Source organism: Natrinema sp. CRL1 (assembly GCF_059162405.1).
The window spans coordinates 276,497-331,140 of the sequence record NZ_JBLVOY010000002.1 but is presented as its reverse complement, the minus strand read 5'-3'; the positions used below and the strand labels follow the sequence as shown (position 1 = coordinate 331,140).

Below are 54,644 nucleotides of genomic sequence, written 5' to 3'. Positions count from 1 at the left end.
GAAAAACGGGGCGTCTCGAACCGATATCCGCTCCGAAGTGACGTCAGTGATCGTGGTCGTGATCGTGCGAATGGTCGCTCGGCTCGCCGCCGTCGCTGGCCGCGTCGCCGAGGTCGCCGCCCGCGACGAGCGCGTCGTGGTCGCCGCCCATCATGTCCATGTTCTTCAGCGTGTCCCGCTCCTCGAACTCCTCGACGGCGTTCATGAGGTCTTCTTGTGTCAGCGTCGTCCGGTCCTCGGTCAGCGCCTCGAGGACCGCCTCTCGGAGCACCATCCGGAGGTCGCTGCCGGTCAGGCCTTCGGTGACCTCGGCGATGAGTTGCGGATCGAACTCGTCGATGTCCATGGTGCGGGTGATGAGACCGAGGATGTCCGCCCGCATGCCGCGGTCGGGTTTGGGGAAGTTGATGATCTCGTCGAAGCGCCGCCACGCGGCGTCGTCCAGTTGATCGGGGTGGTTGGTCGCGCCGATGAGCAAGACGTCGTCCTCGATGAGCGAGATGTTGTCGATGCTCTTGAGGAGGGTGTTGACGGCGCGTTTCAGGGCGGCGTGTTCGTCGCTGCGCCGCGTCTTCGCGACGAAGTCGAACTCGTCGATAAAGAGGATACACGGCGAGAGCCGCTTGGCGACCTCGAAGGTCTTGTCGACGTTTTTGGCCGTCTCGCCGAGGTACTGGCTCGTGATCATCGAGAGTTTGACCTCGACGAAGGGCAGGTCCATGTCCTGGGCCAGCGCCTGTGCCGTGGAGGTCTTCCCGGTGCCCGGCGGCCCGACGAACAGCAGTTTCCCGATCTCGCGCAGGCCGATGTTGGCGAGGTAATCCCGGTGTTCGATCGCCTTCGAGATCTTATTGAGTTCGTTCTGCTGGTCCTCGGTGAGCACGAGGTCGTCTAACGACATGTCGACTTCCTCTGGCGCGCGGACCTCGACGAGGTCGAGCATCTCCTCGTCTTCCTCCTCGTCGAAGTACTCGTTGAGGAGGCCGTCGATCCAGACGCGGTCGGCCTGAATCGGTCGGTTTCGCTCGCGGGCTTCTTCGTGGGTGACCGCGAAATCGTAGTCGTCGTGATTCGCGAAGTGTTTCGCGAGCGTCGGGTTCTCGAGCAGGTGATCGTCATCGACGCGCTCGGCGAACCACTCCTCGGCCATCCCCTGTTGGGCGAGGGTGATCGTGCCCGAGAACTCGTCGCGTTCGGTGAACATGAGTTCGGAGACGGCCTCCCACGGGCGGTCGACGCCGGTCGCCTCGCGGGCGGTCGTCGTCGTCACCGACAGCGGGCGACTGATACCGGCGGGTTTGCGCCCGCTCCCGCCACCGTCCCCGTCGCCGCTCCCGTCCTCGTCGTCGACGCCGCCGGTCCAGTAGACCCGGCGGAACGACGGCGGGAGATCGTTCTCGTCTAACGTCCGGTCGTCCGAATACACGCTCGTCGTGAGCAGAAATTCCACGACATCGAGCGCCGCGTCACTCATTCCGTGAGCGTACTCGCTACACGTTCTTAACAGCGTCGTCCCGCGCAACGTATGTGATCGCGTTCCATTCTGCGGTCCCGCGGTGGCGGTTCAGCGACGGAAACCGGCACAACCGTTTTCGTGTATCGGCTCACAATCACCAGTATGAACGTGTTGCTGGGTCTGGGCGGCAGCGACGAGTCGGTGAAGACGCTCCGACGGACCATCGAGCGGACGCGCGAGGTCGGTGACGAGCTGACGATCGTCGTCCTCGACAAGCCCGAGTCGAAACGCTCGCAAGACGAAATGTATCAGCAAGCCGTCGATGCCCTCGAGGAGGGCGACATCACCGACGTCGCGGTCGAGAAACTCGAGGGCGATCCCGGAAGCGCGCTCGTCAATTATGCCGAGCAAGGCGAGTACGACCAGTTGGTCATCGGCGGCGGCACCCTGAGCCCGATGGGAAAGATTCAACTCGGCCCGATCACCGAGTTCGTCCTGTTGAACGCGCCGACGACGGTCAAGTTGGTGCGATAACGATGTCCGGATCGCGTCAGTATCCGGACGACCCGTCCGGGCCGTTCCCCTCGCCGCCGACGACGGTCGAGGATCGAGAGGGGCGATCGATCGAGATTCGGGCACCCGAGGCGTTCGCTGACGAGGCGCTCGCGGACGTCGTCGAGATGTACACCGAGTTCGACCCGACCGATCGCGCACAGGGGATTCCGCCGACCGGCGAGGAGCGCATCCGCAACTGGCTCGAGACGATCGGCGAGGACAGCGTCAACGTCGTCGCCCGCCACGACGGCGACGCGATCGCCCACGCGATGCTCGTCCCCGATACCGACGATCCGTCGGCGATCGAGCACAAGAGAGACGTCGAGTGGGAGTTGGCAATTTTCGTCCTGCAGGCCTACCAGCGGGCCGGCATCGGGACGACGCTGCTCGAGAACCTCCTCGGCCGCGCACGTGACGTGGGTATCGAACGGGTGTGGTTGACCGTCGAGCGCTGGAACAACCCGGCGATCGCGCTCTACGAACGAGTCGGCTTCGAGTCGACCGGCACCGAGAGCTTCGAACAGGAGATGGCGATTTTGCTCGAGAGCGACAGCGGCGACGGGAACGGCGACGGCGACCGCTGAAACCCGCCCGGTAGTTTTCAGGCGAGGCGATCAGACCGACAGCACCGGCTGGCTCGCATACGAGAGGACGTACTCGGCGGCCTTCTCGAGGACCTCCGCCTCGGCTCGAGTGACGGGTTCGCGGGGGAGGACGATGAAGTCGGCGTCGATCTCGTCGGCGGTGTCGAGGACGACGTTTCCGGGGTGGAGCGTCTTCCGCGTCTGCGAGAAGCCGTCGTCGACCGCGGTCGAGAGTGGTACGCCGGCGTCGTCGGCGATGACGCTGATGTCGTCGAAAAAGCCCTGCGTGTTCTCCGCGACGTCGGTTTCGTCGACTGTTCCGGCGTCTAATCCCCGGACGACGCCGCGGCCGAGGACGAACAACGCGTGGACGGAGGCGTCGTAGCGGTCGGCGACGGCGACGGCGTACTCGACGGCGGTGGCGGACTCGTCGCTCCCGTCGACCGGTGCGAGAACTGTGTCGACGGTAAACGGCTCGCTGGCGTCCATACGCGGCAGTGGGTGGCCCGTCACAAAAAAGCCACCCCCACGGCCTCCGCGATCGGTCGTCACCGGACCCCACAGAACGGGGACGTTTAAGCGGGTCCGAGCGCAACTCCCACCCATGTTCGATACGGTCGTGGTCGCCACCGACGGGTCCGACAGCGTGAAACGGGCCGTCGACATCGCGCTCGATCTCGCCGACCGGTTCGACGCCGAGGTCCACGCGCTCTCGGTCGTCGACGCCAGCGAGGTCGACGCCTCGCCCGAGCAGCTTCGGGCCGAACTCCGCACCGCCCTCGAGACGACGGCCGATGCCGCGCTCGCCACCGTCGAGGAACGGGCAGAGCGAGACGTGACGACCGCCACCCGCGAGGGCCGGCCGGCCGTCGAAATCTGCGAGTACGCCCGCGAGATCGACGCCGACGTGATCGCGACGGGGACCCGCGGTCGCCACGGCGAGAACCGCCTGCTGCTTGGCAGCGTCGCCGAGCGGATCGTCCGGACCTCGCCCGTGCCCGTCCTGACGGTCCGGCAACTCGAGCCCGCGGGCGACGGTGACGGCGATAGCGACGAGGTCGCCGCGAACGCCTGACCGAGAGCGCGTTCGGCCGCGTCGTCTCGCGATACCGGCGATTACTTCCCCACGGGTCACCCAGCACGTACCATGTACGACGAACTCATCCAGAGCGGCGATCTGTCGCTCGCCCGGAAGTCGGTGCTGCCGGGAACCGGATTTTTCCTGCCAGATGCGCTCGAGGACGACCTCGAAGACCAACAGACTGAGGCCGCACTCGAGGGGGCCGAGGTCGCGGTCATCGCGGACCCGGACGCCGACGGTCTGGCCTGTGTCGCCTTGCTTCGAGAGGCCTACGGCGACGTACAGAACGTGCCGAATCCCGACGAGGAGAACAGCGACGACGCCGCGGACGGGGCGGAGCCGGTCGCCGACGCGCCCGACGACGTCGAGGAGGAAGCCGTCGTCAGCACGGCCGGGGACGCCGATGAGCCCCTCGAGGAGCCGGAGCCGACGCCGCACAACGTCGCGCTGATTCCCGCGAGCCCCCACGACGTAGAAGACGCGCTGGCTCGCGTCGCCGAGTACGGCGACGAGGAGATCGATATCTTCGTCTGTGACCTCGCGCCGGACCGGTACGAGTACGTCGAGGACGAACTCGACGCGGCGCTCGAGACCGCAGAATCGATCGCCTGGTACGACCACCACCAGTGGGGCGACGACGTAGCCCAGGCGGTCCGCGAGACCGGCGTCGACCTCGTGATCGGCGACTCCGACGAGGAGTGTTCCGCCGACGTGGTCTATCGCTCGCTCGAGTACGAGTTCGACCAGATGTACGAGGAACTCGCGGCGGTCACGCGGGATCACGACCTCTGGCTGCGCGAGGACCCGCGCAGCGACGATCTGGCGGACTACGCCTACTGGACCGACCCCGCCGAGTACGTCGAGGTCGTCCGCGAGTACGGCGTCGATCTCCCCGAGTGGGTCACAGAGTACATCGCCGAGCGCCGCGTCGAGAAGGAGGCGCTCATCGAGCAGGCCGTCGGCCGGGCGGAGCTCCGCGAGATCGGCGGCTACACGGTCGGGATTACCTACGGCCGCTGTTCGCAAAACGAGGTCGCGGAAGCCATGCGCGAGCAGGGCGCCGACGCCTCGGTGATCGTCAAGCCCGCCGGCTCGGCCTCCATCCGGGGCACCGACGAATTCGAACTGTGCCACGAGGTCGCCGGGAAGGTAAACGGCGGCGGCCACCCCAAGGCCGCGGGCTGTAAACCCGACATCTACGACGACATGCTCGACTACGCGAACCACTGGACGACCCGCGGTGCCGTGACGAAGCGGGTCATCCTCGATGCGTTCCGCGATGTCGTCGACGAGGCAGCCGAAAAAGGAGCAGCGGAGGCCGACGACGCGGACGCAAGCGACAACTGATCGGCTGACTGTCCGACTCGAGGGTGTCGATCACTGCCGAGACGCGACGTACCGCATCACGAGTTGTAAGACGTGGACGAAGACGCCAGCGACGGCGATGTAGACCCCGATCGTCTGAAGCGCAACCGACGCGGACCGTTGGTCGCGGACCTTCCAGATCTCCCAGCCCAGTCGGAGCAGAAAGCCCAGAAAGATGAGGACGAACCCGAGGAGCAACACCGGCGTGTAGAACGTCCCGACCGCGATGGCGACGAGACCGCCGATAAACGCGTAGTTGGCGTAGGACCCCCAGTGCTCGAACGTCGTCGACCGAGCGTAGACGTAGGCCGCGATGACGGCGGTCACCACGGCGACCACGACCGCGGTGACGGCGAGGACCGTCAACTGGGCATCTCGCGGTGCGAATCGGAGGACTCCGGCCCCGAAGATTCCGAACGCTAACTGCAAGAGTACCATCCCAACGAACGCGATGCCCGTATCGCCGCCCTCGACGCCCCGTTCGGCGACCAACTGGCCGGCCATGATGGCCACACCGTAGGCGATCGCGCCGATGATCGGGAACCGAAACAAGTAGTCGTTGACCTTCGAGAGCGGCGTGCTCACGAGGCCATACATCACCAGTACGTTGATCGCCATCAGGATGCTCGCACCGCCGATTACGCGCGCCTCGCGACTCGAGAGACCGAACCCGTGGCCGGTCTCGGATGGGGTTTCGGTCGAACTCATCGGGCCACAGTAGACCGCTGAGGAGCAAAAGACTGCGGCTTACTCGCCCACGGTCCAGCGGTCCGAGAACGCCGTGCCGCACGTACACTGGGCGTAGGCGTGGATGACGTCACCGTCGGCGTAGATGCCGCCGACTTCCTCGTTTTGCGCTTCGGCGAACGCGAAGACGAACTGGATGTCGTGGCTCTCGTCGTCCGACGCATCCGGGCAGTGGCCGCCGGTCAGGTCGTCGTCGATCTCCCCCTCGTTACTCATCGCGGACTTCGCGAACTCCATCGCGCCGGTGCCGGTCGCCGCCTGAAAGGCGTTCCGTCCCCGCTCGCCGTCGACGACGATCAGCGTCCCGTCGTCGACCCGGTCGCCGAACCGCTCGAGTCGTTCGTCCGAGACGTAGGCATCGGCCAGAAACAGCGCGACGTCCTCGAGGCGGTCGCCCGCCAGAAACTCCGCACGTGGGTTGCTCATGACGGCGGATTCGCGCTCGAGGTGGAAAAAGGGAGTTATTCGAAGCCGGTCGCTCGACCGCCGAACGAACAGCGTACACGCCGTGGCCTCCCTGTCTTTTTGCTCCCCGTTTCCACGCAGCCGATTGACTCAGACCTCGAGATCGGACGCGGCCAGCATGACCTGCAGCGCCTCGCTGGGCGACATGTCGTCGTCGAGCTGCCCGGCGTACCACGTCAGGAGATCGACGAACACCTCGCGGACGTCGTGTGACGTCGCGTGGTGGTGTGCGACCGCCCCGTCGGTCTTTAACGTGATATCGACCCCGTGGGGTTCGGGCGAATCGGCGAGCGTCCCGCCGTCCCCTCGAGCGTCGACCGACGGCTCCGTCGGTGGGGCCGCCGCGTCGCCATCAGGTGACTGACGCGTATTCAGTTCGTCAGTCTCCGCCCTGATCACGTACTGGTTCTCGGCGAGTTCGCGAACGTGATCGCCCTCGAGCGAGAGGTCGTCCGGCTCGAGGACGGTGTCGGTGTCTCGTGTGTCAGTCATGGGTTTCTGATCGGAAGGGACCGCTCTATGAGTTCCGCGATCGGAAGCGCGAACTGTCGACCGCTGCCGAAGTACTCGAGCCCCGAGAGGAGCAGGAACACCGCCATTGCCGCGACGGCCAGTGCGAGTGCAAGCGCCCCGATACGGTCGCCCCTGTCGGTCCGCGTCGCGACGACGGCCCACGACGCGAGGACGCCGGCAACGACGAGATTGACGACCGCGTGCGTCTGGACGACGCTCCCGACTGGCCAGTCGGTGCTGAACGCGGCGATCGCAGCCGCGATTCCGATAACCGTGAATCCGCCCGTTGCCAGTGCGAACGACCGCCACTCCCGATCTGCGACCCGGCAGATCGGCTCGAGCCGGAACACGCCGTACAGCAGGAACGGGACGATGGGGGCGAGATACCGGACCGTGATCGTCGAGTGCAGCGGGAGCCGCGAGAGGTACAGGAGACTGAAGAGGCAGACGTAACAGGCCGCGAAGATATCCGTCTGCGTGAGCGGATCGCGAAGCCGCTGACGGAGGTCGCGGCGACTCACGGCGCGCCGGGCGACCGCGAGCGGAGTCGCGACGAGCGCCCCCAGAACGGGCGCAGACTCGAGGATCGTGAGTTCGACGGTCTGGCCGCCGGTCTGACTGTAGTCCACGCCGGGAATGTGCCCGCTCCGGAGAAAGACGTGGGAGAGCCGATTGGTCTCCAGCGAGTCGACGCCGGTGTTGAGGAGTCCGCCGAACACGTCCAGCGCGTTCAGTGCACCGTCGATCCCAGCCGACGCCATCGCGACCGCCCCGCCGACGACTCGCGTGACGACGCTCGTCGGTCCGAGGCTCGAGCCGCCATCGCTGGACGCGGTCCCGCCGCCGTCCCCCGTAGCGGCCTCGCCGCCCGATTCGGCACCGCCCGTGGCCGTTCCAGCGCTGTCCGTGCCCGTTTCGACGGTATCGACCAGCACGTCGCCACCGGTGTAGGTCGACAGCAATCGTGGCGGTTTGACCGGATTGCCCGTGATGAGCGTATTCGTCGCGAAAAACGGCACCAGCGAGAGCGCGAAGACGCCGCCGATAAGTCCGAGGGTCCGCGGATCCCGCGAACGAGCCGTCAGCAGATCCGCGGGGCCGAGTACGGCAAGCAGCGCGAGCGCTTCCGGGGCGTGGATCCAGGCCGTTCCGCCGACGGCCGCGTAGGAGAGCGCTCGGAACGCGGCCCCCTCGTCGCCGTCCGCGATGGCCGCGCGGCTCCGGTAGAAGCCGTACAGCGCGATAAGGGCGAGCAGCGCCGTCAACGCGTGGCGTTTCGGGATCGACGCCCAGAACCCGATCGGGACGAGCACGACGCCCGTGATCCCGGCCGCCGTCGCGACCCGTCTACCGTGTGCGTGTTCGAACAACCGGTATATGACGACCGGAACGAACCCGGCGGCGACCATCGTACTCGCCTGCAACGCGAGCAGTGGAAACAGCCGCGGCGGCAGCTCAGTCGCCATCGCGAGGTTCGCCTGAAAGAGGCCGAACGCGAGCGCACAGCCGGCCAGCGTCGCGAGACGGCCGCGTCCGAGCAGGCGACCAAGCTGGACGCAGAAGGCGAGCACCAAAAAGCTCCACAGCGCCGCAACGGCGATCCGCGGATCGGCGACGAGCGCGATCGCCTCGAGCCCCCAGAGGAACGGGAGCGCGAAGACGACGTGGCCGTAGTTTCGCGCGTAGAGCCGGCCGTTGACGATGTTCATACCGGGCGTCGACGGATCCGCCGGCCCGTAGACGGCCTGCGTGATATGCAGGTGGCCCTCCGAAACGGCGACGAGCGCGTTCCCGATGGCGAACGTATCGACGATGAAAATGTCGACGCGCCAGTAGAGCGCGAACAGCGCGAGCGCTCCGAGGTAGATGGTGAGTCCGGTTCGATCGCCGAACAGCGCTCGAACCAGCAGTCTTCGGTCGACTTCGAAGTCGTCCAGTTCCTCGCGGACGCGATGGGCGGTACTCATCCGGGCACCTCGAGGGCGACGGTTTCTTCGGTCACGGTAAAGGCCATGTCGTCGGATTCGGCGGTAACGGTTACTGTGGCGTTGACGCTCGAGTTGTCGGTATCCGCGACTGAGCCGTCGGCAATCGAGAGCGGAACAGATCGTTCCGTTCCCGCGGCGACGCGACTGGTCGTCGTCTCGTTGTACTTCAGTTCGGGAACCGAAACGCGGTAGGTCACCGCGACCGGTTCCGATCCGGTTTCGACGTAAACCAGCGCGTCGGGGATCTTGAGCCGGTGTGAGTTGGTGGTTTGTTCGAGCGAGAGGTTTTCAGCGGGAACCCGCTGCGGGGAAACGAACAGTTCTCGATCGACGGTGACGCTCTCCTCGTTCCCGCCGAACGAGGAATAGAGATCCACCGATTCGTCGGCGGAGTCAGTGGCATCGATCGCCGGAACCAGTGGTCCGGCCGCGAGCGTAACGAGTAGTATGCAAAGCGCGGTTATAGCGACGCACTGGTGTTCTAGTTCCATAAAAATCGAGGGAAAGTGATCCCTAATTAGACGATGACGTAGTCCTTGTTACCGAAGGTGTTTGGCACGGTGACGCCGTAGACGGTTGTTGCACCGGACTGGTCGACAATACTGAGGGTTGCGTCAGATCCAGTTGCAAGCGAAGTTCCCTCGATACCTGCCACATCAATCGTGAGCGTAACACGCTGTTCGCTACTAGTCAGAGAGTTATCCTGATCTCCACCGCCAACGCCAACTGCGTCTGTAGTAAACTCGGTAGCAGATGCGGAGTCATCGTTATGTACGAGTGTTGTAGAAGTAGTATCACTCGTATACTGCACCGTTGCAGATGTCAGGTCAATAGCATTAGAGCCAGCGGACTTCTTAATAGTCATCCGAATCTCTGTGATACCGTCTGAACCAGTCGTACCGACTGCATCGACTACGCTAATCTGGTTTGCAACTTCCTGTTGCGTGTCTTCACCAGTACTTGAGGCCTGACTCTGGAGGAGTCCGGCCGTGTTAATCAGTACGCCCGCTGCGATCGCTGCGACGAGCACCATTGCGATGAACACGATCAGGGTACCGATACCGACCTGACCGCGCTCGTCTGCGTCTGTAATTTTTTCGAACATTATGTGTACACCCTGAGTGCCGGCCTCGCCCGTTCGGTCCCGTCGTGGCGTTCAACGCCACCGTGAGTCCTCGAGACACCCGCATGGGCGTCGGTCCCCGGCTCGACGGGGCGCTCCCGTCGCTCCCGCAGTGGGCGTGGCGACGGGTCACGAGTCGTGTCCCGTCGAAGTCCGGAGTGTGGCGAGCGGATCGGCATCACAGTATCTGGGGATGCACCCCAGCGAACACATCTCTCAGTTGGAGTATCAAGCTCCGTATCACCTCAGACCGCGTATCGAGACTCGACTCACGATTCGAAACACGGCGCGAACTCGAGCGGACATCTATACGAACACCGCAACTACGGGGGAGTAGTATGACCGTATCGTCCGACGAGGATCGCCGCCGAGGGCGCTCGAGCGCGGCGAGCCGTCGAAGTACGCGCTCGTGGGGGGAGTAGATGGAGTTCGGACTCGATTCCATTCGGAACTTCATCGAAGACTTCCTCAGCGATAGCGGCGGCCGCCGCGGGCGCGAGCGCGAGCAACAGCGTCAACAGGGAGACGATCCGTTCGAGGAGACAGCAGGCGACGGACAGACCGAATCGTCGACGGACGGCGCGGACAGTGACGAAGGCGTCGAGTCCGAGCCCGATTCGGGCGGCAACGATGGCGGTGGCGGCGGTAGCGGCGGACTGTTCGGCCGCGGTTCCTCGTCGGCCGACGAGGAGGAACTCGACGACCTCTACTACCGACTCGACGAACTCGAGGAGCAACTCGAGGACAAGAGTTCGGAGTTGGGGACGGTCCAGGACTCCCAACAGCAGGTCGCGGATCGCGTCGAGGAGATGAACGACACGGTCCGCCAGCTGCTCGGGGTCTACGATATGTTGACCGACGACGTGAACCCGTTTACGGGAGCCGGCGAGGAACGGAACGGGTTCGGCGTCTTCGGCGAAGACGAGTCGCCGCCCGAGGAGCCGACGCGGAGCGGCGTCGGCGTCGCAGACGGCGGCACGCAGAGTGCAGAAGAGACGGTCTCGTTCGACGATCTCAAAGGCGTCATCGAGGACGCGGCACAGTCCGACCGGTCCGACGGTGACGGCAATGGCGAGACGATCACCTTCGACGAGGGCAGCGACGGCGATGCGGACGCTGACGACACCACTGTCGAAGTGCAGGCCACAGAGAGCGTCGACGGGCCGGACGACGACGCAGACGAGGGCGACGGGAACGACGGGGACGGCTCCGACGTCACCCTCGAGACGCTCGCGGACACGTACGCAACGGATATCATCGTCCTCGAGTGGCTGACCGATCTGGTCCGGACCGCCGGGCCGGCCGCGACGCTGCGCGCGATCTCGTACTACAGCGAGATCGGCTGGATCGACGAAGAGGTCAGAGACCACCTCGAGGCGATGCTCAGCGGCCCGGATCTCGACATTCACGTCGATCCGGGGTCGACGCCGGAGGAACTGACCGCCGAGGATCACGCCGACAGCTACACGTACATCATGAAGCTCCAGGAGATCCACGAGACCAAACGGGAGATCGAACCGGACGCCGAGACGGGGACGTAGCCGTGCGCCGAGCCGACGACGGAGGGCGGTGATCCGACGTGGGATTCAGTACCAGCGGCGCGACGGCGATCATCTTCGTCGGGGTCCTCGTCGCCGCGGGGATCGCCTACCCCGTGTTCCAGACGGCCCACGAGAACCGGTCGGCGGCGATCGACGACCGCGACGATCGGAGCCTCGAGATGCGAAACACGGCGATCGAGATCGACTCACAGGGCTACAATCAGAGCGGGAACGAGGAGTTCATCATGGACGTGACTAACACCGGCTCGACGACGCTTTCGGTCGCCGAGACGGATCTTTTGATCGACGGCGATTATCAAAGCCGGAGTTCCTACGAAACGAGCGTTGGCGGGGACACCGACCGCGAGCTATGGCAGCCCGGCGAAACGCTGACCATCACGGTCTCGACCGACCCGAGCAGAGTAAAACTCGTGACCGAACACGGAATCGCTGAGACGGTGGTGCGGTAACCATGGCGGGTGACTCCGTCTCGACGCTGATCCTGTTCATCGCCGCGATGTTGGTCGCGGCCGGCGTCGCCGGGACGCTGGTGACCAACGTCAACGAACTCAGCAACTCGGTCGATGCACAGAGTTCCGACGTGACGGACAAGATCGATACCGACATCGAGATCATCAGCGATCCGGGGAGCGATGCCGTGTACAACGCTGACGGCGCGGAGAACGTTACGATCCTCGTGAAAAACACCGGCCAGAAGACCCTTTCCGACGACGGGACCGGACTCGACGTGTTAGTCAACGGCTCGTACGTCTCGAGCGGGGCGGTGACGGTCACGGTCCAAGACGGCGGCGGTCCGTGGCGACGGGGCACGGTCGCCGCACTCGAGATCGATCGGTCGCTCGCGACCAGCGAGGAACACCGGGTGCAGGTGACGGTCAACGGCGCGGAAGAGGTGTTCGAATTCTACGTCTCATGACAGAGTACCACTCCATCGGACTGACCGGGCGGGATCGCGTGAATAACGCCATCGGCGGCGGGATCCCAGCGGGGAGTATCGTCCTCATCGAAGGCCAAGACGGCGCGGGCAAGAGCGCGCTCTCCCAGCGGTTTTCCTACGGGATGGCGACCGAAGACGCCTACGTCACGTACGTCTCGACGGAGCTGAAGTCGTGGGAGTTCGTCCAGCAGATGAACTCGCTGTCCTACGACGTGGTCGATCTGCTGTTGGACGAGCAGTTGCTGTTCCTGCACGCGAACGTCGACACTCGCAACGAGGGACAGGAACGGCAACTGTTGGGTCGCCTCGCGAGCGCGAAGACGCTCTGGAAGGCTGACGTCGTCTTCGTGGATACGCTGTCGTCGCTCCTGCGGAACGATCCGAACTACGAGGCGGTCATCAACGAGGGCGACGAGGACCACGTCATCCAGCGGCTCGTCACGTTCCTGCGGCAGGTGACCATGCGGGACAAGTCCGTCGTCCTGACCGTCGATCCGACGAGCGTCCGCGACGACGCACTGCGACCGCTGCGAAACGTCGCCGACATCTACCTCGAAATCGAGACGAACACGGTCGGCCAGGAGATCAGACGGAAGATCCTGGTCCGGCGGTTCCAGAACATGAAGAACCCGGTCGACGACTCCATCGGCTTCAGCGTCCAGCAGGGCCGCGGGCTCTCGATCGTCAGCAGGACGGTGGCCTAATGTCCGACTTCGGCACCGCTCGACTCGAGAGCGAACTCGACGGGCTGGCCGACGAGTATTCCCACCTCCGGGAACACCTCGAGTGGTTCAACGAGGAGTACGGCGAGTACCCAAAGCTCATCGACGAGCCAAGCGGTGAGTGGGAGTCGGATCGGCCCAACGTCATCTACGAGGCCGAGGCACCGATCTTCTGTCACGTCCACGGCGATCTGGGGATCGACACCACCTACTACTGCGTCGAGCCGACCCTCGAGGACGAGGACAAGGCGCTGTACAACCGCATTCGACAGCGGATCCTCGACAAGAGCGTCACCCGGCCGGCACCGGGCAACGACGAGGAGTTCGAGGAGCATTTAGACGAACTCCTAGACGAGGTCGTCGAGGTCACGTCCGGGATCACCGGGCAATCGATCGGCCGGCTCAAGTCCTTCGGGACGAGCAAGATCGCACTCTCGAGCAACCAGTTCACCCGACTGCGATACCAGCTCCAGCGCGACATCGTCGGGCTCGGCCCGCTGGAACCGGTGATGGTCGATACGGCAAACGAGGACATCCACGTGATCGGGCCGAAGCAGTGTTACCTCGATCACGGCACCTACGGGATGATCTCGGCGACGGTCGACTTCGGCACGCCCGAAGAGTTCGAGCAGTGGCTGCGCAACATGGGCGAGCGGATGAACCACCCGGTCAGCGACTCCGATCCCGTGATCGACGCGACCCTGCCCGACGGCTCGCGTATCAACATCATCTACTCCGACGACGTCTCGGTGCAGGGACCCTCGCTGACCATCCGGCAGGGCGAGGAGATCCCACTGTCGGTCTTCCAGATCACGAAGTGGGGGACCCTGAGCCCGGAACTGGCCGCGTACCTCTGGCTCTGCCTCGAGAACGAACAGACCGTCTTCGTCGTCGGCGAGACGGCCTCGGGGAAGACAACGACGCTGAACGCCGCGCTCTCGTTTATCCCGCGGGACGCGAAGATCTACACGGCCGAAGACACCGCGGAGGTCATCCCGCCGCACAACACCTGGCAGCAACTGCTCACCCGCGAGGGGTCGGGCGACGAGTCGGCCGACGTGGACATGTTCGATCTGGTCGCCGCCGCACTGCGGTCCCGTCCCGACTACATCGTCGTGGGTGAGGTCCGCGGGGCGGAGGGTCAGATGGCGTTTCAGGCCGCCCAGACCGGCCACCCGGTCATGCTGACGTTCCACGCCAGCGACATCGTCTCGATGATTCAGCGCTTTACCGGCGCACCGATCAACGTCCCCGAGACGTTCATGGACAACTGCGACGTCGCGCTGTTCCAGAACCGGGTCAAACAGGGCGATGACGTCCTCCGGCGGGTGACCTCGGTCCAAGAGATCGAGGGCTACTCCGACTACGAGGGCGGCGTCGTCACCCGCCAGGCGTTCAAGTGGGACCCCCGCGACGACGAGGTCGCATTCACCGGCCGCAACAACTCCTTCGTCCTCGAGGAGCAGATCGCGACGCTGCTTGGCTACGAGGACACCCGGAAGATCTACGACGAACTCGACCGCCGAGCGGAGATCATCCGCCAGCTCATCGACGCCGACGTGCTCGGCTACCACGAGGTCAACGACGCGATCGCCGATTTCCAACGGGACGGCCTCGAGGGGCTGCCCATCCGGATCAGCGGCATCGATCAGTTCGCCTGAGATTACCATGTCGACCGACTCCCAGTCCGCGCCCGATATGAGCGCTCGATCGGCCCTCGAGTCGCTCAACATGGCGTACGCGAACATGGAGATGTCCGCCTCGCGGTACCTCCTACTCATTATCGCGCCGGCGTTCGTGTTCTTCCTGGGCTCGGGAGTGGCGGTCCTCGCCCTCGGGCTCTCGTTGATGCTCGGGCTCCCGGTCGTCCTCTTGGGGCTGTTGGCGATGGTCGTCGCGATCATCTACCCCAAACTGGCCCAAGACCGCAAGCGCAAGCAGGTCCGCCAGCGCTTTCACCTCTTCTTGACCCATATCACGGTCCTCTCGATGACGAACATCAACCGGGTCGAGATCTTCCGGACGCTGGCTGAGGAAGACGAGTACGATGCCCTCGCCGAGGAGATGGGGCATCTCGTGGCGATGGTCGACACGTGGAACCAGAGCTTAGACGATGCCTGCCGGCTGCGCGCCAAACAGACCACGAGCCCGCTCCTGACGGACTTCTTGGAGCGACTCGCCTATACGGTCGGCGGCGGCCAGCAGATCAGCGAGTTCCTGATGGACGAACAGGACACGATCATCCAGCAGTTCGTCACCCGCTACGAGGCCGACCTCGCAAAGCTCGACGTGATGAAGGAGCTGTACATGTCGATGATGCTGTCGGTGGCGTTTATCCTCGTGTTCGCGATCGTCCTGCCGATCCTGATCGGGACGAATCCGACGGTGCTGATCGGCGGCACCATCGTCATGTTCTCGATCGTCCAAGTGGCCTTCGTCTACGCGATCCACGTGGTCTCGCCCTACGACCCCATCTGGTACATCGAGGAGACCGAAGGGACCGGCCCGCTGACTCGAATCCCGCGGGCGCTCGCGATCGGGATCGGGTGTAGCGTCGTCCTCGCGATCGTCATGGTCCTCGCCGCGCTCGGGTTCGTTCCACCCATCGCAAACCGCGTTCCGCTGCCGATCATGGCCGCGATCCCCGTCACGCCGCTGTTGCTTCCCGGCTGGCGGATGCGCCAAGAGGAACAGAAAGTCAAGGTCCGCGACGGGGAGTTCCCTAGTTTTATCCGCGCTCTCGGGGCCGTCGAGAGCGTCAAACAGACCTCGACCGGCAGCGTCTTGGAGAGCCTGCGGCGCAAGGACTTCGGGGCCCTGACCGACAACGTCGACGCGCTCTACAAGCGGCTCAACATGCGGATCGACGACATCCGCTCGTGGCGGCTGTTCGCCGCCGAAACCGGCTCCTACCTCATCCAGAAGTTCGGCGACATGTACGTCGTCGGTCGCCAGATGGGCGGTGACCCGCAGGTGCTCGGCCAAGTCATCAGCGAGAATCAGAACGAGGTCCTCAAAGTCCGCGAGCAACGCCAGCAGGCGACAATGACGCTGATCGGTGTGCTCTACGGTATCACCGCCGCCGCCGTCTTCTCGTTTTTCGTCGGCCTCGAGGTCGTCGAGATCATGATGAACATCACGAGCGAGATGAACTTACAGGAACAGAGCGACGTCGCCGGGAGCCTGCTCAGTACCGAACAGTACAACATTCAGACCATCGAGTACCTGCTGATCCTGACGATTCTCATCAACGCCGCGCTCTCGGCAGTCATGATTCGTATCACCGACCGCGGTCACATGATCAGCGCCCTGGTCCATTTCGTCATCATGACGTGGCTCGGTGCCATCATCGCCGTCATCACGCAGTACGTGGTCAACGTCGTCATCAGCGTCTGAGACGGGTGGTGTGGGTTCGAATCGCTTCCGTGCTGGACTCCGAACGCCGACTCGAGCACCGGCGTTGACATCCTCCCGCGCCTGAAGACGCGAGAATCCCACGGCACCGCACCGCTGAGTTGGGATATTATGGTTTGCAGTCTACCACCTCTACCCGAGGTTGGAATCCTTGGGAGAGGTCATGAAGGTAGACTTCGGGCTGTGCCAACCAGCCGGTACTCCTATCTCCACCCAAATCGGGTGTAGACTCGGAGTTACTTTCGTTGTTGATGTTGAGACGGATGTTCTCCGCCCCGTTCACATCAGCGTTGAACGCATCGTCGTGTTCCTCACACACGTACAAGCCCCGTTCGATACGCTGACTATCGTCCGTCCTACCACATACACAACACGTCTTACTCGTGTCGCGCTCTGAGACTTCTACGACTTCGATTCCCTCGACTTTCGCCTTGTATTCGAGGATGTTTGAGAACTTATCGAACGCCCATCCGTGCAGGTCGAGGTTCCCGTGCTTGCCCCAGTTCTTTGAGTCACCGTTTTCGTCTTCGCGGACACCAGCGAGTTCCCCGACGTTGATACGCCCAACACTGTTCTCGATACATCGCTGGACGATGTGTTTAGCGAGGCTATGGAAGAAGTGTGTGCGACGCTCCGACCACTTCGCGTGGAGTCGAGTGGCCCGTTCACCACCAGAATCATCGCACTTGGCGATTTCTTTCGGGAAGTAGTATCCGTCCTGTTTCAGGCGATTGCCGGGGTAGAGGTCGGCTTCCTCCGTACTGTACGAAACAGCAGCAAAATTACAGATACCGAGGTCGATACCAGCCGTCTCGTTGCCGGGTACGGTGGGTGTCTCGATCTCGTCTTTGCAGACGAGGTGCAGTTCCCACCGCTGTTTCGCCTTGTCGTAGACTGCTCTGACTTGCTGTAGGTTCTCGACCGTGACGCCGGGGCGTGTCTCGTATTCGACAAGGATGTATTCCCACGCTTTCGGGTGTTCCTTGTGGTTCGCGCCCTTCGACAGACGAACGCGGTTGTTCGTGGCGTCGTGGCGGATGCCGTTCTGCTTCCACGTCACCGTTGACCGAGGGTGTTCTTCGTGGACGCGACGGCCTTCCGAGTCGTAGTAGTTTTTCTTGCGGTAGCCGGGCGGATTCGCTCGACTGTCAGATTTCCTCTTCCCGTACCACGAGTTGAAGGCTTCAGCGAGTTCCTCCAGAACGCGCTGACTGGACTGACTATGCAGTCCCTTGTACTTGTTGTGACCTTTCAACTCGTCTTTGAGGTCTCCGTGGTCGGGTATCTCGCCCGTTTCCTCCCAGACTTCTCGGGAGTGGTAGTTGGCGACGTTCCAGAGTTTGCTGGCCGACCATCCATGCCAGTCGAGCGAGTCCTCTACCTGACTGTGGTTGAGGATTTTGGCTCGGTGGGTGCGATGGACTTCCAGCATTCTGAACGTCTGTATAACCACTTATACTTGCTTCTCTTGTAAAGGTTCGGTTTGAGAACGGTGGAATATCCGACCCTGCCATCGACGGTGGGTTGTGGAGGAGTTGTCGGACTCATCCCGCGCCTAAAGGCGCGGGTATTCTCCTCGATTCTGTATAATTCGGTTCGCCGTCACGGCAGCCGTTTCCGTTGGCGACTCATCGCTCGTAATGACGCGAATCTTCTTGACCGTTCCACGGTTGAAATAGCAATAGACCGGCGACGCCGGCTACACATGTCAGACTCACAGCCCTATCTCGAGACGCTCGAACGATCGGCCGGGCGAACCGACGCCACCATCCAGTGGGCGCGCTTTCTCGGCGAGACCTTCGGGACGACGGGCGCGTTAAATTGCCTGCGCTACTACGAGGATCTGGGCTGGATCAGCCCGCTCGTCCGCGAGCAGATGACCTCCTACCTGCGCGGGCTCTCGCTCGGCGAGATTCACAACAAACGCTACGACGAACCGACAACGCTCGAGTACCCCCTCGAGTCCCTGAGCGGGACGCTCTTTAGTGCACACGCCCAGAGCCTCGAATACATCTCGAAGATCCGAGGCGACGACCTCGAGGAACACGTGATGATCGCCCGGATGGCCGAACGGCGAGTCGAACGGCGGATCGACGACGAGGACGACGCGGACGCCGACGAACCGAACGAGATGGTCAGCATTATCCGCGACGGCCCGTCATCGTACTGACCGTTTATCCGGCAACTGGCCACAACAGTTATCAAGGTGGTTTTCTCGAGCCCAGAAGTGGAAATATCCAAAACAAATTCTGCATATATCGTCATTTGTCTGCTTTTTTCCGACGGTCCCGGCGATCACGATACGAGTCGTCCACTAATCAGTTATTATGTTATTCACGATGTTTTGATTTATAGGAAAACAAGATCGTTCGGCTCCCTGTCCCTTAATACCTCCCGGCGTCAGGGACACAGTACTCGTGAACCCGTTCCGTCTTCGATCGCTTGCCGGTTTGCGTGACCGGTGGCTCCAACCGGGACGCTCACGACACCCCCATCTGGTGATCGTCAATGCGTGAGGACACATCCAACACCGAATCCGTGCTCGACGAACTGTCGAGGGCGGCGACTGCGGACAACCAGTCGGAATCGTACGATATCTCCCTCGGATCGACCGACGACGGGACGAAAGACATCGAACGCGAACTCGACGAGCTGATGGAGCAAGTAAACAGCGCGCTCCCGACCGACGAGGTCCAGTTCGACGAGGCCATCATCAAGGAGAACTTGGACGAAATCCTCCTGATGCTCATCGCGCTCCACGAGGAGACCCACGGCAAGGAGCTCCTCTCGGACCTGACCCACCTCTTCGGTGCACAGCTCAGCCCGGGGACCGTCTACCCGAGCCTGCACAACTTAGAGGAAGAGGACGTGCTCTCGATGCACGCCAAGGTGCGAACCAAGGAGTACTCAATCGATGACGAGGAGTACGTTCGCGCGACCGTCGAGCGAACGATGGTCCAGCATCTTGCCTTCGGACTCCTGTTGTACGCCTTCCTGCCCCGACTCTGAGCTAGCTGTATTTTCGTTTCGTCAATACTCCCTCGAGAGAGCGATCGCTGTCCGGATACGAGAGTGTAGCGTAAGAACCGCGATCGCAGCCGCTCTTCGGACGGCGATCCGGTCTGAGCCGCCATCGGTGACCGCTCGATCGTCGTTGTCGGTTCCCCTGTGGTTAGGACTCCTCGAGATCGTTCGCGATCTCGCTCAGGCTCTCGCTTGGCGGTTCGCGGGCGTCGTAGTACGCCGTCTCGCCGGGCGCGCGACAGCCGTAGAGGAACTCCGGTTCGACGACGTCGATCAACACCGAGCCGCCCGCCGGCACGTCGTGGTCGTCGGTCCACTCGGTCAACCGGTCGGTCGCGCCGCTGGGGTCTCGCGCCAGATCCGGCGTGTCATAAATACCCGGAATCGACAGCTCGTCGCCCGTCAGCGCGCGTTCGACCCGTGCGAAGCGTTCCTCGCCGTCAAGCGAGACGCGGACGACCTCGTCGGTCGGGAACTGGTCGCAATCGTCGGCCGGCACCTCGAGTTTGACCCCCGTCGGCGTCTCCGTACACGTCGCTCGAACCGTGTCTACAGCGGGGTGGTCGCTCGCAATTCTGTCTGACATGAAAACGAATCGGAATGAAATCGACGCTGCTTACTCGTCGTCGGCGTCGCCGAGCAGTTCGTCGACGTCGGTGCTACCGCGCTCGGTGATTGAGGCGTTGACCTGTGCGACGGCGTCGGAAATCTCGCGGCCGCGGACGGTGATTCGGCGGCGCTCGCCGTCGCGGGACGGCTTGTAGCCCGTCTGCTCGCCGGCCATCATGACTTCTTTCAGGTTCGGTCCGGCGACCTCGGCGTTGAGCGGGCGGCCGGCCTCGTCGGAGCCACCGGTGATCTCGAGCGTGTAGCCGTCGAGACCGACCGATCCGCCGTCGACCTCGTCGCCGATCGACTTGCCGATGAATCGGTTCGCGTCTTGGTCCTCCGCCTCGAGCTGGTGGGACGACCCGGACTCAGGGTCGCCGACAACGACAGTGAAACTTGCCATGCCCGACGGAAGACGGCCGTCGCTCAAAAGAACATCGATCCCGCCGAAATTTTACGCTGCGGTCTATCGCGCTCGCGACCACCGCGAGCGCGATGTCCCTCGGTAAAATTTCGATCAAAAGCACTCCTCCCTCCGTTTCGACCCCTTCGGGGTCTCCACATCGGTCGTCGGCCCGCTCGCTCACCCTCCGGGTTCGCTCGCGGCGGGTTTCGGTGAACTGCCTGCCCTTCCCCGGGTCGGACGGCTCTCGCGTTGCTCGAGCCGTCCTCCCGGCCACTACGATCGGATTCAGCCGTATTGGGTCTGCTCGAACAGTCAAGTAGATCGAACGCCTACGAGGAATCGTGTTCATCGATCCCGGGCGACTCGAGGTGCGCTTGCGCAAGGAGTTCGGCGGGACCAGCGGGCAGTCCCGGGTAGTCGTTCGGCAGGCCGTCGATCTCGCCGATTCCGGCCAGTACGAGGCCGATATGGGGGAGACGCTGACGAACGATCTCCTCCTCGAGGAGTTAGCGGACGCTCCCGAGGGGACCCCGTCAGAGCGGTGGAACTGGTGGATCGGGTCGCTCGAGATTGCATACGGTGGCTACGGCCGGTTCGGGATCCGCGCGTATCGGAAATAGCCGATCGATTCGGATGGCAACACAGATTGTCTTGGGCGACGTACGATGCCCTATGAGTGAGCTGTCGCGACCCGTCTGGCCGGCGTATCCGCTGTCCGCGCTCGTCGCCGGGCTCGGCCACTGTTATCTCGGCCGGTGGAAACGCGGCGGGATCTGGTTTGGCTGCTACGGGCTCGCGCTCGCGTTCCTGAGCGCGCGGTCGCTGTCGGGCGCGCTCGACCCGGGCGATCCGTTCGTCGTCACGGCCCTGCAGTTCGACGCGGTGAGCTACACCGACGTGGCCGTGCCGCTTGCGATCCTGCTTATTTGCTTGCTCGATGTCTACCTCATCGGACTGGCCGAACGGGCCGGCATTCCGGCGGCCGGGGCGGAGGATCGACACTCGAACAGTTCCTAACGGCGACTCGAGCCGTCGACGCGAAGAAAACGGTTCGTGACCCGACCGGTGTCGCCGCGTAGTTTTTGTGCGCGTCCGGCAAAGGGTGGGTATGGGACGACTCAGCTCCGTCCTGCTGAAGGGGGTCGGCGTTCTCGTGCTCGCGCTTATCGTACTGAGCGTCGTCGGAACGATCGTCGGGATCGCGCTCTCGGTCGTCGCGGCCGTTCTCTCGGTGATCGTGTCGCTCGCGATCATGGCCCTGTTCGCGTTGGCAGTCGTCGGACTGTTCTCGATACTCAGCGGACGCTCGAGCGCCACCGAGGAGCCGGATTCGAAACGACAGCCGGCCGACCAGCCCGATCCTGAGGAACGCCTCCGTTCCCGGTACGTCGCCGGCGAACTCGCGGACGAGGAGTTCGAACGCGAACTCGAGCGACTCCTCGCGGACGAGCGACGGAGCCGAACAGAGGGCGGCCGATCGGGCGCACACACCACTGCGAACGAGACGCGACGGCTCCGCGATCGGTAGGCTGGCGCTGTCCGCAAGCCCCCGATACCCGTCGGCTGGAACCAACGGAGGCAAGCCACGCGAGCCCCGAGGGGAGTCATAATGGACGTTCAGTTCCTAGGCGGTGCCGGCGAAATCGGCCGGAGCGCGATCTACATCGACGAGACGCTCCTGCTCGATTTCGGGATGGACTCGGGGAACCCGCCGGCGTTCCCGATCGGCGACGTCGATCCCGAGGCCGTCGTCGTCAGTCACGGCCACCTGGATCACGTCGGCTCGATCCCGACGCTCCTGTCGGGTGACGCGCGGCCGTCGATCCACTGGACGCCGCCGACCTACGACCTCACGATGGTCCTCGCCCGCGACACGCTGAAACTCCACGGCGGCAGCTACGACTGCCCGTTCACCGAGGCGGAACTTGCCCGCGTCGCCGAAGTCTCCGAAACCCACGGTTACGAGGAGAGCTTCGAGGTCGCCGGCTACGAGATCACCTTCTTCGACGCCGGCCACGTTCCCGGCAGCGCCCACGTCCTCGTCGACAGCGCGGGACGGAGTCCCGCGGGCAATCGGACGCGGTCCGATGACGACGGCGAGACGCGACTGCTCTACACCGGCGACTTTCACATCGAGGGACAGCGGCTGCTGGCGGGTACCACCGCGCGGCCCGACGCTGACGTCGTCCTCTGTGAAAGCACCTACTCCGACGTGACGCGCCCCCCGCGCGAAAAGATCGAACGCGAGTTCGTCGAGAGTCTTCGTACAACGATCTGGGAGGGCGGCACCGTCGTCGTCCCCGCGTTCGGCATCGGCCGCACGCAGGAGGTGCTCTGTCTCTGCGAGGAGTACGACCTCGAGTGCTACGTGGACGGAATGGGGACGCATGTAACGGAACTCTTCTTGCGCGAGCGAAACCGCGAGTTCCTGCGCGATCCGGACCTGCTGCGCCGGGCGAAGGGCAACGCTCGATTCGTCGACGGCCGCGACGGCCAGCGCAAACGGATCGCCGAACAAAACACCGTCATCGTCACCACGAGCGGGATGCTCCACGGCGGCCCAGCCATGACCTACGTCCCCGCGATCCGCTCCCATCCGACGAACAAGATCGCCATGACGGGCTACCAGGTCGAGGGGACGCCCGGCCGCGACTTGCTCGAGACCGGGAGCGCCGAAATCGACGGCCGGATGATGCCGGTCAGCGCACAGGTCGAGCAGTACGACTTCTCCGCGCACGCGGACCGCGAGGGGTTATACTCGTTCCTCGAGGCCTACGAAGACGCGCGGGTGCTCGTCAATCACGGCGACCGCTGTGAGGCGTTCGCCGCGGAACTGCGGGCGGACGGCTACGACGCGGCCGCGCCCGAACTGGGCGAGCGGATCGAGTGCTGATCGGGTAGCCAGACGGGCGCGACGGCGACTCCGATCCGGCACGTTCAACGGGTACGGTTTTGCCGCAGGTCGTGGTTATCGCGTGCGTGACAGACTCTGATTCGAACGCCGGCCCCGAGCGCGAGACCGACCCTGCGGAGCTCGAACTGAGCGACGCCGAACAGGCGGCGCTCCACGAGCTCCAGTTAGGAATCGAGCACGTCCATCGGGCTTACGGCACCCTCCTCGAGTTCCACCACGAACTCGGCCACGCGATGGACCGGATGAGCAACGCTGAGGAGGAACTGCGCGAGGCCGGCCACGAAGAGTGGGCCAACGACCTCCGGGACGACCACCTCCCCGCGGGCGCGATCAGCGACCAGTGGACGTTCGAACTCGTCGAGGAGTTCTCGACCGAGTTCCTCGAGGACGTCGACGCCTTCGAGACGCGTGTCCGGGACGAACTGGCCGACGGCATCGATCACGTGACCGAACGCCAGCAGAAACAGCAGTTGCGCGACCGCGCTCGAAGCGAAGAGTAGGCGGCCGGCCATGGGCCTCGACTACGGCCCCGCAGCGGGCGCTCACGAGAGGGGCCACTCCACCGACTCGTCACTGCCGTCGGCATCAGATGTGGTCGAAGCCGCATCTTCGTCCTCCGGCTCCGCTTCCCCGTCGTCCTCAGTCGCGGCCGCGGCGACGGCCTCGGATGCCGACGCCGTCGCCGGCCCCTCGGTCGTGACCGCGCCCGTCTCGGTCTCTGACGCCGATTCGGACGCCTCGGAAGCGGAGTCCTGGTCGTCGCTCTCGTCGACGCCTGACGGCAGCGCCGGCGGCTCGAAAACGTAGACGAGGCCGCCTTCGCGGACGACGTACAGCTCCCGCTCGGGATCGAAGACGATCGCCGCCTCGAGGTCGATTCCGAACTCGGCCAGTGCCGACAGCGAGTCGAGATCCGCCCGTGGCCCCTCGAGGGCTTCGTCTGGCAGCGGCGCGGTCGCGATCGCGTCGCCGAACCGCTCGCGGTCGTCGCGGTACGCGAGCCACTCACGCTCGGCTGCCGACGGGTCCGGAACCCGGTACGAGACGACCGCGAGACCCGCGAGCCCGCCGAGACCGAGCGCCGCGAGCAGCGGGCCCCCGACGCTCCGTACCGGGCCGACCGAGGCGGGGACGGTTTCGGTCACGGACTCCGCCTTCGTCTCATCGTACGAGTTCCCGTCCTTGAGTCGGTAGGTGCCCGAGTCGGCAACGATCGGCACGCGGTAGCTGTCCGCGGCCGTGCGCCGCTCGCCGGCGATGGTGCCGTCGATCTCGCGCTCGAACTCGAGTGCGATCTCCGTCTCGCCCGGATCCGCCTCGAGTTCCCGTTCGATTTCCGCGATTTTCGCTTCGATATCGGGGACGGTAAGCGAGAACTGCGCGACGAGGCTCTCGCTCGGCGCGACGTTCTCGGCAGTCGTCGCGGCGAGGCGCTCCCGCTCGCTCCAGTAGACTGTCCCGTCCTCGGGGTCGACGGCGCGGTAGACGACATCGACCCGCAGTCGAACCCGGACGTTCTCGGCAGTTTCGGCCTCGTAGCCGCCGACGAACTCGCCATCGAGGGTCGGCGTTACAGCCGTGTAGTACAGCGACTCGTTCTCGAGTTCGGTGCCGGCGTCGTGGACCGGCGACGGGTCGGTGACCGTCGCGCCGTGAGAGAACCCGCCCGTCGCGGTCCACACGGGCTCGCGGTCCCGGACCGTCTCCTCGCCGGGATTCGCGTAGGCACCGTAACTGGCCCATCCGCCGAGCGCGAGCAGGACCACGAAGACGACCGCGGCCACGGTTCGATACTCCGCCAAGCGGGCGCGGAGCCGCACGCGTCGCTCGGCGCTCGCTTCCGCATCGTCAGATTCGGTTGCTCGAGTCGACATTGCTCAGTATAGCCTCCGGAGGATGGATCGGGTGGTCCGACAACGGCGACGGATCGCCGCTCGCCTCGATCGGGGGTCCCCGGGTCCGGAGAGGAATCGCCCGAGGCCGTACGTCCCGGTACCGAGCACGGAGAGGATCGTTACGAACGGCAGCCGCGGGTGAATCCCGTGGAGGGCGTCGATAACCGGGGCCGGGAGCACGTACAGGTAGCGATACTCGGTGATATAGGTCGTGTAGTGGCCGGTCTCGTCGGGTGCCGTAATCGAGACCGTGACCGACGTTTCGTCCTGCGGGCCGACGGCCGTCCGATCGGGAGTCGTGGTCACGTCCGGACCGCCGGCCTCGACGTAGGAGATCGTCGGGACGAAGCCGCCGTTGGTGACCGGATACGGAACGTCGGCGGTCGTTCCCCGCTCGATGACCAGCGGGCGCTCAGACTCGAACTCCGCGCTGATGACATCGTAGGACTGCGTCCCGGCCGGGACGACCATCGCCGCAGCCGCGGCGGCAACGACTAGCAGCGCGAACCCAACCGAGAGCAAGCGGGGGTCGATCCACTCGCTCTCGTCGTCGGCCCCGCGCGACTCGAGGGAGGGCGTCCGCCGTTCACGGACCGTCTCGACGGCGTACAACGCGACCGAGAGTCCGAGCAAGACTGTCGCCAGCCCCGACGATCCGAGGATCGACCGCGTCCCCACCGCGGACGCCAGCCTCGTCTGGACGCCCTCGAGCGCGTCGCTCGTGGTCATCACGGCCGTACCGAACTGAGGGATCGTCACGACGTTGCCGTTGACCTGCCACGCGGTCGCGACGATCTGGGCGTCCCGAACGGGGGGTTCGTCCCCGTCCTGATCGGTAAACGGATTGGCGTCACCGCGTGTCACGTACCCCCGCGGCGTCTCCTCGACCACGCGGTGGGTCGTCAGCCCGCCGCCGTGGATCTCCTCGGCCTCGAACACGATGACATCGCCCGGCTCGGGGTCGCCGGTCAGGTCGTTGGGGATCGCAACGAAGCCGTCTCCAGTGTCGATCGTTGGCTCCATACTCCCTGTCTCCACGAACCCCAGCAGGATCGGCTGTCCGAGCACCTGCCCCGAAACGAGTCCGATGAGGACGATAAGTGCCAGCCCCTGAATCCCCCATTTCACTCCCTGTCGAATCATTCGTCGCTGTCACCTCCCGTTCGATGTCGGTACGTCAGCACGGCGGTCCCGCGACGGCGCGAGCCGGATCCGCCGATTCGGACCGTAGCGATCACGGTGATCGCACGCCGGGACCCATCCGTCCGCTGTCCGTCCCCTCCTCACCGTCCGCCTCCCCCTCGAGGGCCGTCGTTACCCACACGCTCACTTCCGAAACGAAGGTCCGGTTCTCCGCGGCCCCGTCGATATCAGCGTCGACGTGCAGGTACGTCAGATTCCGCCGAACGACCAGATACGTCGGCGACGATGCCTCCTCGCAATAGCTGACGGCCCGCTCCTCGAGACTCCCATCGGTACTCGCCGCAGTGAACGAGAGCCGATCGCCGACGGACGGAATCGCGAGCGTCTCGGCGTCGTAGACCGCCTCGAGGAGGTCGTCCGAACCGACCTCGTAGACGTACAGCGAGAGCTGGTCGTATGCCGGTTCGATCTCGGGCTCGTGGTCGCGCTCGTGTGCGGATACCATGATCGACCTGCGTCTCGTCTTCGCCACCGCAAACTCGTGGCGTCCGTCTCCCGATACATCACGTCACGCCGTTCTACCCGAAGAGAAACGGGACGGTCCCATTGTAATCCGGCCGTTGACCGTTCGCTGGAGTCGGTCAACGAGCGGTCTCGAACACGGCCGAGCGGTCTCACTCTCGTTGACCGCTCGAGGCCGCCGGTAATCGTCGGATTTCGTCCCGCACTGACTCCCGTAACGCGACGACCGCCGGACGGGACTGACCGCGCCGTTACAGCCCCGCGAGGGCGGTTACCAGCAGATACGCGTTCCACGTCGCGGCGAGCAGCCACACGGTCGCGAGCGCGGTCGGTACGACGCGTGTCACGTAATCCGGGGCGATCCGATCCGGCGCTCGCACGACGGCGGCGGCGATCGACAGTCCGATCGCGACGGCTCCCGCTTTCAGTCCGACCAACCCGAGAACGCCGACTGTCTCGAGGACGAACGTCCCCGCGGGGTTCGATTCCGCGAACCCGAACTCGAGCCCGCCGACGGTCGTCGCCAGATCCGCCGCGATCGCGACCGGGACTGCGAGCCAGAGCCATCGATCGAGCGACGTCCGGCCAACGATACTCGAGAGGGAGCCGAGTGGTCGGTCGTCCGGTTCGGCTGTCAGCGACTGCAGGTAGCGTCGTAGCGTCGGTCCGTTCATGGCTTCGAGTTGGTCCCTCGTCGCCGCCTCGCGTCTCGGTTGCTCGAGGCGTCGGGTTCGACGCGCGAACAATCGATTTCCGTCGGCAGTGCAGCCACGGTGGCGCGGGAGCCGAGCACAGCGTCCGGGCGACGAGCGTCGGTCTGCGTACCCGAACGAACGATCTGTCGGGTGATTGTAATACGCTCGTTGAGCGAATCGACACGTAGTCGGCTGCAGGTCAACAGATGACTGCCGGTCCGAAACCGGACGAATCCGGTGAGGGGACATCGACCGTTCGAAGCTGCTGCTCGAGGTGCGGTCTCGAGACTGAAATTCGCAGATTTCGATGACTGGGTAATCGGTGCTTCCGAATCGTGGTCTCGGTTACCAGAAAAAGCGTGATGCTGGCGCTACCCGGAGAACAGGCGTTCTAGTTCCGCGTTGATCGTTTCTCTGTCTAGCTCTTGGCCCTCGAGGTCGAAACCCTCGCCGTCCATCTTCTTTTCGTAGTCGCTGAGCGTCGGTGCTGAATCAGACATTATCGGTTTCCTCCGCGGTGATTTCGATCTGGTCGTCGACGATGACGGAGTCGACCGCGCTTTCGGGAAGCGCGAACGCCGCCAGCCCGAAATCGATTTCGTCGCCGGGCGACAGCGTCGAAACGGAGATGAGGTTGCTCTCCCACGGCGGCCACTCGAGATCGACCTCGATCCCGCCGGCCTGTGGCACCAGAAGGACACCCAGAACGCCGTCGAACCCCTGCCAGTCCACGTCGCCGAAGGCCAGCGGCGTGACTTGGAGTTCGATATCCTGGGTCCCCTGATTCCGAATCTGGAAGATCTCTTCGATCCCCGTAACGGCGTTGGCGTTTAGACCCTCACCGCCGGCGAGACCGTCGCCGATATTGTCGTTGTCTCCGGTGAGAGAGATCGCAAGCGCGTCGCTGCCAGTCGTGTCGACGTAGTTGCCGTTCGGGCCGTCTCCGGGCTGGATCCCGAGATACGCGCTCGCGTCGTCAGCGACGGTAACGCCAACGTCGCGCTCGGCCTCGACGCTGCTGAACGCGCCGGTGCCGAGCGCGAGGCTGCCGCCGGCGGCGAGCGTGCCGACACTCAGGACGAATTTGCGTCGTTCCATGTCAGTTGAACCCGGTTACGTCGATTCCGCGGTGAAGGTCACGGAATCGAGCAGCGTATCGCCGTCGCCGAGTCCGCTGTCTTCCGTGTCGACTTTGACGCTGACCTTCGTGCTCTCTCCCGGTTCGAGGGTAGTATCGCTGTCCGAAAGAGGACTCACATTCTTATAGTCCCCATTAGAGGGGTAAAACTCGACCATATCCTCATGACTGTCACTGCTGTCGCCGCTGGACTTCGAAATCGACACGTCGACCTTCTGAGTCCCCTGATTTTCGACGACGAACAGGTTATCGATCTCCGTGACAGCGTCGGGATTGACGCCGGTACCACCTTTGTCCGTTTCGTTGTTCGAGCTGAGGTTGATCGTCAGCGTTCCGCCGTCGCCGTCGTCGGTGACGTACTCCGAGTTCGCACCGCCAGTGCCCTCGAGGCGCAGGTATGCTGAAGCGTCGTCGGCGACTTCGACGTCGACGTCCCGCGTTGCAGATACGCTCGAGAACGCGCCCGAACCGACGGCCGCGGCTGCTCCCGATGCCAGTGCTCCCATTCCGATGACGAATTTGCGTCGTTGCATTGTTGGATTCTCCGTGTGTGGTGTGTCTCTCGCGGGCGACCGCACGTCCGCTCGCACGGCAACTCGTCGCTCGCCCTGATCCCCGCCGCGGGGACCACGAATCATCGGTGGACGGAACAGGATATTGTAATACAGACGTGGAGGAGAGTCCGTGGCGCGTTATAATTCGGTCAACTGACCGCGTACCAAAATCGGCCGGCCGTATCGGATCGATTGCTCGCACCCAAGGTCGGGTCAGTCGGCCGACGACTGCGGTTCGGCGACCGTTGACTCGCGGTCAATCGACTCGAGACCGGAGTGAAAACGCGGTCCGAGACCCGTTGACCGGCGGTCAACAGTGTACTGAACGGCCCCGGTTCGAGTCGTCGGCCGATTGACTCGCGGCCGGATCGACCGCGACGAGGGCGCGACTCGAGCGGGCTATATAGGACTACTAGTTAATTTTCCCCTGAGTAATGCAAGTATCCAATAGACTTATCTACGGAAGTGTTGACTCCGCAACCGAATGGGGGGAAGCCAAGCGAGCGCGGCCGGGGAGATCGACGTATCGCAGCCGAATCAGGAGACGTTGACCGAGGACGAACTCTTCGAACTGCTGGCGAATCAGCGGCGACGGCACATCCTGCACACGCTCATGCGGGAAGACGACCGACTCGATATCGGGGACATCTCACAGGAGATCGCCGCGTGGGAAGATGACATGGCGTTCGAGGAGGTCTCGAGTACCGACCGGAAGCGGGTCTACACGGCGCTCCAGCAGTCACACCTGCCGAAGATGGACCGGGCGGGCGTCGTCGAGTTCGATCGCGATCGGGGGACGATCGAGCCGACGCCGGCACTGGAAGACGTCGAGATTTACATGGACGTCGTCCGTGGGCGCGAGATTCCGTGGAGCGACTACTACCTCGGGCTGACGGCGCTGTCGGGTATCCTGTTCGCCACGTCGGTACTCGGCGTGCTACCGTTCGGCCCGCTCCCGTCGGCCGCCTGGGGCGCGTTCGTCATCGTCTCCTTTGCCGTCTCCGCGGTCGCACACCGCTACTACGCGCGGCGGAGCAGGCTCGGGATTACGGACGAACCGCCGAGCGTGGAACTCGAGTACCGGGAGCCGTCGGCGAGCGACGACTGATGGATCGACGACCCGCAGCCGCGAGGGCCGTATCGCAGCCACTGGACTCGAGGAGACACATATGAAGCGGACGAGACGCGCTGCACTAGCGATGATCGCGGGCTCGAGCAGCGTCCTCACCGTTGAGACGATCGGCTTCTCGATGGCGGGCGGCAACCGGGATCTACGGGTCGAGACCGTCAGCGATGCGGACGCCTATCTCGGACTGACTGCGGAGGGGGTCGAGGACGGCGGCGTGCTGTTCGAGGGCGACACGCGTTGCCCGCCCGTCGCGTTCGACGTCGTCAATCAGTTGCCCGAGCCGATCACGGTCACGCTCTCGGCCGAGGAGTTGGAGTTCCTGTCGGCCGACGGCGAGCCGGTCGCCGACGATCGGTTCGTCCGAGGAGCGACCGAAAGAGAGCGTCTCGGCCCCGGCGAGCGAATCGACGCCGTCACCGTCGGCCTGCCTCCGGGAGACGACGGGACAGGCGGCGAGACAGTGACGGGAACGATCGGGATCGTCGCCGAAGGCGCAGAAACTCGGATCGAGGCCGATCGCAACCTGACACTCGAGCGACCGGCGATCACGGTCGGGGCGGCACAGCTTGATGTCTCGCAGTCCGCTGGCGGCGGCTTCGACCACCGCTGGCACCTCGAGAACGTCGACACCGGTGGCGTCGCACTCGAGCGGATTCACTTCGATTACAGCGCCATCGAATCCGACAGGGCGCTCGATTTCACCGCCGCGGACGAGCTGTCGGTTTCGGTCACGGTCGACGGCAGGGATCGCGCGGCGTCGATCGACCGGCGAACGGCCGCGACGCTCGAGGTCGTCCTCGAGTCCCCGAGCCCGATCGATTCGGATGCGGTCGAGATCGTGCTGGCAAACACCGGACCACCGGGGAGTCCCGGCGGCGGCCACGATTCGGCGAGCGGCGTAGTACTCGAGTTCGTCGGTCGCACGGAACGCACCCGCATCGAGGGCGTCTGGCGTCGCTCCCGACGCGACAGGCTATAGCTGGTCGATGATCTCGTCGGCGAACGTCGACAGCGCCGCTTCTTTGTCGTCGTTTCGGATCCCGATAATCGCGTGATCGAGGCCGTAGTCCGCGAGCCGAGCGAAGTAGTCCCGGAACCACTCGATACCGGCGTTGAACCCGAGGTGGAGGGGTTCGGGGTCGGCCGTCGGATCGTCGGCCAGTTCGACCTGTACCGCGATGGCGAACGGTTTCTCGCCCGCGGCCTCGCGCCAGTCGGTCAGGTAACTCTCGAGCGTGTTCTCCGGGAGGTGGTAGAACAGCCAGCCGTCGCCGTGGTCGGCGATCCACTCGCGGGACTGGCGGGCGTGGCCGGTGGGCAACAGCGGGAGCGTCTCGGTCGTCGGCTTCGGGACCACCTCGAGATCGCCCTCGAGGCTACCCCACTGGCCCTCGAGTTCGGGGAACTCCTCGCGCCAAACCGTCCGGATGGCATCGACGGACTCGCGGAACAGCCGGCCGCGCTCCTCGCGGTCGACGCCGAAGGCGGGGTACTCGGGGTCGCGGTCGCCGGAGGCGACGCCGAGGACGAGCCGCCCGTCCGAGAGCTGGTCGACCGTCGCCGCGGACTTGGCGACGTGGAGCGGGTGCCGGAGCGTGAGGACGACACTCGAGGTACCGAGCGCGATGTCGTCGGTGTGGGCGGCGACGTGTGAGAGCCACGGCCACGTGTCAAAGGACTGGCCCGCATCGCCGAACTTCGGCCAGTAGGTCGGAACGTCTCTGGCCCAGAGGCCGTCGAACCCGACCGCCTCGGCGTGATTTGCGAGGTCCAGTTCGGCCGCGACGGTCGGCGTCGAGCGGTTCGTCCCCGTGAGCGGAAAGCCGACGCCGAAGGTCAGCCCGTCGCTGTCGAACAGGCGTCGGTAGCCCGCGTTCTCGTGTCCACCGGCTGGCATTCGGTCGTGCTATCGGGCGAAGCGGTATGACGATGGCGCTGTCCGACCGCCGTTGCCGGTTTCGATCGGGTTGGCCGCCGATTTCGGGAGCGGTGACGGACGGAGATGGATCTCGAGAGAAGGAAAGAACGAGAACGCCGTCACTCACCAGCGGACCAAAAAGTGAAAACCGCAGACCGCGAGTGCAGCCGAGTCGTCGGGTGCCGATCAGTCGTCAGCGGGCGTTGCGCCGCTGCCGCCTTCGGCCTGCTCTTTCGTCCAGGACAGCTTGCCGCCGGCCGCGAGGATTGCGCGCTCGCGCTCGGAGGCATCGAGCGTCGCCGTGTACTCGTCGCCGTTGACGCGGACGGTGAACTCCTCCTGTCCGCTGGTGACGGCGTCGTAGACGTCGTCGACGATCTCGATCTCGTCGCCCTGATCAATCGACTCGTAGGTGTCCTCGTCGATCGTCAGCGGGACGATCCCGAAGTTAAAGAGGTTCGCGCGGTGGATGCGTGCGAAACTCTGTGCGAGGACGCCCTCGATGCCCAGATACATCGGACAGAGGGCGGCGTGCTCTCGCGAGGAGCCCTGGCCGTAGTTCTCGCCGGCGACAAGGAAGCCGCCATCGGCCTCGAGCGCGCGGTCGGCGAAGGTGTCGTCGACTCGGGAGAGGGTGAACTCGCTGAGCTTGGGGACGTTCGACCGGTACATCAGGATGTCCTGGGTTGCAGGGATGATGTGGTCGGTCGTGATGTTGTCCTCCATCTTCAGGAGCGCCTCACCGGAGATGTCCGATCCGAGCTGGTCTTTCAGCGGGACGTCGCCGATGTTCGGGCCCTTGATGAGCTCGTCGTCGACGGCCTCGTCGGGGCTGATGAGGTCCGTCTTGGAGCCGTCGTACTCGTCGGGGAGCTCGACGCCGGGGGCCTCGAGGTCGCCGAGTTCGTCGGCGAGGTTGCGCGGGTCGACGATTTCGCCCTTGAGCGACGCGGCGGCCGCGACCTCCGGCGAGCAGAGGTAGACGTTGTCGTCTTCGATCCCCGAGCGACCCTCGAAGTTGCGGTTGAAGGTTCGCAGGGAAACGGAGTCCGAGGAGGGGACGTGGCCGATGCCGATACAGGCACCACACGTCGCCTCGGAGAAGTTGACGCCAGCGGCCATCATCTCGGCCACCCAGCCCTCGCGGGCGAGCATCTCGGAGGCCTGCTTGGAGCCGGGCGCGACGATCGTGTCGGTTTCCATCGAGGTCTCGCGACCCTCGAGCATCTTGGCGACGGGGAGGATGTCCTCGTAGCCGCCGTTCGTACAGGAGCCGACGATGACCTGCTCGACGGACTCGCCTTCGACTTCGCTGACGGGAACGACCTTGTCCGGCATCGAGGGCTGTGCGATCAGCGGCTCGAGGTCGGAGAGGTCGACGACGATCTCGTCGTCGTACTCGGCGTCGTCGTCGGGCTGGATCTCGGTGTACTCCTCGCCGCGGCCGACGCGCTGGAGGTAGTCCTCGGTCTGCTCGTCGGTCGGGAAGATCGAGGTGGTTGCGCCGAGTTCCGTCCCCATGTTCGTGATGGTCATCCGCTCGGGTGCAGTCAGGGTTTCGACGCCCGGACCGGTGTACTCGAGGATCTTGCCGACGCCGCCCTTGACGGAGAGACGACGGAGCATCTCGAGGATGACGTCTTTCGCGGTGGCCCACTCGGGGAGCTCGCCCTCGAGGCGGACGTTGACGACTTCGGGCATCTCGATGTAGTACGGTGCGCCGCCCATGGCGACGGTGACGTCGATCCCGCCAGCGCCGATGGCGAGTTCGCCGAGGCCGCCGGGCGTCGGGGTGTGGGAGTCCGAACCCAGCAGCGTCTTGCCGGGTGCCGCGAAGTTCTCGCGGTGGACGTTGTGGCAGATACCGTTACCGGGTCGAGAGAAGTGAGCGCCGTATTTGCCGGCCGCAGAACGGAGGAAACGGTGGTCGTCGGTGTTCTTAAAGTCGAACTGATATGTCTGGTGGTCGCAGTACTGCGCTGCGATCTCGGTCTGGACCTCGTCCAGCCCCATCGCTTCGAACTGGAGCCAAACCATGGTCCCGGTCGTGTCCTGAGTAAGCACCTGGTCGATCTCGATTCCGATCTCCTCGCCGGTCTCGAGTTCGCCCTCGACGAGGTGGTCGTCGAGAATCTTTTCGGTGAGAGTCTGTCCCATAGCACCTCTAACTCGGCTTTCCGTCCTGATAAATCCAGCGTGTTTCTATCAGGGTCGACCGCTACAATCTCCGCAAAATGGATCCGGTTCGAGTAAGTATTGCCGTGCAGGTGACCGTTCGTTCCGGCGAGACGGCCCACACTGCAACATGTTCGCATAATTCTGTCAGGTGAGGTCCCGTGGCGTACGAGACGTTAGCGTATCGACGGGCCGTCGCGAACGGATACGCTTTTCCCGTCGCCGCGGCGTTGGGTGGACAGAGACCGTCATGTTCCGCTCCGGTGCCTTCGTTGCCGACCACGTCTCGCCGACGACCGATTCCCAGGTCCAACCCAACGGGGTGGATCTCACCGCTGACGTCGTCTTCGAGCAACTGGAACCGGGCCGCATCGGCCGGGACGGAAAACAGATCGGCGACCGGATCGCCCGCCCGCTCGAGGAACTCGAGCAGAAAGAGCCCGCCACCTACTATCTGCCCGAAGGGGCCTACATCGTCCGATACACGGAACGGATCGAAATCCCCGAGGGCCACATCGGCTTCGTCTACCCCCGCTCGTCGCTCATGCGCAACTCCTGTATGCTCAACACCGCGGTCTGGGACGCGGGCTACGAGGGCCGCGGCGAGGGCCTACTGCAGGTTCACCACGACATCGAACTCGAGCGCGGGGCTCGGATCGCGCAGTTGGTGTTCGCCGAAGCGAACCACGAGGACCTCTACGACGGCAGCTATCAGGGCGAAAACGTCGAGTGATCGAGGAATCACCGTGTGGCTCGTGTGATACCGTCGTCGACTCGGCGATGGTCCCAACGGCGTCCGCCGCGGCGACTGCGTCGAGTGCCGGTTCGCGTACCGTTTTGCCCGTGCCGCTCGTCCGCCCGAGCGAGAACCGATGATGGCGACCACCCACGTATTCACCGGACTGGCGGTCGTCGCACCGGTGGCATACGTCGTTCCCGAGTTCGCTGGCGCGCTCGCGATCGGCGCGATCCTCGGCGGACTGGCCCCCGATTTCGATCTCGTGTTCACCCATCGACGGACGCTGCACTTCCCGGTGGCCGGACTCGCGATGGCTATTCCCGCAGTCATCGCCGCCGCAGTCGTCCCCGCAGCGCTCACGGTCGGCGTCGCCGCGTTCGCCGTCACCGCGTGGCTCCACGCCGCGAGCGATTCCCTCGGCGGCGGGCCGGAGATGGACCCGTGGAACGAGCGCACGGAGCGCGCGGTCTACGACCACGTTCGCGGGCGATGGCTCTCTCCCCGGCGGTGGATTCGCTACGACGGCGCGCCCGAGGACGCCGTTCTCGGCATCGCGCTCGCGATCCCGGCGCTGCTCGTCTTCGACGGGTGGCTCACCACCGTGATCGTCGGCGCGGCGGTCGTCTCGCTGGTCTACGCGCTCCTCCGCCGGCAACTGGTCGCGTGGACGCCCGATTGGCTCGAGTGACCGGCCGGTTTCGGACGTTCGTCTCGAGCGGACTATCAGTCGATCGGAAGTCGGAACCCTGATACGGCCGCTCTCCGAGCGACCCCGTATGGTCGACGTGCTCGTCGCCAGAACGATACATCTGGTCTTTGCCGCACTCTGGGCCGGTAGCGTCTGTTTCGTTGCCGCCGTCGTCATCCCGCTCGCACGCGACGGTGCGTTCAATACGACTCGACCGCTCGAGGTCATCTCCGGAAAACTCACGACGGTTTCGCGGGTGAGTTCGCTCCTTCTCTTTCTCACCGGCGGCCATCTGGCCGGCCGAACGTACACGACTGAGACGTTGTTCGGCTCGACGAACGGCCGATTGGTGATCGCGATGGTCGCGCTCTGGCTGATCCTGACCGCGCTCGTCGAGATCGGCACGAAACGATTCGAGGCCGGACTCACCGGAAAGAAGATCCGCGAACCGGCCCGCGAGGCGCTGCCAGTGTTCCGGGCGGCGGCCGTAGCCGCACTCGGATTGCTGATCGTCGCGGGGCTGCTCTCGGCCAACGTCGCCAGCCTCTTCTAGCTGCAGGTGGTCGGTTTTTCGGCGGCGAACCTCTTAGTAATGAACATTCTTGCGAAAGATACTTAGTCAGTTGCTGTAAGGTACTGGCTAATGATTAGGGGTAAAGACATGGCCCTGTCGCTCCTCGCGGTGGGAACGGCTGCCGTGGCCGGCTACGTCCTGCACTCGGAGCAGTCAGCGGCCCACACAGCACGCTCGAAGGCGAACCTCGGCGCGCGCGTCATCGACTCGGAGGCGGTCCCGGACGACGCCGTCGTCGTCGACGCGTCCGCACAACGACTCGGCGAAATCCCCGGCGCGCGACGCGCGCTCGACCGAGCCATCCGCAACGGTGCACGCGACGAGTGGGAGCACATCACCCTCGAGCGCGACGGCGCGTGGTCGGTCGTCGACCGTATCCGCCAGACGCTACCCTACTACGACGCCGACGGCGACGAGTACAACGGCGTCTACGTCCGGTACAACGACCGAATCGTCGTGCTCGACGCGATCGGCTGGGCCCACCTCGAGGAACCGATCGCGTAGCTGACTCGCCGTGTTTCGACTGCGATACCGCTTCTTCTCGGAACCATCGTGATGTCGGCGACGAGCGGAGTCGCCCCGGAACCGCAACCACTACCACAGCGGCCGGCCGACGCCTACCCATGCAACTGGGCCTGATCGGACTCGGACGGATGGGACAGATCGTCGTCGAGCGGACCCTCGCGGCGGGCCACGACATCGTCGCCTTCGACTTAGACGAGGAGGCGGTCGCAACGGCAGCCGACGCCGGCGCTGAGCCCGCTGGCTCGATCGACGACCTCGTCGACCGACTGGGATCGGACAAGCGTATCTGGCTGATGGTCCCCGCCGGCGAGGCCGTCGATATCACGCTCGAGGAACTCGAACCCCACCTCGACGGCGACGACGTCGTCGTCGACGGCGGCAACTCCTACTTCGAGGACTCGGTGCGCCGCGCCGAGTCCTGTCCTGCGGCCTATCTGGACTGCGGCACATCCGGGGGACCTGCGGGCGCGGAACTGGGCTTTTCCCTGATGGTCGGCGGTCCCCAGTGGGCCTACGACGAACTCGAGCCCGTCTTTGACGCCGTCGCGACCGGTCCCGACGGCCACGAGCGGATGGGGCCCGCCGGCTCGGGCCACTACGTCAAGATGATCCACAACGGCGTCGAGTACGCCCTGATGCAGACCTACGGCGAAGGATTCGAACTCCTCCACGAAGGGCGGTACGACCTCGACCTCGAGAACGTAGCCTCGGTCTGGAACAACGGCGCGGTGATCCGCTCGTGGCTGCTCGAGCTCTGCGAGGAGGCGTTCCGCGAGGAGGGCAACGATCTGGGCACCGTCGCCGACCGCATCGAAGGCGGCTCGACGGGGACGTGGACCGTCCAAGAGGCCCTCGAGCAGGAAGTGCCGCTGCCGTTGATCTACACCGCGCTGTCCGAACGGTTCGGCTCCCGGGCCGACGACGGCCGGTTCTCGCGGCGACTCGCGAACCGGCTCCGGTACGGCTTCGGCCGCCACGAGGTCCCGCGCCGCGAGTAGCGACCGGCCAGCGCGATATCGGAACACGTATATTCGACTTCGGAATACTCGGTGGCAGTCATCGGAACTCGACCGCCTATTCGGGCGTGTTGAATCGTTCTTTTCTCCGCCCAAAGCGGGTCGAAATATTGGAGCACATTCTTTACTCCCGCTCCCTCAGCAGGAGTTATGAATTCGCTCGAATCGTCCGTTTCCGTCACAGCAACCGACCAGCTCAGCATGGCCGTCATCGATCTCGTCGCACAGGCCGAAAACACGGATCCCGTCGAAATGGACCCGCTGTACGACGCGATCGATCCCGACCTTCTCGATTCGCTTCCCGATTCGACCGGCTTTATCTCGCTCGAGTTCTCCTATCAGGGGTATACCGTCGCCGTCGCAGACACAGAGGACGGGGTCGACGTGAGCCTCGAGGGGGCAGAGATCACCGCCGACGGCCTGCGGAACGATCTCGTCGATACCGAGTCATCGACGTAAGGAGTCGCAGTCGGCCCGCTGGGTTGACGCGAACAAGGGTGGAATCGTCGGAATCCGTGGAACGCGAACAGCGTTCGGATACGGATATTCTCGTGGAGACGTGCGGCCGTTGCTCGGTTCGGACACGATCGACCGACAACTCGGATCGCTATCGACAGACACACACCACCGTTGCAAGTGAAGCCGCGGAACGGGGGCTGGGGTAGATGCGGTCGCCCGCTACCCGAATCAGTCATGAGTTTCATTCCAACAGATAGCGCCGAAATCAGTCAACCGGTTGTCCGTTTCGGCAAAACATATCAGCGCTTTAGATGAAATCGCGGACTGTTCTCTAGACGACTCGTACTAGACTAGTCTTCACGTGAAAGAGTGGTGTGTCTGAGTTCACTTGCATCAGATGAAAGAGTGGCTTTAAATAGTACATCTCTCTTGATACGGACATGCCTCGGTTCGAGCGGAAGCAAAACATCTTCCGGAACAAGGACGCACTGGGGGAGTCGTACCAACCCGAACGGATCGAAGAGCGAGACGAAGAAATCGAGGCCTACATGGACGCGCTCCAGCCCATCATCGACGGCTGGGAGCCGAACAACGTCTTTCTCTACGGGAACACGGGCGTCGGCAAGACCGCCGTTACTGACTACCTCCTCGACGTGCTCCAAGAAGACGTCACGGAGTACGACGACGTCGACCTCTCGGTGCTCGGGGTCAACTGCAAGACGCTCAACTCGTCGTATCAGGTCGCAGTCGAACTGGTCAACACGCTCCGCCCCGCCGGCGCCGAGATCAGCACGACCGGCTACCCCCAACAGACCGTCTTCAAGAAGCTCTACAGCGAACTCGAGGCATTGGGCGGAACCGTCGTCATCGTCCTCGACGAGATCGACTCGATCGGCGACCGCGACGAGTTGCTATACGAACTCCCGCGGGCCCGCTCGAACGGCTACCTCGAGTCGACGAAAGTCGGCCTCATCGGCATCAGCAATGACTTCAAGTTCCGCGAGCAGCTCGATCCCCGCGTCCAGGACACGCTCTGTGAGCGCGAGCTGCAGTTTCCACCCTACGAGGCCTCCGAACTGACCAACATCCTCGAGTCTCGAGCCGAGGTCGCGATCACCGAGAACGGCTGTGACGGCGGCGTTTTGAACCTCTGTGCGGCTCTCGCCGCTCGCGACAGCGGGAGCGCCCGGCAAGCACTCGACTTGCTCCGACTCGCGGGCGAAGTCGCGGAGAACAACGACGATGAGGTGATTCAGGAACACCACGTCGAGCAAGCACGATCCAAACTCGAGCAAGAGCGGGTCGAGGAGGGGATGCGAGAGCTGACGACCCACGGGCGACTCGCCCTGCTGGCGGTCGTCTCGAAGGCCGCCAAGGAGTCGACGCCCTGCCGAACCCGAGAACTCTATCAGGAGTACGAAGCGCTCTGTGAGTCCTCGGGGACCGATTCCCTCGCCCAGCGGTCGGTTCACAACCACCTCTCCGATCTCCGGATGCTCGGCATCCTCTCGGCGAAGGAAAACCGGAGCGGCTCTCGGGGCAACTACTACAGCTACGAACTCGACGTCCCCTTCTCGAGTGCCGTCGACGCGATGGCCGACGTGCTCTACCTCGACGAGGAAATCGAGACGATTCGGGAAATCGCGCGGATGAACGGTGTCGTCTGAGTCCGCCCCACACCACCGTTACAAGTGAACGCCTGGTAACACGATCCCGGACCCGACTACTTCGTCGCGACCCCCCGTCACCGTTTCACTTGTATCGATGGGGTGAGTGAGTGGGAATATCCGCCGTACACCGCTACTCCGGCCGGTTTCGCTCCGAGAGTTCCCGGTCGGCCCACTGTCTGTAATCGACCGTAGCGGTAGTGGTGGTTGTTCACATGAAAGAGTGGTGTCCCCGGTATCGGCGCGAATCGAGACTCGAGGGCTGTCCCGGCTTCACGTGCAATCGTGGTGTGTCTCGGTCCGGTTCACTTGTAAGGCCGGTGTGTCCCGAGCGACGTGATGCTTTCCACAGGCCTCGACCCACGCCGCTCCCGCCGCTCGTTTTATACCCGTGTCCGCACAACGACAGCAGTATTAACTGTCACGATGGGAGAGGGCAAACACACTATCGCGGTCCGGTTCTTCGGCGGCGCGGGGAACTACACGGCCGTCCTCGAGCGGCTCTGCAACTACATCGTCACCGAAAACCCGACCGAAACGGCGGTCCTCGAGTGGATCCAATCGAACACGCGAGCGACGAGCGAGGACGGCATTCGGCGTCGCCTGACCTTTCTCGAGGCGATCGGGCTGCTCGAACTGGACGGCAACGTTCGACTCACTCAGCGCGGACTCGAGTGGTTGACCGAAACGGATCCGGACATTCTCTACGAACTCCTCTCGAGCACCGTCCGCGGGTTCGATACGATGCTCGAGGCGCTTCTCGAGGGGCCGAAAACGGACGGCGAACTCGGTGACGCGGTGTCGTCCGCCCATCCAGCAGTCGGCTGGAACGATACCGCTGGACCCGCCCAACACAGGGGCTGGCTGCAGAGTCTCGGCTACGTCGAGCGCGCCGACGGCGCGAGCTCGCTCACGGACAGCGGTCGAACACTGGCGAAGCGACGAGTCTCCGCCCGTCCACACCTCGAGCGCGGAACGTGCTACGCCCAGACCGACCTCGAGGAGGCGTTCGACACGAGCTTCGGCTCGTACATCAAGGGGATCAGTCCGCGAACGGACGAGGAGGGCGAGTTGGCGTACATCATCGTGAAAGCCCGCGAAGACGGGCCGTACGGCGACGAGATCGACGGGGATCGGTTCACCTACATCGGAGAGGGCGTCCCGGAGAAAGGTGACCAGCAACTGACCGGTGCCAACGGCGCGCTCCTCGAGCAAGCCGATCGATCGACCGTCCCCGTCTACTTCTTCTACCAACCGGCGGACAGCGACGACCTCCGATACGAGGGGCTGGTCGACGTGACCGACGCGGAGTACGTCTCGCGGGACGGACGCATGGTCTATCAGTTCACGATGGACCGACTCGAGGTCGAGCCGGCGCAGTTCGAAACGCTCGCGGAATCAGTGTCTGACGGAATCAAAGCCGACGAGACCGAAGGGCCGGCCCTGACCGACGACGGAGACGAGTTCACCGCGGTCCAGCGGCGGGTTCGCTCGAGCGCGTTCCCGAAGACGGTCAAATCCGCCTACGACTCGCGGTGTGCGATCTGCGGGAAATCACGCGAATCGCCGGACGGAACCGTCGACATCGAGGCCGCCCACATCTATCCGAAGCGGGAGAACGGCCGCGACAACGTTCGGAACGGCCTCGCGCTCTGTCGGCTCCACCACTGGGCGTTCGACGCCGGCTGGCTCGCGGTGTCCGACGACTACCGGATTCTGGTCGCCGACCGCCCCGACCTCGAGGGCTACGAGGAGTTCGCAACGCTCGAGGGCGACCCGCTGACGCTACCCAACGACGAGGACCGCCGCCCGCACGCGAAATTCCTCGCTGCGCATCGAGAACGGAACGGGTTCGAATCGACGTAAGTCTGACCTATCCAATAGCGGTCAGGTATTCACGGTACGAACAGTGGTAACGACCTTTACGTGAATAACGCATATAACACTCGAGATAGTACTCTCACACATGTCGATCGACCGAGAAACCTTCGAACACTCGAGCGAGGAGGAACTCGCGGAGCTATCCAGCACGGAGCAGGTACTCGGGTTTCTGGCCGCGAACGATGATCGGGCGTTCAAGGCGACCGAGATCGCAGCGCAGACGGAACTCGAGGCCGGGACGGTCAGCACGTCACTGACTCGACTGAAAAAGCGTGATCTGGTCGAGCACAAGGGAACGTACTGGGCGATCACGAGCGACGAGCACCGCCTCGAGCAACACGACGGATACCGCCGTGCGACGAGGCTCTTCAACGAGCAACTCGGCGTCGAAGCGAAAGACGACTGGGAAGCACAGGCGCCCGAAGAGCCACATCCCAGCCTCACAGAGGATTCCAGTGAGTAACGACGAAGCCCCAATCTACGAACCTGGGGACATCGTCTACGGCGTCGATCCTACAAAGGGGACGACGCAGCGCGGCCGTGGCTCGTTCTTTCGAACCACGAGGGACGACCCTTTCACGGCGAGCAGTACATTACGCTCTCGCTTACGACCAAAACGTGGCTGGACGGACTGCTCGAGATTCCCGACGATGCGTGGATTCGCGGCGGGACTCCCGACACTAGTTGCATCGTTCCGTGGGGTGTCCAATCGATCGCACGCGACGATATCGACTACTGGCAAGGTCGCATCGAACGGTCGCTTGTCACGGACGCGACTGGATCGCTCATAGACTACGTCGACCAATAGTTCTCATCGACTCGAATCCCGTTAAAGCCGACTTTCCGCGGCTGTCGAGTACACTGAGCGGCCGAAATACGAGTCCTCAAACGGGTTCGCGAAGCGCCCAGACATCCGCGAGCGGCTCGAGCCGATGCGGCTCCGCACCGCGTTCGGTAAGTATCCCGCTGTGGTACAGCATCGCCTTCAACTGGAAGACCGTCGGCGAGTGGTAGACGGAGCCGTCCTCGAGCGCCGCCCGGCGGAGGTCGCCGTCTTCGGTCAGGACACGACTGCGGACACCGTCGGTTCCGCGGATGAATAACTCGACGGTAAAGGACGGATGCAACTCATGGAGATACTCGACGAGGTCGACCAGCGACGGCTCCGTGATCCCGTCTTCGTGCATACACTGGAGTTCCCCGACGAGCAACTCCGTTGCCCGGTAGTCGAAGACGACCCGCCGAGCCAACTGCCCCCACGCCGGCGCGAGATCGACGAATCGCTTGCGCGACCGATACCAGTTCTCGAACTCCTCGAGAGCCGCCTCGACGCTCCCGTAGCGTCCCGTCGCGAACCGAACGACTTCCTCGCCGAGCGAGGTCAGTTCGACGCCCGTACCGCGCTCCTCGCTCCCGACACCCTCGACACCAACCTCCTCCTCGATCAGTCCGAGGAATGCAGCGCCTTGTCGAGCGCTATCGACGGCACTGACGACCTTGTACTCCGACAGCAGCGTCTCGGTATCCCCGACCGCGTGATGGGCCAGCGGATAGCCGAGGTAGTTCTTCGGGTGATTCAGTCCGAAGGACTTGTCGGCGACGCCCTGCGCGCTGGCCTGAAACCGGATCGCCGTCGCCTCGGTCGTCGTCCGATTGCCGACGACGCGGGGCACCTCGAGGGGGTCTACGGTCCCCGCGGCATCGACGCCGAGCACGCCGACGTTCAACTCCCGGGCGAGCGTCCGGTCGGTCTCGGAGATCGACGCCGTCGGTGCGGCCAGATACGCCGCGTTCGCCTCGTGAAGCCGGTCGTAGGCCTGGACGATTCCGCGTTGGGTATCGACGCCACCGCTCGTCTCGCCTTTCGCCTCGACGGCGATCAACGGCGGATCGTCCCCGAGTCGCTCGACGGCGAGGAGATCGGACTCGAGGGTTCGAACGCCGACGAGGTCGGGGTAGCCGCCACCGATCCGGACGTGGTTGAACGGGGCCAAGCGATCCCGTACGGCCGCGTCGACTGGCCGCCCGGGGAGCCACTCCGCCTGCACGAACTGGGTGTCGGCAACCGCGTAGGCGGTCGGCTCGTCCTCGTCGGGAAAGAGCCGCCGCTTCGCGTGGGCCAGCACCCGCGGTTCCGAGAGCGGCCGGGCCGCGCTACTCATGGCTCAGGATTGGCCACCAGTTTCAATAATGTTCTGGCGATGGATTGGCCAACCGAATCACTCCTCGTCGACGGCGAACGCTCCCGACTCGAGGCCGCGAAGGGTGTCAGCGAAGACGGCTCCCGTTCCGAGCGCGGCGAGGCGATCCGAGGCCAAGCGTTTGTGTCTCGAGCCCCTCGAATCGGCTATGACCGAGGCGACACTCGTCTACGACGACGACTGCGGCTTCTGTACGTGGTGGGCGGAGTACGTCGACGAACGGACGGCCCTCCGCATCGTCGGCTTCAGCGACCTTACTGACGACCTGCGAGAGCGACTGCCGGCGGACTACGAGGACTGTTCGCATCTGGTTGCCCCCGACGGCGTCTACTCCTGTGGGGCCTCGATCGAGGAGGCGTTCGTCCGTACCGATGTCGCCGAGCCAGCACGGGATGTCGTCGAGTTCCTCCGGCAGTTCGAGGACTACGAGCACGTCCGCGAGCGCTCCTACCGGTGGATCGCGGACAACCGCGACCGGTGGGGTAAGTACCTCTCGAAGACGCCGCCGACACGCCGGAACTCCGAGGGGAACTGATCCGTCCCGATCCGAGTCCGGACGCTAAAGTCGCGGCTCGCGAACCCGCACCCTCGAGCGAGAGCGGGTGGCTATGCAGGCGCGGCACGTGCGAGCACGTTCCAGCGTCACGAATTACCGTACCGATACCGCAACACGCCGCCGGCGACCGCCACGACGAGTCCTCCCGCGGCCAGTAGCGCCAGTCCCGGCGCGTACGACCCGGTGAGGTCGTACAGCGTCCCGACCAGCACCGGGCCGAGGAAGCCGCCGATCTCGCCGACGGCGAAGATGAAGCCGACCGCGGTGCCGGTCAGCCGCGCGCCGATCCCCTCGAGTTCCGGCGGGATGGCCCGAATGAGCGGTGAGAGCCCGCCAAACCCGAACCCGGTGACGACGATGCTCCCGAGCAGGAGGAAGCCGAGTTCGCTCGCGATCACGCCCGAGATGCCGAGGCCGGCGATCAGCCCACAGACTAGCAACGCGGTACGGCGAGCGTCCAGTCGGTCGCCCACCGCGGGGACGGTCAGGACGCCGACGACGTTCGCGGCGACGAGCAGACTGGTCATCCGTCCCGCCCGATCCGGCGCGTAGCCCCGGGCCTCGAGCAGCGTCGGGAGCCAGCCCTGCATCCCGTGAGCGATCATGAGGTACATGGTTCCGACGATGACGACGAGTTGCAGTTCTCGATGGGTAAGGACAACTGTCAGGTCCCGGCGGATCGCCGCGAGTGTGAGCGAGGAGTCGGCCGCCCCGACGTCGTTGGCCGCCCGGTTGCGGGCGTCGATCCCCAGTCGGCTTGCGACGACGGTCCACAGCAGGCCGTAGCCGATCGCGACGACGCCGGTCCAGAAGAAGAGAGCACGCCAGCCGCCCAGCAGCGGCCCCAAAATCGGCCGGCCGATGGCGAAGGCGCTCGCGGTCCCCGTCGACGCACCGACGAGATAGATCGAGGACGGAAAGCCGGTGTCAGCGGGCGGAAACAGCACCGAGACGAGCTTTGGCAGGCCGAACGTAATCGCCGTCGCGCCGACGCCGAGCAGCAGGGTCGCCGCGAGCAGGGAGGGGAAGCCGGTTGCGAAGCTCCGGGCGAGCTGTGCGACGCCGTAGAGCAAGACGCCCGCCGCGAGACTCCGTCCCGGACCGATCCGGTCGACGGTCATTCCGGTAAACAGCGCGATCGGGATATAGGTCAGCGGGACCGCGCCCGCGACCACGCCGGCCTGCGTGCTCGAGAGGCCGAGTTCGTCGATGATCACCGGGAGATACGCCGGCAGCGAGAACCAACTGAACATCAGGAAGGTGTAGGCGAGCGTCCCGACGACGACGGCTCCGTACGCGCGGCGGCGACCCATCCGTTCGATCATCTGCCCGTGGATGGGTGACGCCGACCCGTGTAATTTGGCGTAGCGGTACGACTCCCCGGAGTCGGCGCGGAAGCGCTGCGGACTGCAGGAAAAACGGACTCAGTCGTCGACGAGCAACCGCTCCGCGTTTCCGACGATGAGCAGGGTGCCCGCGACGACGGCGACGGTCGTGACGAGCGGGTTCACGACGCCGAGGACGGCGGCGGGAATCGCGATCGCGTTGTAGACGAAGGCGAGTCCGATGTTCTGTCTGAGACGGTCGCGTGCGGCCCTCGCCAGCGCGAACGCCTCCTCGACGGCGGCCAGATCGTCGTCGACGATGGCGATGTCGGCCGCGTCGGCGGCGAGTGCCGTGCCGCTGCCAAGCGAGATACCCAGATCGGCCGCGGCGAGCGCGGGTGCGTCGTTCGTCCCGTCGCCGACCATCGCCACGCGGTCGTCGGCTCGCATCCGCTCGATCGCCGCCGTCTTGCCGTCGGGCGAGACGCCGGCGAAAACGTGATCGACGCCGGGATGGCGATCGAAGACCTCGGCCGCCGTCCCGTCGTCACCGGTCAGGACCACGATGTCGACCCCGTCTTCGTCAAGCGCCGTGAGCGTCTCGTCCCACGCCTCGCGGGGCTCGTCGCCGACGATCACCAGCCCCGCCGCGACCCCGTCGCGACCGACGACGACCGGGAGGTGACCGGCCTCGCGTGCGCGATCGACTCGCTCCACGAGGTCGGGCTCGAGATCCCACCCTCGCTCACCGAAGAGGTCCGGATGTCCGACGAGCACGGAGCGTCCGTCGACTGTTCCCTCGACCCCGGTCGCGTGGGTTTGGAAGTCCCGGACCTCGAGCCCGCTGGCCGTGGCCGAACCGCCATCGGCTCGAGTCGACTCGCCATCGTGGTCGCCGTCGCTCGAACCCCCGTCGCCGCCGAACGCGTCCGCGATGGCTGCGGCGGCGGGGTGGGCCGCGCGACGCTCGAGAGCGGCGGCGGCCGCGAGCAGGTCGTCGGGCGCGTCGGCCTCGCGGACGGTCATCTCGCCGGTCGTAAGCGTACCGGTCTTGTCGAAGACGACGGTGTCGACCGCTCGCAGCCGCTCGAAGACCGTCTCGTCGAAGACGACGATCCCGCGCTCGAGGGCTTCCTGTAAGCTCGCGGCGACGGAGTACGGCGTCGCGAACCCGAGCGCCCACGGGCTCGCAACCATGAGTGTCATGCAGACAGCCAACGCGGCGACGACCTCGCTCGCGCCGGCCAGCAGCGAGCCCGCGCCGACGACGACCGCCGCGGCGAGGACGACGGGGACGAGCACCGCGGCGAACTCGTCGGCCTGTCGCGTGACGCCGTGGTCCGCGCTCTGGACGTTCCAGACGACTCGAGTGAGCCGCTCGATGCTGCTGGTCGTCCGCTCGCCGACGTCGACCACCGCCGCGTCGGTCGTGACGACCGAGCCGCCGACCACGTCGTCTCCCGCGCGTTTCGTGACCGGCAGCGACTCCCCCGTCACGACGGCTTCGTCGACCGCACACTCGCCGTCCGCCAGCCGGCCGTCGACGGGGATGCGTTCGCCCTCGCGGACGAGCAGCCGGTCGCCGGACTCGAGGTCGGCGACGGGGATCTCCGTCGTCGAGCCGTCCGGCGCGTAGAGCCGGGCCGTGTCGACCTGCGAGACGGTGAGGTCGGTCAACCGGTCGGTCGCGCGGCGCTTGACCGTCGCCTCGTAGTAGGTCGCGCCCATCACGATGGCGGCGACGGCGATCGTCAGGTCGAAGTAGAGGTCGTTGCGCCCGAGGCCGGAAACCAGGATGCTGAACGCGTACGCGCCGAGTATCGTGAGGACCGCGAGCAGATCCGTGGTCGGCCGCCGCAGCTTCAGGCTGACATACGCGCCCCGCAAGACCGGGCCGCCGGCCAGATAGACGATCGCGCCCGTCATCACGACGAAAAAGGGCAGGTACAGCGGGCCGGTAAAGCCGGTGAACGCGCCCTCGAAGTGCTCGATCGCCCCCCAGTCGATAAACGAGGTCAGAAACATCGGGTAGAGGACGGCCACGAACGGCAGCAAGAGGAACGAGCCGAAGACGACGCCGACGATGTACCGCATCTCGAGCATGTCGTCGGACCGGCGCTTGCGAAGCCCGGACATCTCCCGGGAGCGCTGCGTGCCGCCGGTCTCCTCGTCGGCGGTCGCCTCGTCACGAAGGTACGCCGTGTAGCCGAGCGTACTCAGCGCGTCCTCGAGCGCGTCCGGCGAGACTTCGTCCGGGTCGTGATCGACACGAACCGTCTCCGTGACGTAGCTCGCCTCGGCCTCGCGAACGCCGTCGCGACCCTCGGCGACGGCCTCGAGGAACGCCTCGCAGGTCGCCGAGTGCATGCCGTCGACCCGGAAGAACGTGCGGTCACTCTCGCCGCCGCTCCGATCACCGCGGTCGCCGTCAGTATCGTCGTCGCCGTCGCTCGTCCCGAATTCGGCGGCGACATCGCGACAGCCCGGCGAACAGAACTCGTCCGCTCCGGACTCGCCGGCGGTCTCCGAGAGCGGCGTCCCGCACAGCCGGCAGCCGCCGCGTCGGTCGCTCGGGCGTCGATTACTCACGTGTGGTACTGCGTGTTCGACGGCAATAACAGTGGCCGAATCCGGCCGACCCATCGATCACGCCAGCCTCGAGTCGCCGGTTCCGTCGTCACGTCGTGTCAAGATCCAGCCGCGAGAACGTCCAGCCCGCGGCTGAACTCGACTCGAGGTCGAGCCCGCCCTCGAGGTCGCGCGCGAGCAGCGTGCGGGCGGTCGGTCGGATCAGCGCCGACAGGGGCAACCGCGTGTCCGGATAGAACCGGAACCGCAGCGGGGCGGGCACCGTCTCGCCGAACGCCTCGACGTAGCTCCGATCCGCACAGCGGTCGAGTGCCGTCACGAGCAAGCGATTGAGCGCCTCTGATTCCGACTCGAGCGTGCGCGGGACCGTCTCGACGATCCGCGCGTGATCTCCCACCCTCGAGACGACGAGAGCCGCGACCGGCTCGCCGTCCCGTCGAGCGACGGAGGCCGTATACGAGTGCTCGGGGTTGGCAAAGCGCCAGCGGTAGAACGCCACCGAGCGGTTCGTGTGGATCGCGTCGGGGATCGAGCGCCGGTAGATCGCCGCGAGCGTGTCGGCCGGCGGCGTCTCGTAGCGCTCGATGTCGAGATCGGCGTCGGAATCGACGAGCAGTTTGTCGCCGGCCCGATGTGAGGTCGCGATCGCCCCCTCGATCGTGTCCGCGACCGCGGTCGCGGCCCCCTGGTCGGCCGACTGGAGTTCGGTACACCCGCCACGCGGCTCGGCATCGCGGGTCTTTCCGAGGGCGGAGACGGGGTTCTGGGGCCGGTAGTAGGCCGGCACCGTCCCGATCTCTTTCCAGCCGTGGGCAAGGTTGCCTGGCTTCGAGTTCTCGTTCGGGAAGTTGAAGAAAAACGACGGCCGGCCGTCGGCGTAGCGCTCGACGGCTCGCTCGTTCATGCGCCCGAACAGCCCGCGCCCGCGGTGGTCCGCGCGGACCATTGTATCGCAGGGCTGGAACGCGGGACGGACGGTGTCGCCGACGCGCATCTCCTGGGCGAAAAACGACCGGAAACCGACGGGCTCGCCGTCGGCGCTCGCGACGAGGATCGGGACGTGATCGACGTACGGGTTCTCGCGGAACTTCCAGCGGAACCAGTCCGCGCCTCTGTCGTGACCGAAGACCGTTTCGTACAGCGACAGGAACGCCTCTCGATCGTCGGGTTCGAACGTGCGGACGGTATATCGCGTCGCCGTTCGTGTTGATGTACTCATGATCGAGGTCGTTCACGCCCGTCTACGGGGAAGTCGGAGACACCCCGCTGTGCGGTCGTGACGAGTGGATATCCGCCCCCGATAGGAAAGCCGATTGGCCTTGAATACGCCGATCCGACAGGTCTGCGAAGTAGTCACGAGAACCGACGGTCAGCCGACCCGGTCGGCTCGCCGCAACCGCAGCCGACTCACCGCCGTTCGACGACGGTCCCGTCTTCGCCGACCGCGACCGCCCGGTCCCCGTCCGGCGAGACCGAGACGGCCATGAGCGGTTCCGGCGCGCTCGAGTCGACTTGCTCCCAGCCGGTCGCGGGCCGCTCGTAGATCACCCCGTCGGCGTCGCAGGCGATCGTCTCCTCCTCGCGGCGGACGATGCCGCAGATCGCCTCCTCGCCGACCCGTTCGGGTGTCCACGTCGACCCGCCGTAGCGGTGGACGATCCCGTCGTCCGCGCTCACCAGACAGTCCCCCCGCCCCAGCGTCGCGAGGTTCTCGAGCGTGCCGCTCGCGTCGCCGAGGCCGACCTGCTCGAACGATTCCCCGCCGTCGGTCGTCTCGAAGACGCTATCGTTCGTATCGCAGCAGTAGCCGACCGACTCGTCGGCGAGGGCGATCCCACTCAGACTCGAGCCGCTGCCCGGTGTGACCGGGTCGGCCCACGAGCAGTCGCCGTCGCGATAGCGCCCGCGGAGGACCGCCCCGGAGCTGTTGATCAGCAGGACCGTCTCGTCGCCGCTCGCGCCGGCGACCGCGACGCCGAACCAGTTGTCGGTGATGTCCGCGGGGGCCGTGTAGTCCGTGTGGATCCCGCTTTCGACCTCGAGCCGACCCACCGAGCCGCTGTCGCCCGCGACCCAGACCGCCTCGCCCGCGGCGGTCGCGTCGACCCCTGCGAGGTCCTCGCCCGCGGCGGCCGGGCCGTCCTCGAGGACGATCGACCAATCGCCGTCGCCAGCGGTACCGTCGACGGGATCCGCGGCGAGAACCAACCCGCCGCCGCCCACCGCGTAGACCGCTCCCGATTCGGTCACGCTGACGTCGCGGAGCGTCGTCTCGGTCGGTACGTCGACGAGCCGCCAGTCGCGGGACGGCTCGGGCTCGGTCGCTCGCTCGGCTGCAGTCCCGTCGGCTCCGGATGGGGCGGCGTCGCCGCTGTTCGCTGCAGTCGCGGCGCTATCGGGCGTCGCGGCGGTCGCCGTGCTATCTGCGGTCTCGGCCGTGCTGTCGGGGGCCTCGACCCTGCGGTCGGTCGCCGCTCTCTCGGCGCGTTCGCTTTCAGCGTCGGTCTCGAGTCCGTCCCCGGGAGCGGCTCGCTCAGGCGGTGCGGTCTCCGCATCCGGCCCTCGAGTGCTCTCGCCGTCGGTGCCGTCGTTCGACAGTTGCCACAGGTACAGCGCGATCGGCGGCACGACGTAGGACGCGAGCGCGAGCACGGCGAAGCCGCGGTGGACGATCGTCAGCGTCCCGAAGGCGGTCATCCCGGCCGCCGCGACCGCGTGGACCCACGACTTCGCGTAGCGGCGGAAGAAGGGACCGAAGCCGTCGCCGGATCGCGAATCGTGGGTAGCCATGAGAGCGCCGGAGCGTGTTCTCCCTATCCGACTGGCGAGCAAAAGCGTGCTGCAGGCACGGGGTCAGAACCCGTGGGGCTCGTCGATCAACACGAGTTGGGTCCGGTCGTCGACCCGCTCGTGCTCGAGGGAGACGAGTTTGCCGACGACGCTGCCCTGTCCGTAGACCTCCTCGGCGCGGGCGTCCTCGAGCGGGTAGGCGAACTCCCGGACCCGCTCGACGGCCGTCTCCCAGTCGTCGACGATCTTGTTCGTGCTGCCGACCAGAACGAGCGATTCGGCGGCGAACGCCCACGCGCCGACGGCGTTGCCGAGCGCGTTGGCTCCGAGCAGTTCGCCGCTCTCGGCGATCGCGTTGACGCTGTCGACGAAGACGTCCGCGGTCGTCGCCTCCCGGCGTGCCCGAGACCGCTCCTCGTCGTCGTCGATTTCCTGTATCCGAGCCCCCAGGTAATCGAACCCGTCTTCGGCCTCGAGGTCGTCGGTGAAGCCGATCTCCTCGAGGGTCGTCGAGTGGCCGTCCATCACTTCGGCTCCGTCTGGAATCTGGTCGCGGAGGTGCTCGCGGGCGCGCTCGCCGTCGTCGAAGACGTGAACGGCGACGTTTCGCTCCTCGACGTTCGAAACGACGCGCTCGATCGTCTCCTCGTCCGGCTCTCGATCGAATCGGGACTCGTCGATCTCGAGGTCGTCCGCGAAATCGTCTTTCGTGTAGTAGTCGTCGCTCATCGCGGTAGCCGTGGTTCGACGCCGCGACGGATCAACGTAGAGCAAGCGAATACCGGCGGTGCGCTCGAGGCGATGCCGGTGGCGCTGTCGACCCAGGAGCTACGATTTCGTCTCGATCGAGAGGGTGAGAACGCCGTTGTTGTAGCTCGCTTGCCGGTCGTCGCCGAAGGCGAGCCCCGGCGGGAGCGGTGTGACGGTTCGCTCGGCGATGTCGCCGTCGCAGTCGACCGCGACCCGGACGCGACGCGAGCCGACTTCGACCGTCACGTCGTCGATCGCCGCGGGGGCGACGTCGACGGCGGCGCGGAGGCGGTCGGCCGGCCCCTCGTAGATGAACTGCATCGGATAGGGAAACGACGCCACTCGAGGCGCGGAGGGAGAGGACATGGTCGCAGTTCCGACGACGGACGGAAACGTCCCGGCGTGTACAGTTGCGTGTTTGATACCGCATGCGCGCTACGGCCGTCGAACCGACATGCGGTGGCGCGCGCTATCGGCCGCCCTCACTATCGTTCGGGGAGCCGCCAGCGCGCGCCACCCCACGAGGTGTGACCGGTCGGACACTACCCCAGCGGTCATCGACCGGGTTCCTCACAGATAGCCCAGGTCCGCTAACCGCTCTTTGGTCCCTTCGCGCATCTCGACCTCGCCCGACGCGCCGGCCTCGGCGAGCGGCTCGAACCGCTCTTCGAGTCGCCGTCGAAGCGCCCGCACCTGTTCCGGTTCGTCGTCGCTGACATCGGTGTGCTCGAGCGGATCGGTCCGGACGCGGTGGCAGCGCTCGAAGCCGTCGTCGCCGCGGACGTACTTGTACTCGGCCGTGCGGACCGCCCGGAGCCGGCGGTCGAACTCCCGCACTCGATCCGGAATCTCGCCGAAGCGGGCCTCGAGCCGTTCGATCGAGGGCTGGGGAGCGACGTACTCCGCGAAGACGGCGTCGCGGGCCTCGTCGTCCGAATCGGGATGGAGCGAGCGACTCGACCACTGCTCGCGCAGTTCGGGGTCGTCGACGCCGGCCGTCTCGAGCAGCGTGGCGGGGAGATCGAGCAGTTGGACGAGGTCGTGGCGTCGCCCGCCGTCGGTAAAGGGGCCACCGTGACAGACCAGCGGGACGTTGAGCAGCGTGTCGTAGAGGTTGTACTGGTGGCCGAAAAAGCCGTGCTCGCCGATGTGCTCGCCGTGGTCGCCACAGACCACGAACAAGGTGTCCTCCCACTCGTCCGCGTCCTCGAGTGCCGCTCTGAGCCGGCTGACTTGGTGGTCGACGTAGGCGAGTTCGGCCCGATAGAGCCCGCGGAGCAGGGCGAACTCGTGGTCTGAAATTTCGTAGTCGCCGCAGTCGTAGGCGCGGGGGTCTTGCCTGATCGCGGTCGCTTCCTCGTAGCTGGCACCGTCGGGGAGGAACCGTTCGGCGTACTCCTTCGGCGGGTCGTACTGGACGTGGGGCTCGATGAAGTTACAGAACAGGAAGAAGGGGCGACCGTCGTCTCGAGTCTCGAGCCAGTTTCCGATCCAGTCGGTCGCTCGCGCGGAGCCGTCGTCACCCTCGGGTTGGAAGAGTTCGCTGTAGAGGATGTTGGCGGCGTTGACGAGCGGGTTCCCGTCGAAGAGACGGTTTCGGGTCGCCTCGAGTTTCTCCCGCATGTCCTCGCCGCGGACGACCGCGCCCATGTCGGCGTCTGCCTGGATGTACTGCCAGCCCTTGCGGAGTTCGTCGAATCCGCGGTGGAAGCCGAACTCCTCGGTGATCCACGTGTTGTTCGAGACGCCGATCGTCTCGTATCCCGCGTCGTCGAACGCTTCGGGGAGCGTTCGCAGTTCGTCGTCGAGATAGGTGTGGCCCCCGTGCGTGCCGTGTTCGGAAGAATAGGTACCGGTGAAAAACGAGGCGTGAGAGGGAAGCGTCCACGGGGCGGTCGCGAAGGCGTTCTCGAACGCGGTCCCCGCCTCGGCGAGGCGGGTCAGCGTCGGCGTCGGATGTGCGCCGACGGAATCGTCGCCCGTTGTCGGTCGATCACCCGGCACGAGTCGGGTTCCGGCGCGGCCGGCGGGCGACTCGTTTCGGTCCGCCGGAAACGGCTGCATCCCGACGCTCTTCGCCCGGGCCGTATCGAGAACCACGAGAACGACGTTCCGCACAGTACTATGTGATTCGTCGTCACGTCCGTTACAGTCCGACATGGATACCGTACCTCCACGGCAGACAGGGAAGGCCACCCGCCCGGAGTATGCAGGGCCGTAATCGGAGGTATCGTCCGATTTCCGGCCGAA

At 65.1% G+C, this 54,644-nt stretch carries 57 protein-coding genes and 1 pseudogene; 30 read left to right on the top strand and 28 right to left on the bottom strand.

What is annotated here, in order from left to right; genetic code table 11:
• Positions 1-43 precede the first annotated feature (43 nt).
• Entirely contained in the window at positions 44-1,474 is a 1,431-nt protein-coding gene (locus ACJYUO_RS07380) for an ATP-binding protein (protein WP_494344745.1), read from the bottom strand.
• Positions 1,475-1,618: 144 nt separating this feature from the next.
• On the opposite strand from ACJYUO_RS07380, the gene ACJYUO_RS07375 reads away from it, so the two are divergent.
• Together ACJYUO_RS07375 and ACJYUO_RS07370 are read left to right on the top strand one after the other, a co-directional pair.
• Positions 1,619-1,990 carry a universal stress protein gene (locus ACJYUO_RS07375; RefSeq protein ID WP_494344744.1) on the top strand — a complete coding sequence of 124 codons (372 nt, stop codon included), beginning with the start codon at positions 1,619-1,621 and terminating at the stop codon, positions 1,988-1,990.
• A gap of 2 nt (positions 1,991-1,992) precedes the next feature.
• Positions 1,993-2,595: a GNAT family N-acetyltransferase gene (locus ACJYUO_RS07370; protein ID WP_494344743.1), complete on the top strand. Its 603-nt coding sequence runs from the start codon at positions 1,993-1,995 to the stop codon at positions 2,593-2,595.
• 30 nt (positions 2,596-2,625) lie between these two features.
• Here the strand turns inward: ACJYUO_RS07370 and ACJYUO_RS07365 are convergent, their stop codons facing one another.
• Positions 2,626-3,084: a universal stress protein gene (locus ACJYUO_RS07365; protein WP_494344742.1), complete on the bottom strand. Its 459-nt coding sequence runs from the start codon at positions 3,082-3,084 to the stop codon at positions 2,626-2,628.
• Between the two features lie 115 nt (positions 3,085-3,199).
• Here ACJYUO_RS07365 and ACJYUO_RS07360 point away from each other — a divergent pair, with 115 nt between their 5' ends.
• Positions 3,200-3,670, top strand: a complete 471-nt coding sequence (locus tag ACJYUO_RS07360; RefSeq protein WP_494344741.1) for a universal stress protein — start codon at positions 3,200-3,202, stop codon at positions 3,668-3,670.
• A gap of 72 nt (positions 3,671-3,742) precedes the next feature.
• A complete protein-coding gene (locus ACJYUO_RS07355) occupies positions 3,743-5,023 on the top strand; it encodes a DHH family phosphoesterase (protein ID WP_494344740.1) in 1,281 nt (426 codons plus the stop codon).
• 30 nt (positions 5,024-5,053) lie between these two features.
• On the opposite strand, the gene ACJYUO_RS07350 is transcribed toward ACJYUO_RS07355, so the two are convergent.
• The 6 genes from ACJYUO_RS07350 to ACJYUO_RS07325 all read right to left on the bottom strand — a co-directional run bounded on the left by ACJYUO_RS07350 (position 5,054) and on the right by ACJYUO_RS07325 (position 9,859).
• The gene (locus ACJYUO_RS07350) at positions 5,054-5,749 is read right to left on the bottom strand and encodes a hypothetical protein (protein WP_494344739.1); all 696 of its coding nucleotides are present in this window, start codon (positions 5,747-5,749) and stop codon (positions 5,054-5,056) included.
• 39 nt (positions 5,750-5,788) lie between these two features.
• Positions 5,789-6,214 carry a DUF5807 family protein gene (locus ACJYUO_RS07345; protein WP_494344738.1) on the bottom strand — a complete coding sequence of 142 codons (426 nt, stop codon included), beginning with the start codon at positions 6,212-6,214 and terminating at the stop codon, positions 5,789-5,791.
• Positions 6,215-6,343: 129 nt separating this feature from the next.
• On the bottom strand, positions 6,344-6,745 hold the full coding sequence (locus ACJYUO_RS07340; RefSeq protein ID WP_494344737.1) for a DUF7500 family protein: 402 nt from the start codon (positions 6,743-6,745) through the stop codon (positions 6,344-6,346).
• On the bottom strand, positions 6,742-8,733 hold the full coding sequence (locus ACJYUO_RS07335) for a hypothetical protein (protein WP_494344736.1): 1,992 nt from the start codon (positions 8,731-8,733) through the stop codon (positions 6,742-6,744). Before ACJYUO_RS07335 ends, ACJYUO_RS07340 begins: the two co-directional genes overlap by 4 nt.
• Entirely contained in the window at positions 8,730-9,245 is a 516-nt protein-coding gene (locus ACJYUO_RS07330) for a hypothetical protein (RefSeq protein WP_494344735.1), read from the bottom strand. Before ACJYUO_RS07330 ends, ACJYUO_RS07335 begins: the two co-directional genes overlap by 4 nt.
• Before the next feature lie 26 nt (positions 9,246-9,271).
• The gene (locus tag ACJYUO_RS07325) at positions 9,272-9,859 is read right to left on the bottom strand and encodes a flagellin (protein WP_494344734.1); all 588 of its coding nucleotides are present in this window, start codon (positions 9,857-9,859) and stop codon (positions 9,272-9,274) included.
• 440 nt (positions 9,860-10,299) lie between these two features.
• Here ACJYUO_RS07325 and ACJYUO_RS07320 point away from each other — a divergent pair, with 440 nt between their 5' ends.
• The 6 genes from ACJYUO_RS07320 to arlJ are packed head-to-tail and all read left to right on the top strand — an operon-like array spanning position 10,300 to position 16,494.
• Positions 10,300-11,418: a FlaD/FlaE family flagellar protein gene (locus ACJYUO_RS07320; RefSeq protein ID WP_494344733.1), complete on the top strand. Its 1,119-nt coding sequence runs from the start codon at positions 10,300-10,302 to the stop codon at positions 11,416-11,418.
• Between the two features lie 38 nt (positions 11,419-11,456).
• Positions 11,457-11,888 carry an archaellum stator protein ArlF gene (arlF, locus tag ACJYUO_RS07315; RefSeq protein ID WP_494344732.1) on the top strand — a complete coding sequence of 144 codons (432 nt, stop codon included), beginning with the start codon at positions 11,457-11,459 and terminating at the stop codon, positions 11,886-11,888.
• A gap of 2 nt (positions 11,889-11,890) precedes the next feature.
• A complete protein-coding gene (gene arlG, locus ACJYUO_RS07310) occupies positions 11,891-12,355 on the top strand; it encodes an archaellum stator protein ArlG (RefSeq protein ID WP_494344731.1) in 465 nt (154 codons plus the stop codon).
• Positions 12,352-13,080: an archaellum protein ArlH gene (arlH, locus tag ACJYUO_RS07305; protein ID WP_494344730.1), complete on the top strand. Its 729-nt coding sequence runs from the start codon at positions 12,352-12,354 to the stop codon at positions 13,078-13,080. Before arlG ends, arlH begins: the two co-directional genes overlap by 4 nt.
• Entirely contained in the window at positions 13,080-14,759 is a 1,680-nt protein-coding gene (flaI, locus tag ACJYUO_RS07300; protein ID WP_494344729.1) for an archaellum flagellar ATPase motor FlaI, read from the top strand. The genes arlH and flaI overlap by 1 nt, the downstream gene beginning before the upstream one ends.
• Positions 14,760-14,766: 7 nt before the next feature.
• On the top strand, positions 14,767-16,494 hold the full coding sequence (arlJ, locus tag ACJYUO_RS07295) for an archaellar assembly protein ArlJ/FlaJ (protein ID WP_494344728.1): 1,728 nt from the start codon (positions 14,767-14,769) through the stop codon (positions 16,492-16,494).
• Positions 16,495-16,621: 127 nt separating this feature from the next.
• Here the strand turns inward: arlJ and ACJYUO_RS07290 are convergent, their stop codons facing one another.
• The gene (locus ACJYUO_RS07290) at positions 16,622-17,944 is read right to left on the bottom strand and encodes an RNA-guided endonuclease InsQ/TnpB family protein (protein WP_494345383.1); all 1,323 of its coding nucleotides are present in this window, start codon (positions 17,942-17,944) and stop codon (positions 16,622-16,624) included.
• Between the two features lie 273 nt (positions 17,945-18,217).
• Between ACJYUO_RS07290 and ACJYUO_RS07285 the strand changes: the two genes are divergently transcribed.
• Together ACJYUO_RS07285 and ACJYUO_RS07280 are read left to right on the top strand one after the other, a co-directional pair.
• Positions 18,218-18,682, top strand: coding sequence for a FlaD/FlaE family flagellar protein (locus ACJYUO_RS07285; protein ID WP_494344727.1), 465 nt, complete (start codon positions 18,218-18,220; stop codon positions 18,680-18,682).
• 338 nt (positions 18,683-19,020) lie between these two features.
• The gene (locus ACJYUO_RS07280) at positions 19,021-19,521 is read left to right on the top strand and encodes a helix-turn-helix transcriptional regulator (RefSeq protein ID WP_494344726.1); all 501 of its coding nucleotides are present in this window, start codon (positions 19,021-19,023) and stop codon (positions 19,519-19,521) included.
• A gap of 163 nt (positions 19,522-19,684) precedes the next feature.
• On the opposite strand, the gene ACJYUO_RS07275 is transcribed toward ACJYUO_RS07280, so the two are convergent.
• Both ACJYUO_RS07275 and ACJYUO_RS07270 read right to left on the bottom strand, forming a co-directional pair.
• Positions 19,685-20,122, bottom strand: a complete 438-nt coding sequence (locus tag ACJYUO_RS07275) for a DUF7112 family protein (RefSeq protein WP_494344725.1) — start codon at positions 20,120-20,122, stop codon at positions 19,685-19,687.
• A gap of 30 nt (positions 20,123-20,152) precedes the next feature.
• Entirely contained in the window at positions 20,153-20,548 is a 396-nt protein-coding gene (locus ACJYUO_RS07270; RefSeq protein WP_494344724.1) for a 30S ribosomal protein S6e, read from the bottom strand.
• 344 nt (positions 20,549-20,892) lie between these two features.
• On the opposite strand from ACJYUO_RS07270, the gene ACJYUO_RS07265 reads away from it, so the two are divergent.
• The 5 genes from ACJYUO_RS07265 to ACJYUO_RS07245 all read left to right on the top strand — a co-directional run bounded on the left by ACJYUO_RS07265 (position 20,893) and on the right by ACJYUO_RS07245 (position 23,965).
• Entirely contained in the window at positions 20,893-21,171 is a 279-nt protein-coding gene (locus ACJYUO_RS07265) for a WNWW family protein (RefSeq protein ID WP_494344723.1), read from the top strand.
• 52 nt (positions 21,172-21,223) lie between these two features.
• On the top strand, positions 21,224-21,568 hold the full coding sequence (locus tag ACJYUO_RS07260; protein WP_494344722.1) for a hypothetical protein: 345 nt from the start codon (positions 21,224-21,226) through the stop codon (positions 21,566-21,568).
• Between the two features lie 91 nt (positions 21,569-21,659).
• Positions 21,660-22,079 (top strand): SHOCT domain-containing protein, encoded by a 420-nt coding sequence (locus tag ACJYUO_RS07255; protein ID WP_494344721.1) that lies wholly within the window; start codon positions 21,660-21,662, stop codon positions 22,077-22,079.
• Positions 22,080-22,160: 81 nt separating this feature from the next.
• Positions 22,161-23,444: an MBL fold metallo-hydrolase gene (locus tag ACJYUO_RS07250; RefSeq protein WP_494344720.1), complete on the top strand. Its 1,284-nt coding sequence runs from the start codon at positions 22,161-22,163 to the stop codon at positions 23,442-23,444.
• Between the two features lie 86 nt (positions 23,445-23,530).
• The gene (locus ACJYUO_RS07245) at positions 23,531-23,965 is read left to right on the top strand and encodes a hypothetical protein (protein WP_494344719.1); all 435 of its coding nucleotides are present in this window, start codon (positions 23,531-23,533) and stop codon (positions 23,963-23,965) included.
• A gap of 42 nt (positions 23,966-24,007) precedes the next feature.
• Here ACJYUO_RS07245 and ACJYUO_RS07240 read toward each other — a convergent pair whose 3' ends face one another.
• From ACJYUO_RS07240 to ACJYUO_RS07210, 7 genes are all read right to left on the bottom strand, one after another.
• Positions 24,008-25,339, bottom strand: coding sequence for a DUF5305 domain-containing protein (locus ACJYUO_RS07240; protein WP_494344718.1), 1,332 nt, complete (start codon positions 25,337-25,339; stop codon positions 24,008-24,010).
• 3 nt (positions 25,340-25,342) lie between these two features.
• Positions 25,343-26,503 (bottom strand): signal peptidase I, encoded by a 1,161-nt coding sequence (locus ACJYUO_RS07235; protein WP_494344717.1) that lies wholly within the window; start codon positions 26,501-26,503, stop codon positions 25,343-25,345.
• Between the two features lie 91 nt (positions 26,504-26,594).
• The gene (locus ACJYUO_RS07230; protein WP_494344716.1) at positions 26,595-27,008 is read right to left on the bottom strand and encodes a hypothetical protein; all 414 of its coding nucleotides are present in this window, start codon (positions 27,006-27,008) and stop codon (positions 26,595-26,597) included.
• 268 nt (positions 27,009-27,276) lie between these two features.
• Complete coding sequence (locus ACJYUO_RS07225) at positions 27,277-27,699, bottom strand: DUF5658 family protein (RefSeq protein ID WP_494344715.1); 423 nt, start codon at positions 27,697-27,699, stop codon at positions 27,277-27,279.
• A gap of 392 nt (positions 27,700-28,091) precedes the next feature.
• Complete coding sequence (locus ACJYUO_RS07220) at positions 28,092-28,220, bottom strand: hypothetical protein (RefSeq protein ID WP_494344714.1); 129 nt, start codon at positions 28,218-28,220, stop codon at positions 28,092-28,094.
• Positions 28,213-28,818 carry a hypothetical protein gene (locus ACJYUO_RS07215; protein WP_494344713.1) on the bottom strand — a complete coding sequence of 202 codons (606 nt, stop codon included), beginning with the start codon at positions 28,816-28,818 and terminating at the stop codon, positions 28,213-28,215. The genes ACJYUO_RS07220 and ACJYUO_RS07215 overlap by 8 nt, the downstream gene beginning before the upstream one ends.
• 15 nt (positions 28,819-28,833) lie before the next feature.
• On the bottom strand, positions 28,834-29,391 hold the full coding sequence (locus tag ACJYUO_RS07210; RefSeq protein WP_494344712.1) for a DUF1102 domain-containing protein: 558 nt from the start codon (positions 29,389-29,391) through the stop codon (positions 28,834-28,836).
• 505 nt (positions 29,392-29,896) lie between these two features.
• Here ACJYUO_RS07210 and ACJYUO_RS07205 point away from each other — a divergent pair.
• A complete protein-coding gene (locus ACJYUO_RS07205) occupies positions 29,897-30,520 on the top strand; it encodes a DUF7344 domain-containing protein (RefSeq protein WP_494344711.1) in 624 nt (207 codons plus the stop codon).
• A 61-nt stretch (positions 30,521-30,581) separates the two neighbouring features.
• On the top strand, positions 30,582-31,520 hold the full coding sequence (locus ACJYUO_RS07200) for a hypothetical protein (protein ID WP_494344710.1): 939 nt from the start codon (positions 30,582-30,584) through the stop codon (positions 31,518-31,520).
• On the opposite strand, the gene ACJYUO_RS07195 is transcribed toward ACJYUO_RS07200, so the two are convergent.
• Both ACJYUO_RS07195 and ACJYUO_RS07190 read right to left on the bottom strand, forming a co-directional pair.
• On the bottom strand, positions 31,515-32,438 hold the full coding sequence (locus tag ACJYUO_RS07195) for an LLM class oxidoreductase (protein ID WP_494344709.1): 924 nt from the start codon (positions 32,436-32,438) through the stop codon (positions 31,515-31,517). The genes ACJYUO_RS07200 and ACJYUO_RS07195 overlap by 6 nt on opposite strands.
• 207 nt (positions 32,439-32,645) lie before the next feature.
• Complete coding sequence (locus tag ACJYUO_RS07190; RefSeq protein WP_494344708.1) at positions 32,646-34,616, bottom strand: aconitate hydratase; 1,971 nt, start codon at positions 34,614-34,616, stop codon at positions 32,646-32,648.
• A 268-nt stretch (positions 34,617-34,884) separates the two neighbouring features.
• Between ACJYUO_RS07190 and ACJYUO_RS07185 the strand changes: the two genes are divergently transcribed.
• The 10 genes and pseudogenes from ACJYUO_RS07185 (at position 34,885) to ACJYUO_RS07140 (ending at position 42,991) form a co-directional block, all read left to right on the top strand.
• Positions 34,885-35,367 carry a deoxyuridine 5'-triphosphate nucleotidohydrolase gene (locus ACJYUO_RS07185; RefSeq protein ID WP_494344707.1) on the top strand — a complete coding sequence of 161 codons (483 nt, stop codon included), beginning with the start codon at positions 34,885-34,887 and terminating at the stop codon, positions 35,365-35,367.
• Between the two features lie 139 nt (positions 35,368-35,506).
• A complete protein-coding gene (locus tag ACJYUO_RS07180; RefSeq protein ID WP_494344706.1) occupies positions 35,507-36,061 on the top strand; it encodes a metal-dependent hydrolase in 555 nt (184 codons plus the stop codon).
• 88 nt (positions 36,062-36,149) lie between these two features.
• Positions 36,150-36,614 (top strand): copper resistance protein CopD, encoded by a 465-nt coding sequence (locus ACJYUO_RS07175; protein WP_494344705.1) that lies wholly within the window; start codon positions 36,150-36,152, stop codon positions 36,612-36,614.
• Positions 36,615-36,704: 90 nt separating this feature from the next.
• On the top strand, positions 36,705-37,139 hold the full coding sequence (locus tag ACJYUO_RS07170; protein ID WP_494344704.1) for a hypothetical protein: 435 nt from the start codon (positions 36,705-36,707) through the stop codon (positions 37,137-37,139).
• Positions 37,140-37,258: 119 nt separating this feature from the next.
• Complete coding sequence (gene gnd / locus ACJYUO_RS07165; protein WP_494344703.1) at positions 37,259-38,158, top strand: phosphogluconate dehydrogenase (NAD(+)-dependent, decarboxylating); 900 nt, start codon at positions 37,259-37,261, stop codon at positions 38,156-38,158.
• A 168-nt stretch (positions 38,159-38,326) separates the two neighbouring features.
• The gene (locus ACJYUO_RS07160) at positions 38,327-38,635 is read left to right on the top strand and encodes a HalOD1 output domain-containing protein (protein ID WP_494344702.1); all 309 of its coding nucleotides are present in this window, start codon (positions 38,327-38,329) and stop codon (positions 38,633-38,635) included.
• Positions 38,636-39,075: 440 nt separating this feature from the next.
• On the top strand, positions 39,076-40,302 hold the full coding sequence (locus tag ACJYUO_RS07155; protein ID WP_494344701.1) for an orc1/cdc6 family replication initiation protein: 1,227 nt from the start codon (positions 39,076-39,078) through the stop codon (positions 40,300-40,302).
• Between the two features lie 426 nt (positions 40,303-40,728).
• Positions 40,729-42,168, top strand: a complete 1,440-nt coding sequence (locus ACJYUO_RS07150; protein ID WP_494344700.1) for an HNH endonuclease — start codon at positions 40,729-40,731, stop codon at positions 42,166-42,168.
• Between the two features lie 100 nt (positions 42,169-42,268).
• Positions 42,269-42,646: a MarR family transcriptional regulator gene (locus ACJYUO_RS07145; protein WP_494344699.1), complete on the top strand. Its 378-nt coding sequence runs from the start codon at positions 42,269-42,271 to the stop codon at positions 42,644-42,646.
• Positions 42,639-42,991, top strand: a pseudogene (locus tag ACJYUO_RS07140) (type II toxin-antitoxin system PemK/MazF family toxin). The gene ACJYUO_RS07145 and the pseudogene ACJYUO_RS07140 overlap by 8 nt, the downstream one beginning before the upstream one ends.
• A gap of 76 nt (positions 42,992-43,067) precedes the next feature.
• Here ACJYUO_RS07140 and ACJYUO_RS07135 read toward each other — a convergent pair.
• A complete protein-coding gene (locus ACJYUO_RS07135; protein WP_494344698.1) occupies positions 43,068-44,345 on the bottom strand; it encodes a hypothetical protein in 1,278 nt (425 codons plus the stop codon).
• A 187-nt stretch (positions 44,346-44,532) separates the two neighbouring features.
• On the opposite strand from ACJYUO_RS07135, the gene ACJYUO_RS07130 reads away from it, so the two are divergent.
• Complete coding sequence (locus ACJYUO_RS07130) at positions 44,533-44,919, top strand: DCC1-like thiol-disulfide oxidoreductase family protein (RefSeq protein WP_494344697.1); 387 nt, start codon at positions 44,533-44,535, stop codon at positions 44,917-44,919.
• 107 nt (positions 44,920-45,026) lie between these two features.
• On the opposite strand, the gene ACJYUO_RS07125 is transcribed toward ACJYUO_RS07130, so the two are convergent.
• The 7 genes from ACJYUO_RS07125 to ACJYUO_RS07095 all read right to left on the bottom strand — a co-directional run bounded on the left by ACJYUO_RS07125 (position 45,027) and on the right by ACJYUO_RS07095 (position 54,554).
• Positions 45,027-46,265 carry an MFS transporter gene (locus ACJYUO_RS07125; RefSeq protein ID WP_494344696.1) on the bottom strand — a complete coding sequence of 413 codons (1,239 nt, stop codon included), beginning with the start codon at positions 46,263-46,265 and terminating at the stop codon, positions 45,027-45,029.
• A 99-nt stretch (positions 46,266-46,364) separates the two neighbouring features.
• On the bottom strand, positions 46,365-48,854 hold the full coding sequence (locus tag ACJYUO_RS07120) for a heavy metal translocating P-type ATPase (RefSeq protein WP_494344695.1): 2,490 nt from the start codon (positions 48,852-48,854) through the stop codon (positions 46,365-46,367).
• A gap of 88 nt (positions 48,855-48,942) precedes the next feature.
• Positions 48,943-50,073 carry a GNAT family N-acetyltransferase gene (locus ACJYUO_RS07115; RefSeq protein WP_494344694.1) on the bottom strand — a complete coding sequence of 377 codons (1,131 nt, stop codon included), beginning with the start codon at positions 50,071-50,073 and terminating at the stop codon, positions 48,943-48,945.
• Positions 50,074-50,261: 188 nt separating this feature from the next.
• On the bottom strand, positions 50,262-51,644 hold the full coding sequence (locus tag ACJYUO_RS07110; RefSeq protein ID WP_494344693.1) for a WD40/YVTN/BNR-like repeat-containing protein: 1,383 nt from the start codon (positions 51,642-51,644) through the stop codon (positions 50,262-50,264).
• Between the two features lie 63 nt (positions 51,645-51,707).
• Entirely contained in the window at positions 51,708-52,373 is a 666-nt protein-coding gene (locus ACJYUO_RS07105) for a lactate utilization protein (RefSeq protein ID WP_494344692.1), read from the bottom strand.
• A gap of 99 nt (positions 52,374-52,472) precedes the next feature.
• Positions 52,473-52,760 (bottom strand): Hsp20/alpha crystallin family protein, encoded by a 288-nt coding sequence (locus ACJYUO_RS07100; RefSeq protein ID WP_494344691.1) that lies wholly within the window; start codon positions 52,758-52,760, stop codon positions 52,473-52,475.
• Between the two features lie 204 nt (positions 52,761-52,964).
• Positions 52,965-54,554: a sulfatase gene (locus tag ACJYUO_RS07095; protein WP_494344690.1), complete on the bottom strand. Its 1,590-nt coding sequence runs from the start codon at positions 54,552-54,554 to the stop codon at positions 52,965-52,967.
• Positions 54,555-54,644: the final 90 nt, after the last annotated feature.

Excerpts from the sequence above, each read along its gene's own strand:
- ACJYUO_RS07380 (WP_494344745.1), bottom strand. The coding sequence starts at position 1,474 with ATGAGTGACGCGGCGCTCGATGTCGTGGAATTTCTGCTCACGACGAGC.
- ACJYUO_RS07375 (WP_494344744.1), top strand. The coding sequence starts at position 1,619 with ATGAACGTGTTGCTGGGTCTGGGCGGCAGCGACGAGTCGGTGAAGACG.
- ACJYUO_RS07370 (WP_494344743.1), top strand. The coding sequence starts at position 1,993 with ATGTCCGGATCGCGTCAGTATCCGGACGACCCGTCCGGGCCGTTCCCC.
- ACJYUO_RS07365 (WP_494344742.1), bottom strand. The coding sequence starts at position 3,084 with ATGGACGCCAGCGAGCCGTTTACCGTCGACACAGTTCTCGCACCGGTC.
- ACJYUO_RS07360 (WP_494344741.1), top strand. The coding sequence starts at position 3,200 with ATGTTCGATACGGTCGTGGTCGCCACCGACGGGTCCGACAGCGTGAAA.
- ACJYUO_RS07355 (WP_494344740.1), top strand. The coding sequence starts at position 3,743 with ATGTACGACGAACTCATCCAGAGCGGCGATCTGTCGCTCGCCCGGAAG.
- ACJYUO_RS07350 (WP_494344739.1), bottom strand. The coding sequence starts at position 5,749 with ATGAGTTCGACCGAAACCCCATCCGAGACCGGCCACGGGTTCGGTCTC.
- ACJYUO_RS07345 (WP_494344738.1), bottom strand. The coding sequence starts at position 6,214 with ATGAGCAACCCACGTGCGGAGTTTCTGGCGGGCGACCGCCTCGAGGAC.
- ACJYUO_RS07340 (WP_494344737.1), bottom strand. The coding sequence starts at position 6,745 with ATGACTGACACACGAGACACCGACACCGTCCTCGAGCCGGACGACCTC.
- ACJYUO_RS07335 (WP_494344736.1), bottom strand. The coding sequence starts at position 8,733 with ATGAGTACCGCCCATCGCGTCCGCGAGGAACTGGACGACTTCGAAGTC.
- ACJYUO_RS07330 (WP_494344735.1), bottom strand. The coding sequence starts at position 9,245 with ATGGAACTAGAACACCAGTGCGTCGCTATAACCGCGCTTTGCATACTA.
- ACJYUO_RS07325 (WP_494344734.1), bottom strand. The coding sequence starts at position 9,859 with ATGTTCGAAAAAATTACAGACGCAGACGAGCGCGGTCAGGTCGGTATC.
- ACJYUO_RS07320 (WP_494344733.1), top strand. The coding sequence starts at position 10,300 with ATGGAGTTCGGACTCGATTCCATTCGGAACTTCATCGAAGACTTCCTC.
- arlG (WP_494344731.1), top strand. The coding sequence starts at position 11,891 with ATGGCGGGTGACTCCGTCTCGACGCTGATCCTGTTCATCGCCGCGATG.
- arlH (WP_494344730.1), top strand. The coding sequence starts at position 12,352 with ATGACAGAGTACCACTCCATCGGACTGACCGGGCGGGATCGCGTGAAT.
- flaI (WP_494344729.1), top strand. The coding sequence starts at position 13,080 with ATGTCCGACTTCGGCACCGCTCGACTCGAGAGCGAACTCGACGGGCTG.
- arlJ (WP_494344728.1), top strand. The coding sequence starts at position 14,767 with ATGTCGACCGACTCCCAGTCCGCGCCCGATATGAGCGCTCGATCGGCC.
- ACJYUO_RS07290 (WP_494345383.1), bottom strand. The coding sequence starts at position 17,944 with ATGCTGGAAGTCCATCGCACCCACCGAGCCAAAATCCTCAACCACAGT.
- ACJYUO_RS07285 (WP_494344727.1), top strand. The coding sequence starts at position 18,218 with ATGTCAGACTCACAGCCCTATCTCGAGACGCTCGAACGATCGGCCGGG.
- ACJYUO_RS07280 (WP_494344726.1), top strand. The coding sequence starts at position 19,021 with ATGCGTGAGGACACATCCAACACCGAATCCGTGCTCGACGAACTGTCG.
- ACJYUO_RS07275 (WP_494344725.1), bottom strand. The coding sequence starts at position 20,122 with ATGTCAGACAGAATTGCGAGCGACCACCCCGCTGTAGACACGGTTCGA.
- ACJYUO_RS07270 (WP_494344724.1), bottom strand. The coding sequence starts at position 20,548 with ATGGCAAGTTTCACTGTCGTTGTCGGCGACCCTGAGTCCGGGTCGTCC.
- ACJYUO_RS07260 (WP_494344722.1), top strand. The coding sequence starts at position 21,224 with ATGAGTGAGCTGTCGCGACCCGTCTGGCCGGCGTATCCGCTGTCCGCG.
- ACJYUO_RS07255 (WP_494344721.1), top strand. The coding sequence starts at position 21,660 with ATGGGACGACTCAGCTCCGTCCTGCTGAAGGGGGTCGGCGTTCTCGTG.
- ACJYUO_RS07250 (WP_494344720.1), top strand. The coding sequence starts at position 22,161 with ATGGACGTTCAGTTCCTAGGCGGTGCCGGCGAAATCGGCCGGAGCGCG.
- ACJYUO_RS07240 (WP_494344718.1), bottom strand. The coding sequence starts at position 25,339 with ATGTCGACTCGAGCAACCGAATCTGACGATGCGGAAGCGAGCGCCGAG.
- ACJYUO_RS07235 (WP_494344717.1), bottom strand. The coding sequence starts at position 26,503 with ATGATTCGACAGGGAGTGAAATGGGGGATTCAGGGGCTGGCACTTATC.
- ACJYUO_RS07230 (WP_494344716.1), bottom strand. The coding sequence starts at position 27,008 with ATGGTATCCGCACACGAGCGCGACCACGAGCCCGAGATCGAACCGGCA.
- ACJYUO_RS07225 (WP_494344715.1), bottom strand. The coding sequence starts at position 27,699 with ATGAACGGACCGACGCTACGACGCTACCTGCAGTCGCTGACAGCCGAA.
- ACJYUO_RS07220 (WP_494344714.1), bottom strand. The coding sequence starts at position 28,220 with ATGTCTGATTCAGCACCGACGCTCAGCGACTACGAAAAGAAGATGGAC.
- ACJYUO_RS07215 (WP_494344713.1), bottom strand. The coding sequence starts at position 28,818 with ATGGAACGACGCAAATTCGTCCTGAGTGTCGGCACGCTCGCCGCCGGC.
- ACJYUO_RS07210 (WP_494344712.1), bottom strand. The coding sequence starts at position 29,391 with ATGCAACGACGCAAATTCGTCATCGGAATGGGAGCACTGGCATCGGGA.
- ACJYUO_RS07205 (WP_494344711.1), top strand. The coding sequence starts at position 29,897 with ATGGGGGGAAGCCAAGCGAGCGCGGCCGGGGAGATCGACGTATCGCAG.
- ACJYUO_RS07200 (WP_494344710.1), top strand. The coding sequence starts at position 30,582 with ATGAAGCGGACGAGACGCGCTGCACTAGCGATGATCGCGGGCTCGAGC.
- ACJYUO_RS07195 (WP_494344709.1), bottom strand. The coding sequence starts at position 32,438 with ATGCCAGCCGGTGGACACGAGAACGCGGGCTACCGACGCCTGTTCGAC.
- ACJYUO_RS07190 (WP_494344708.1), bottom strand. The coding sequence starts at position 34,616 with ATGGGACAGACTCTCACCGAAAAGATTCTCGACGACCACCTCGTCGAG.
- ACJYUO_RS07185 (WP_494344707.1), top strand. The coding sequence starts at position 34,885 with ATGTTCCGCTCCGGTGCCTTCGTTGCCGACCACGTCTCGCCGACGACC.
- ACJYUO_RS07180 (WP_494344706.1), top strand. The coding sequence starts at position 35,507 with ATGATGGCGACCACCCACGTATTCACCGGACTGGCGGTCGTCGCACCG.
- ACJYUO_RS07175 (WP_494344705.1), top strand. The coding sequence starts at position 36,150 with ATGGTCGACGTGCTCGTCGCCAGAACGATACATCTGGTCTTTGCCGCA.
- ACJYUO_RS07170 (WP_494344704.1), top strand. The coding sequence starts at position 36,705 with ATGATTAGGGGTAAAGACATGGCCCTGTCGCTCCTCGCGGTGGGAACG.
- gnd (WP_494344703.1), top strand. The coding sequence starts at position 37,259 with ATGCAACTGGGCCTGATCGGACTCGGACGGATGGGACAGATCGTCGTC.
- ACJYUO_RS07160 (WP_494344702.1), top strand. The coding sequence starts at position 38,327 with ATGAATTCGCTCGAATCGTCCGTTTCCGTCACAGCAACCGACCAGCTC.
- ACJYUO_RS07155 (WP_494344701.1), top strand. The coding sequence starts at position 39,076 with ATGCCTCGGTTCGAGCGGAAGCAAAACATCTTCCGGAACAAGGACGCA.
- ACJYUO_RS07150 (WP_494344700.1), top strand. The coding sequence starts at position 40,729 with ATGGGAGAGGGCAAACACACTATCGCGGTCCGGTTCTTCGGCGGCGCG.
- ACJYUO_RS07145 (WP_494344699.1), top strand. The coding sequence starts at position 42,269 with ATGTCGATCGACCGAGAAACCTTCGAACACTCGAGCGAGGAGGAACTC.
- ACJYUO_RS07135 (WP_494344698.1), bottom strand. The coding sequence starts at position 44,345 with ATGAGTAGCGCGGCCCGGCCGCTCTCGGAACCGCGGGTGCTGGCCCAC.
- ACJYUO_RS07130 (WP_494344697.1), top strand. The coding sequence starts at position 44,533 with ATGACCGAGGCGACACTCGTCTACGACGACGACTGCGGCTTCTGTACG.
- ACJYUO_RS07125 (WP_494344696.1), bottom strand. The coding sequence starts at position 46,265 with ATGATCGAACGGATGGGTCGCCGCCGCGCGTACGGAGCCGTCGTCGTC.
- ACJYUO_RS07115 (WP_494344694.1), bottom strand. The coding sequence starts at position 50,073 with ATGAGTACATCAACACGAACGGCGACGCGATATACCGTCCGCACGTTC.
- ACJYUO_RS07110 (WP_494344693.1), bottom strand. The coding sequence starts at position 51,644 with ATGGCTACCCACGATTCGCGATCCGGCGACGGCTTCGGTCCCTTCTTC.
- ACJYUO_RS07105 (WP_494344692.1), bottom strand. The coding sequence starts at position 52,373 with ATGAGCGACGACTACTACACGAAAGACGATTTCGCGGACGACCTCGAG.
- ACJYUO_RS07100 (WP_494344691.1), bottom strand. The coding sequence starts at position 52,760 with ATGTCCTCTCCCTCCGCGCCTCGAGTGGCGTCGTTTCCCTATCCGATG.
- ACJYUO_RS07095 (WP_494344690.1), bottom strand. The coding sequence starts at position 54,554 with ATGTCGGACTGTAACGGACGTGACGACGAATCACATAGTACTGTGCGG.